General features: G+C 42.0%; 61 protein-coding genes and 2 pseudogenes (2 of these 63 cut by a window edge). 37 read left to right on the top strand and 26 right to left on the bottom strand.

Translation table 11 applies throughout. The features are described 5' to 3' along the window. Positions 1-387, top strand: partial view of a hypothetical protein gene (locus ICL16_RS01925; protein WP_190825189.1) — the 3' portion only. 432 nt of this gene lie to the left of the window's left edge; the window shows 387 of its 819 coding nt (coding positions 433-819); its start codon lies off the left edge, out of view; its stop codon occupies positions 385-387. Positions 388-485: 98 nt separating this feature from the next. After that, the gene (locus ICL16_RS01920) at positions 486-4,715 is read left to right on the top strand and encodes a DEAD/DEAH box helicase (RefSeq protein ID WP_190825188.1); all 4,230 of its coding nucleotides are present in this window, start codon (positions 486-488) and stop codon (positions 4,713-4,715) included. Between the two features lie 85 nt (positions 4,716-4,800). Here ICL16_RS01920 and ICL16_RS01915 read toward each other — a convergent pair whose 3' ends face one another. From ICL16_RS01915 to ICL16_RS01900, 5 genes and pseudogenes are all read right to left on the bottom strand, one after another. Then, positions 4,801-4,938, bottom strand: coding sequence for a hypothetical protein (locus tag ICL16_RS01915; RefSeq protein WP_190825187.1), 138 nt, complete (start codon positions 4,936-4,938; stop codon positions 4,801-4,803). A 202-nt stretch (positions 4,939-5,140) separates the two neighbouring features. Further along, complete coding sequence (locus ICL16_RS01910; protein ID WP_190825186.1) at positions 5,141-5,788, bottom strand: hypothetical protein; 648 nt, start codon at positions 5,786-5,788, stop codon at positions 5,141-5,143. Positions 5,789-6,094: 306 nt separating this feature from the next. Continuing rightward, a pseudogene (locus tag ICL16_RS45195) lies at positions 6,095-6,262 on the bottom strand (PIN domain-containing protein); the annotation flags it as partial. Positions 6,263-6,308: 46 nt separating this feature from the next. Continuing rightward, complete coding sequence (locus ICL16_RS45190) at positions 6,309-6,479, bottom strand: PIN domain-containing protein (protein WP_238360545.1); 171 nt, start codon at positions 6,477-6,479, stop codon at positions 6,309-6,311. Further along, positions 6,476-6,673: a hypothetical protein gene (locus tag ICL16_RS01900; RefSeq protein ID WP_190825185.1), complete on the bottom strand. Its 198-nt coding sequence runs from the start codon at positions 6,671-6,673 to the stop codon at positions 6,476-6,478. Before ICL16_RS01900 ends, ICL16_RS45190 begins: the two co-directional genes overlap by 4 nt. Before the next feature lie 147 nt (positions 6,674-6,820). Here ICL16_RS01900 and ICL16_RS45185 point away from each other — a divergent pair. From ICL16_RS45185 to ICL16_RS01880, 5 genes and pseudogenes are all read left to right on the top strand, one after another. Further along, positions 6,821-7,128 (top strand): annotated as a pseudogene (locus tag ICL16_RS45185) (IS1 family transposase); the annotation flags it as partial. Positions 7,129-7,182: 54 nt separating this feature from the next. Continuing rightward, complete coding sequence (locus ICL16_RS01895) at positions 7,183-7,488, top strand: BrnT family toxin (RefSeq protein ID WP_190825184.1); 306 nt, start codon at positions 7,183-7,185, stop codon at positions 7,486-7,488. A 43-nt stretch (positions 7,489-7,531) separates the two neighbouring features. After that, entirely contained in the window at positions 7,532-7,828 is a 297-nt protein-coding gene (locus ICL16_RS01890; protein ID WP_202895360.1) for a helix-turn-helix domain-containing protein, read from the top strand. Between the two features lie 430 nt (positions 7,829-8,258). Next, positions 8,259-13,340, top strand: coding sequence for a tetratricopeptide repeat protein (locus ICL16_RS01885; RefSeq protein WP_190825183.1), 5,082 nt, complete (start codon positions 8,259-8,261; stop codon positions 13,338-13,340). Positions 13,341-13,445: 105 nt separating this feature from the next. Continuing rightward, entirely contained in the window at positions 13,446-13,712 is a 267-nt protein-coding gene (locus tag ICL16_RS01880) for a type II toxin-antitoxin system ParD family antitoxin (protein WP_190825243.1), read from the top strand. A gap of 42 nt (positions 13,713-13,754) precedes the next feature. On the opposite strand, the gene ICL16_RS01875 is transcribed toward ICL16_RS01880, so the two are convergent. Together ICL16_RS01875 and ICL16_RS01870 are read right to left on the bottom strand one after the other, a co-directional pair. Then, positions 13,755-14,045: a type II toxin-antitoxin system RelE/ParE family toxin gene (locus ICL16_RS01875; RefSeq protein ID WP_190825182.1), complete on the bottom strand. Its 291-nt coding sequence runs from the start codon at positions 14,043-14,045 to the stop codon at positions 13,755-13,757. Beyond that, positions 14,042-14,299, bottom strand: a complete 258-nt coding sequence (locus ICL16_RS01870) for a type II toxin-antitoxin system ParD family antitoxin (protein ID WP_190825181.1) — start codon at positions 14,297-14,299, stop codon at positions 14,042-14,044. Before ICL16_RS01870 ends, ICL16_RS01875 begins: the two co-directional genes overlap by 4 nt. Before the next feature lie 492 nt (positions 14,300-14,791). On the opposite strand from ICL16_RS01870, the gene ICL16_RS01865 reads away from it, so the two are divergent. Beyond that, entirely contained in the window at positions 14,792-15,265 is a 474-nt protein-coding gene (locus tag ICL16_RS01865) for a type II toxin-antitoxin system VapC family toxin (RefSeq protein ID WP_190825180.1), read from the top strand. Between the two features lie 3 nt (positions 15,266-15,268). Beyond that, positions 15,269-15,457 carry a hypothetical protein gene (locus tag ICL16_RS01860; RefSeq protein WP_190825179.1) on the top strand — a complete coding sequence of 63 codons (189 nt, stop codon included), beginning with the start codon at positions 15,269-15,271 and terminating at the stop codon, positions 15,455-15,457. A gap of 64 nt (positions 15,458-15,521) precedes the next feature. On the opposite strand, the gene ICL16_RS01855 is transcribed toward ICL16_RS01860, so the two are convergent. Beyond that, on the bottom strand, positions 15,522-15,713 hold the full coding sequence (locus ICL16_RS01855; RefSeq protein ID WP_190825178.1) for a hypothetical protein: 192 nt from the start codon (positions 15,711-15,713) through the stop codon (positions 15,522-15,524). A 385-nt stretch (positions 15,714-16,098) separates the two neighbouring features. Continuing rightward, positions 16,099-17,304 (bottom strand): glycosyltransferase, encoded by a 1,206-nt coding sequence (locus ICL16_RS01850; protein WP_190825177.1) that lies wholly within the window; start codon positions 17,302-17,304, stop codon positions 16,099-16,101. Positions 17,305-17,426: 122 nt separating this feature from the next. Here ICL16_RS01850 and shc point away from each other — a divergent pair, with 122 nt between their 5' ends. Then, positions 17,427-19,337 carry a squalene--hopene cyclase gene (shc, locus tag ICL16_RS01845; protein WP_190825176.1) on the top strand — a complete coding sequence of 637 codons (1,911 nt, stop codon included), beginning with the start codon at positions 17,427-17,429 and terminating at the stop codon, positions 19,335-19,337. A gap of 293 nt (positions 19,338-19,630) precedes the next feature. Here the strand turns inward: shc and ICL16_RS01840 are convergent, their stop codons facing one another. Next, complete coding sequence (locus ICL16_RS01840; protein ID WP_190825175.1) at positions 19,631-20,974, bottom strand: vanadium-dependent haloperoxidase; 1,344 nt, start codon at positions 20,972-20,974, stop codon at positions 19,631-19,633. 592 nt (positions 20,975-21,566) lie between these two features. Between ICL16_RS01840 and ICL16_RS01835 the strand changes: the two genes are divergently transcribed. The 14 genes from ICL16_RS01835 to ICL16_RS01770 all read left to right on the top strand — a co-directional run bounded on the left by ICL16_RS01835 (position 21,567) and on the right by ICL16_RS01770 (position 32,064). After that, entirely contained in the window at positions 21,567-21,839 is a 273-nt protein-coding gene (locus ICL16_RS01835; protein ID WP_190825174.1) for a hypothetical protein, read from the top strand. Then, positions 21,836-22,213, top strand: a complete 378-nt coding sequence (locus tag ICL16_RS01830) for a clan AA aspartic protease (RefSeq protein WP_190825173.1) — start codon at positions 21,836-21,838, stop codon at positions 22,211-22,213. Before ICL16_RS01835 ends, ICL16_RS01830 begins: the two co-directional genes overlap by 4 nt. 371 nt (positions 22,214-22,584) lie before the next feature. Then, positions 22,585-23,031 carry an ImmA/IrrE family metallo-endopeptidase gene (locus ICL16_RS01825; protein WP_337906885.1) on the top strand — a complete coding sequence of 149 codons (447 nt, stop codon included), beginning with the start codon at positions 22,585-22,587 and terminating at the stop codon, positions 23,029-23,031. Positions 23,032-23,121: 90 nt separating this feature from the next. Continuing rightward, positions 23,122-23,352 (top strand): DUF433 domain-containing protein, encoded by a 231-nt coding sequence (locus ICL16_RS01820; RefSeq protein WP_190825171.1) that lies wholly within the window; start codon positions 23,122-23,124, stop codon positions 23,350-23,352. 14 nt (positions 23,353-23,366) lie between these two features. Beyond that, positions 23,367-23,717 (top strand): DUF5615 family PIN-like protein, encoded by a 351-nt coding sequence (locus ICL16_RS01815; protein ID WP_238360544.1) that lies wholly within the window; start codon positions 23,367-23,369, stop codon positions 23,715-23,717. Between the two features lie 369 nt (positions 23,718-24,086). Next, positions 24,087-24,440: a CU044_2847 family protein gene (locus ICL16_RS01810; protein ID WP_190825169.1), complete on the top strand. Its 354-nt coding sequence runs from the start codon at positions 24,087-24,089 to the stop codon at positions 24,438-24,440. Then, positions 24,437-25,390: an AAA family ATPase gene (locus ICL16_RS01805; protein ID WP_202895359.1), complete on the top strand. Its 954-nt coding sequence runs from the start codon at positions 24,437-24,439 to the stop codon at positions 25,388-25,390. Before ICL16_RS01810 ends, ICL16_RS01805 begins: the two co-directional genes overlap by 4 nt. After that, positions 25,383-26,126 (top strand): hypothetical protein, encoded by a 744-nt coding sequence (locus tag ICL16_RS01800; RefSeq protein WP_190825167.1) that lies wholly within the window; start codon positions 25,383-25,385, stop codon positions 26,124-26,126. The genes ICL16_RS01805 and ICL16_RS01800 overlap by 8 nt, the downstream gene beginning before the upstream one ends. Beyond that, on the top strand, positions 26,090-27,268 hold the full coding sequence (locus tag ICL16_RS01795; protein WP_190825166.1) for a hypothetical protein: 1,179 nt from the start codon (positions 26,090-26,092) through the stop codon (positions 27,266-27,268). Before ICL16_RS01800 ends, ICL16_RS01795 begins: the two co-directional genes overlap by 37 nt. Continuing rightward, on the top strand, positions 27,268-28,557 hold the full coding sequence (locus ICL16_RS01790) for a CHAT domain-containing protein (protein WP_190825165.1): 1,290 nt from the start codon (positions 27,268-27,270) through the stop codon (positions 28,555-28,557). Before ICL16_RS01795 ends, ICL16_RS01790 begins: the two co-directional genes overlap by 1 nt. 517 nt (positions 28,558-29,074) lie before the next feature. Next, positions 29,075-30,700 (top strand): CHAT domain-containing protein, encoded by a 1,626-nt coding sequence (locus ICL16_RS01785; RefSeq protein ID WP_337906888.1) that lies wholly within the window; start codon positions 29,075-29,077, stop codon positions 30,698-30,700. 195 nt (positions 30,701-30,895) lie between these two features. Beyond that, positions 30,896-31,225 carry a DUF433 domain-containing protein gene (locus tag ICL16_RS01780; protein WP_190825164.1) on the top strand — a complete coding sequence of 110 codons (330 nt, stop codon included), beginning with the start codon at positions 30,896-30,898 and terminating at the stop codon, positions 31,223-31,225. 71 nt (positions 31,226-31,296) lie between these two features. Further along, a complete protein-coding gene (locus ICL16_RS01775; protein ID WP_337906887.1) occupies positions 31,297-31,572 on the top strand; it encodes a DUF5615 family PIN-like protein in 276 nt (91 codons plus the stop codon). Positions 31,573-31,575: 3 nt separating this feature from the next. Then, positions 31,576-32,064 carry a GNAT family N-acetyltransferase gene (locus tag ICL16_RS01770; RefSeq protein ID WP_190825163.1) on the top strand — a complete coding sequence of 163 codons (489 nt, stop codon included), beginning with the start codon at positions 31,576-31,578 and terminating at the stop codon, positions 32,062-32,064. A 202-nt stretch (positions 32,065-32,266) separates the two neighbouring features. Here ICL16_RS01770 and ICL16_RS01765 read toward each other — a convergent pair whose 3' ends face one another. Then, positions 32,267-32,431 carry a hypothetical protein gene (locus ICL16_RS01765; protein WP_190825162.1) on the bottom strand — a complete coding sequence of 55 codons (165 nt, stop codon included), beginning with the start codon at positions 32,429-32,431 and terminating at the stop codon, positions 32,267-32,269. Between the two features lie 70 nt (positions 32,432-32,501). On the opposite strand from ICL16_RS01765, the gene ICL16_RS47110 reads away from it, so the two are divergent. Further along, complete coding sequence (locus tag ICL16_RS47110; RefSeq protein ID WP_337906884.1) at positions 32,502-32,639, top strand: hypothetical protein; 138 nt, start codon at positions 32,502-32,504, stop codon at positions 32,637-32,639. Positions 32,640-32,755: 116 nt separating this feature from the next. On the opposite strand, the gene ICL16_RS01755 is transcribed toward ICL16_RS47110, so the two are convergent. Beyond that, positions 32,756-33,016, bottom strand: a complete 261-nt coding sequence (locus ICL16_RS01755; protein ID WP_190825161.1) for a hypothetical protein — start codon at positions 33,014-33,016, stop codon at positions 32,756-32,758. A gap of 266 nt (positions 33,017-33,282) precedes the next feature. Here ICL16_RS01755 and ICL16_RS01750 point away from each other — a divergent pair, with 266 nt between their 5' ends. The 3 genes from ICL16_RS01750 (at position 33,283) to ICL16_RS01740 (ending at position 35,816) form a co-directional block, all read left to right on the top strand. Then, the gene (locus tag ICL16_RS01750) at positions 33,283-34,113 is read left to right on the top strand and encodes an RRXRR domain-containing protein (RefSeq protein WP_475578786.1); all 831 of its coding nucleotides are present in this window, start codon (positions 33,283-33,285) and stop codon (positions 34,111-34,113) included. A gap of 143 nt (positions 34,114-34,256) precedes the next feature. Beyond that, complete coding sequence (locus ICL16_RS01745; RefSeq protein WP_190825159.1) at positions 34,257-34,898, top strand: ABC transporter permease; 642 nt, start codon at positions 34,257-34,259, stop codon at positions 34,896-34,898. Next, positions 34,899-35,816 carry a glycine betaine ABC transporter substrate-binding protein gene (locus ICL16_RS01740; RefSeq protein ID WP_190825158.1) on the top strand — a complete coding sequence of 306 codons (918 nt, stop codon included), beginning with the start codon at positions 34,899-34,901 and terminating at the stop codon, positions 35,814-35,816. It abuts the gene before it with no gap. Between the two features lie 170 nt (positions 35,817-35,986). On the opposite strand, the gene ICL16_RS01735 is transcribed toward ICL16_RS01740, so the two are convergent. The 3 genes from ICL16_RS01735 to ICL16_RS01730 all read right to left on the bottom strand — a co-directional run bounded on the left by ICL16_RS01735 (position 35,987) and on the right by ICL16_RS01730 (position 38,912). Beyond that, positions 35,987-37,540, bottom strand: coding sequence for a radical SAM protein (locus ICL16_RS01735; protein WP_190825157.1), 1,554 nt, complete (start codon positions 37,538-37,540; stop codon positions 35,987-35,989). Next, positions 37,534-37,665 carry a hypothetical protein gene (locus ICL16_RS46625; protein ID WP_273038058.1) on the bottom strand — a complete coding sequence of 44 codons (132 nt, stop codon included), beginning with the start codon at positions 37,663-37,665 and terminating at the stop codon, positions 37,534-37,536. The genes ICL16_RS01735 and ICL16_RS46625 overlap by 7 nt, the downstream gene beginning before the upstream one ends. Positions 37,666-37,793: 128 nt before the next feature. After that, entirely contained in the window at positions 37,794-38,912 is a 1,119-nt protein-coding gene (locus ICL16_RS01730) for a mechanosensitive ion channel family protein (RefSeq protein WP_190825156.1), read from the bottom strand. A gap of 766 nt (positions 38,913-39,678) precedes the next feature. Here ICL16_RS01730 and ICL16_RS01725 point away from each other — a divergent pair. Next, complete coding sequence (locus tag ICL16_RS01725) at positions 39,679-40,533, top strand: DUF72 domain-containing protein (protein WP_190825155.1); 855 nt, start codon at positions 39,679-39,681, stop codon at positions 40,531-40,533. Between the two features lie 26 nt (positions 40,534-40,559). After that, entirely contained in the window at positions 40,560-41,042 is a 483-nt protein-coding gene (locus ICL16_RS01720) for an FUSC family protein (protein ID WP_238360542.1), read from the top strand. Positions 41,043-41,276: 234 nt separating this feature from the next. Here ICL16_RS01720 and ICL16_RS01715 read toward each other — a convergent pair whose 3' ends face one another. Next, entirely contained in the window at positions 41,277-41,714 is a 438-nt protein-coding gene (locus ICL16_RS01715) for a PIN domain-containing protein (RefSeq protein WP_190825154.1), read from the bottom strand. After that, on the bottom strand, positions 41,708-42,013 hold the full coding sequence (locus tag ICL16_RS01710) for a hypothetical protein (protein ID WP_190825153.1): 306 nt from the start codon (positions 42,011-42,013) through the stop codon (positions 41,708-41,710). The genes ICL16_RS01715 and ICL16_RS01710 overlap by 7 nt, the downstream gene beginning before the upstream one ends. A 127-nt stretch (positions 42,014-42,140) precedes the next feature. On the opposite strand from ICL16_RS01710, the gene ICL16_RS01705 reads away from it, so the two are divergent. Both ICL16_RS01705 and ICL16_RS01700 read left to right on the top strand, forming a co-directional pair. Next, complete coding sequence (locus ICL16_RS01705) at positions 42,141-42,995, top strand: DUF72 domain-containing protein (RefSeq protein ID WP_190825152.1); 855 nt, start codon at positions 42,141-42,143, stop codon at positions 42,993-42,995. A gap of 26 nt (positions 42,996-43,021) precedes the next feature. Further along, a complete protein-coding gene (locus ICL16_RS01700) occupies positions 43,022-44,179 on the top strand; it encodes an FUSC family protein (protein WP_238360541.1) in 1,158 nt (385 codons plus the stop codon). A 13-nt stretch (positions 44,180-44,192) separates the two neighbouring features. On the opposite strand, the gene ICL16_RS01695 is transcribed toward ICL16_RS01700, so the two are convergent. The 3 genes from ICL16_RS01695 to ICL16_RS45180 all read right to left on the bottom strand — a co-directional run bounded on the left by ICL16_RS01695 (position 44,193) and on the right by ICL16_RS45180 (position 47,797). After that, positions 44,193-45,431: a S41 family peptidase gene (locus ICL16_RS01695; protein WP_190825151.1), complete on the bottom strand. Its 1,239-nt coding sequence runs from the start codon at positions 45,429-45,431 to the stop codon at positions 44,193-44,195. A gap of 176 nt (positions 45,432-45,607) precedes the next feature. Then, entirely contained in the window at positions 45,608-47,422 is a 1,815-nt protein-coding gene (locus tag ICL16_RS01690) for a sigma-70 family RNA polymerase sigma factor (protein ID WP_190825150.1), read from the bottom strand. Between the two features lie 231 nt (positions 47,423-47,653). Beyond that, positions 47,654-47,797 carry a hypothetical protein gene (locus ICL16_RS45180; protein WP_238360540.1) on the bottom strand — a complete coding sequence of 48 codons (144 nt, stop codon included), beginning with the start codon at positions 47,795-47,797 and terminating at the stop codon, positions 47,654-47,656. Between the two features lie 318 nt (positions 47,798-48,115). Between ICL16_RS45180 and ICL16_RS01680 the strand changes: the two genes are divergently transcribed. Further along, positions 48,116-49,306: a GTPase gene (locus tag ICL16_RS01680; RefSeq protein WP_190825149.1), complete on the top strand. Its 1,191-nt coding sequence runs from the start codon at positions 48,116-48,118 to the stop codon at positions 49,304-49,306. A gap of 185 nt (positions 49,307-49,491) precedes the next feature. On the opposite strand, the gene ICL16_RS01675 is transcribed toward ICL16_RS01680, so the two are convergent. From ICL16_RS01675 to ICL16_RS01665, 3 genes are read right to left on the bottom strand one after another with little or no spacing between them, the layout of a single operon-like run. After that, entirely contained in the window at positions 49,492-49,962 is a 471-nt protein-coding gene (locus ICL16_RS01675; protein ID WP_202895358.1) for a type II toxin-antitoxin system VapC family toxin, read from the bottom strand. A gap of 2 nt (positions 49,963-49,964) precedes the next feature. Continuing rightward, complete coding sequence (locus ICL16_RS01670) at positions 49,965-50,747, bottom strand: hypothetical protein (RefSeq protein WP_190825148.1); 783 nt, start codon at positions 50,745-50,747, stop codon at positions 49,965-49,967. Positions 50,748-50,779: 32 nt separating this feature from the next. Beyond that, on the bottom strand, positions 50,780-51,220 hold the full coding sequence (locus tag ICL16_RS01665) for a hypothetical protein (protein WP_190825147.1): 441 nt from the start codon (positions 51,218-51,220) through the stop codon (positions 50,780-50,782). 342 nt (positions 51,221-51,562) lie between these two features. Here ICL16_RS01665 and ICL16_RS01660 point away from each other — a divergent pair, with 342 nt between their 5' ends. The 3 genes from ICL16_RS01660 to ICL16_RS01650 all read left to right on the top strand — a co-directional run bounded on the left by ICL16_RS01660 (position 51,563) and on the right by ICL16_RS01650 (position 54,609). Beyond that, complete coding sequence (locus tag ICL16_RS01660; RefSeq protein WP_190825146.1) at positions 51,563-52,807, top strand: hypothetical protein; 1,245 nt, start codon at positions 51,563-51,565, stop codon at positions 52,805-52,807. A 13-nt stretch (positions 52,808-52,820) separates the two neighbouring features. After that, a complete protein-coding gene (locus tag ICL16_RS01655; protein ID WP_190825145.1) occupies positions 52,821-53,867 on the top strand; it encodes a hypothetical protein in 1,047 nt (348 codons plus the stop codon). Positions 53,868-54,336: 469 nt separating this feature from the next. Further along, the gene (locus ICL16_RS01650; protein WP_190825144.1) at positions 54,337-54,609 is read left to right on the top strand and encodes a DUF2171 domain-containing protein; all 273 of its coding nucleotides are present in this window, start codon (positions 54,337-54,339) and stop codon (positions 54,607-54,609) included. Between the two features lie 5 nt (positions 54,610-54,614). On the opposite strand, the gene ICL16_RS01645 is transcribed toward ICL16_RS01650, so the two are convergent. Then, entirely contained in the window at positions 54,615-55,436 is an 822-nt protein-coding gene (locus tag ICL16_RS01645; RefSeq protein WP_190825143.1) for a DUF3598 family protein, read from the bottom strand. 2 nt (positions 55,437-55,438) lie between these two features. Next, on the bottom strand, positions 55,439-56,335 hold the full coding sequence (locus ICL16_RS01640; protein ID WP_337906883.1) for a cell division protein FtsX: 897 nt from the start codon (positions 56,333-56,335) through the stop codon (positions 55,439-55,441). A 193-nt stretch (positions 56,336-56,528) separates the two neighbouring features. Here ICL16_RS01640 and ICL16_RS01635 point away from each other — a divergent pair, with 193 nt between their 5' ends. After that, positions 56,529-56,864, top strand: a complete 336-nt coding sequence (locus tag ICL16_RS01635; protein WP_190825142.1) for a hypothetical protein — start codon at positions 56,529-56,531, stop codon at positions 56,862-56,864. 90 nt (positions 56,865-56,954) lie between these two features. On the opposite strand, the gene ICL16_RS01630 is transcribed toward ICL16_RS01635, so the two are convergent. Then, on the bottom strand, positions 56,955-57,097 hold the 3' portion of the coding sequence (locus tag ICL16_RS01630; protein WP_190825141.1) for a hypothetical protein. 409 nt of this gene lie beyond the right edge of the window; only the last 143 of its 552 coding nucleotides appear in the window; its start codon lies off the right edge, out of view — the gene reads right to left on this strand; the stop codon is at positions 56,955-56,957.

Genomic DNA, 57,097 nt, shown 5'->3' with positions numbered 1-57,097 from the left:
GCAATTGCCGAAGAATTGCTTCCAAAACACGGTATTATTTGCCATCAACCTGCTGGTATTCGTCCGCAAGAATTGGTGTATGAATTGCAATTACCCACAGGAAAAACGTTAATTTTTACGGATATTTTATTTAACTTAACTGATTCGTATTTATCCAAGTATGTACCTAATAACAAATTTCTGATTGGTTTAGTAGGAGCAAGTGGTTATTTTGGCATTACAGCTTTGGGAAAACGATTTTTTATGACAGATAGAAATGCCTATCGCCAATGGTTGGAAGCTTTAGCTGATAACATTCCTTCTTTGCGTGTGATTTCTGTGGCACATGGCGAACCAATCACAGCTAATTGTACTCAAAGATTGCGCGAAGCTGCTGCTCGTTTATAGCGACTTGTTCTGATACCATACAGGCATTGCACAGAATCTTCCGGGATACATCAAACCAATCTGGTTCCGGTTGAGATAAATTATTTATGTAATGCCTGATGATTACCATGATCGATTCTGAGGCTGATATCCCACAACTACAAGCGCAACTTGCTTTTGCATACCGTAAGCTACCACCCTTGGAGCAAAAAATTGTACAATTGTTTTCGGTGATTTATGAACCGATTAATAGAACTGCGTTCATGGGTTGTCTCAATCAAATCGGCGTGTTAGATCAAAAGGGTAAACCTTTCGTTAATAATATATTAAAGCCTTATATTGACTCTTTGTTAGCAGCTGAGTTGCTGGTGCAGGAAAGTGGGCAGGGACCTCAGTGCCATCCACTCTTAGTAGAAATTGCTACCCGCGATACTGTAAAATCGGGATGCTTTGAAAAGCTGGCGGAAGTGGTGGAGGAAAAACTACCTATATCTACTCGCTGGGCGGGAGGACCAAGGTATTTTGCGAGCGATCGCCAATTTATTCGGCAAGTTCGCATTGGCATCTACCGCCAAAACCCCAGTTTCATTAATCAACAGCTAGAAGACTATAATAAACACCGTCAAGGCAAAGATAAAATATCCATAGAGGATATATTCGAGATGGTGTGCAACAACCCATTTGATGCAGATTGGGTGCGCACTTTACCACAAGGTTTGTACGAAAACGTTATATCAATTATCCTCCTAAAAGCATCCCTGAAATGTTCTCCTGCTGAAGAGCCATTTGCACTGCTCGAAGAAGGATGCTCTACTTCCGGAGGACATTGCTCAGATTATTTGCTCATGATTTTAACGGAACAACTGCTTCTCAGGGGTTGTACACAAGAAGCACAACAGAGTTTGGAACGTATATCTGATGAGTATCGAGATAACGCCGCCGTGTTTTGGGGCTGGCTGAGCTTTGTACGTGGTGAATACGAACAAGCCATCAAATATTACACAGATGCACTCAAGGCTCTCAAGAAAGCCAAAGGTAAGCGTCAGGTATATTTCAATACGATGGGCGGCTTATTTTTTATCTTGGCACTTTTAAAAGATGGTTCACCAGAACGACTCAGAGAAGCAGAAGAGTATGCCAGTTTAATTGCACGCCAATCAGACCACTGGCTCACTTATACTTATGCCAGACTAAAACTTTTACTACAAATTCAGCTTGGTGATATCACTCAAAAAGAAATCCTAGTCAATGCCCACATTGCTTCCTGGACAGAGCATAACAGCTTAGACACACTATTGTGCGCCCTATGCCTCTACTGGATAGATCTTGAGAGGGCGAAAAAGCGCTTGCCTAAGTTGTTAGAACCGTTATATCAGCAAGCGGTAACATCTGGTTACCACTGGCTAGCAATGGAAACAGCAGAACTTCTTTCCCGACTCAAACCGCGCAGCACCTACGACACACAAGCAGAGATCTTGCGCGAAGATAGCGACATAAAAACCATAGTAGATCTGATTCGACCTCTAGAACCTTGGGAGCTTTGCTTAAATGCACTGGCAAATCTACAGAAGGAACCGCAAGCACCGACAAAAACCCAGTCAGAACTGCGTTTAGCATGGTTTATTACTTACTATACCAGTAGATGTGCCTTGCAACCACGCGAACAGAAAGTTAACGCCAATGGGGAGTGGGGTAAAGGTCGCCCTATATCTCTCAAGCGTTTGAGTGACAGCATTAGTGAGTTGGATTATATCACGCCCCAAGATATGCGGGTATGTGCGTATATCGAAACCTACCGTGATGGTTCCTATTACGGCAAAACCGAGTATATGTTAAATGAAAAGGCAATCTCTGCTCTGGTTGGGCATCCATTTGTCTTCTGGGAAAATTCCAATAACACTCGCGTGGAAATTGTCAAGGGAGAACCGGAACTAATAGTCAAAAAACGAAAAAATCGGTTGACTTTGGAATTTTCTCCTAAACTATTAGAAACACAGAATTTCCTAGTTGTCAAAGAAACACCAACCCGCCTCAAGGTAATTGAAATTAGTGCCGAACACCGACGCATTGCCGAGATTATTGGCAAGGAAAATCGGTTAGAAGCGCCAGCCACTGCCGAGAAGCAAGTTTTGGCAGCTATCAATGCTGTCTCTGGAATTGTCACGGTGCATTCTGATATTGGTGGAGGGCTTTCTGGAGCCGAAGAAGTACCAGCACAGACTATACCTCATATTCACCTTTTGCCTACGGGTGTGGGATTGAAAGTAACTCTTTTGTCTCGCCCCTTTGCTCAAGGTGGTCCCTACTTCCGTCCTGGCGCGGGTGGTGAAACTGTGATTGCAGAGATAGATGGCAAGCGACTGCAAACTAAACGAAATCTGCATGAAGAAAAGCAACTTGCCAATGCCGTTGTCGCAGCCTGCCCTACTTTGACTCGTAGTGAAGAACAAGATAGTGAGTGGTTAATTGAACAGCCGGAGGATTGTTTGGAACTACTGCTGGAACTGCAAGCACTTTTGGATACCGTGGTGCTAGAATGGCCAGAGGGAGAAAAACTGCGTGTCAGCCACCATGCGGATCTCAAAGATTTTAATTTGACAATTCAACGTCAGCAGGATTGGTTTGCTGCTACTGGTGAGTTGAAATTGGATAACAATTTAGTGCTGGATATGCAGCACCTTTTGGAACTACTGGAGCAAACCCCCAGCCGTTTTATTCCTCTTGGTGATGGTCAATTTTTGGCTTTAACTCAAAAGTTTCGCAAACGTTTGGATGAATTGCGCACGTTTTCGGAAAAAAATGGTAAAGGTATACGCTTTCATCCTTTGGCAACATTAGGGTTGGAAGATTTGGTCGATGAGGTGGGCAATCTGAATGCAGATAAACATTGGAAGGCACATATTCAGCGTTTGAAGGAGGTGCAGAACTTGCAGCCGGAAGTTCCTTCTACTTTTCAGGCTCAACTGCGGGATTACCAGATGGAGGGGTTCAACTGGTTGGCTAGACTGGCACATTGGGGTGTTGGAGCTTGCTTGGCGGATCAAATGGGACTGGGTAAGACTGTTCAGGCTTTGGCTGTTATATTAACTCGTGCTCATCAAGGACCAACTTTAATTGTTGCACCGACTTCGGTGTGTATGAATTGGGTGAGTGAGGCGCAGCGGTTTGCTCCTACTCTTAATATAGTTCAGTTTGGTGGAGGCGATCGCATACCAAATCGCCAACAATTACTTGATGGCTTACAACCCTTTGATATGCTGGTATGCAGTTACGGTTTGTTGCAGCAGGAAGAATTATCTCAAATGCTCTCGCAAGTGCAGTGGCAAACTATTGTACTGGATGAAGCACAGGCAATCAAAAATATGACCACCAAACGTTCTCAGGCTGCGATGAACCTCCAAGGTGGTTTCAAACTGCTTACCACCGGAACGCCAATTGAGAACCATCTGGGTGAATTGTGGAATTTGTTCCGCTTTATCAATCCTGGGCTACTAGGTTCCTATGAAAGCTTCAATCAACGCTTTGCGATCCCGATTGAAAAATTTCAAGATAAACAAGTACGTAGCAAACTGAAAAAACTCATTCAACCATTCCTGTTGCGGCGCACAAAAAATCAGGTGCTAGAAGAGTTGCCCAACCGTACCGAAATCCTTTTGCATGTAGAGTTGAGTCGGGAGGAAATGGCTTTTTACGAAGCGTTGCGCCGTGCGGCAATCTCTAGATTAACCGAAAGTGATGCCACTGCTGGTCAAAAACATTTGCAAGTGCTGGCAGAGATTATGAAACTGCGCCGTGCCTGCTGCAATGCCCGTCTGGTAGTACCTGAGACTGAACTACCCAGTTCCAAGCTACAACTCTTTGGTGAGGTACTAGGTGAGCTATTGGAGAATCACCATAAAGCTTTGGTGTTTAGTCAGTTTGTTGACCATCTACATATTATCAGGGATTATCTGGATAAGCAAGGTATTCATTATCAATATTTAGATGGCAGTACTCCTGCCCCAGAGCGGAAAAAACGGGTGGATGCTTTCCAAGCAGGGTCAGGAGATGTATTTTTAATCAGTCTGAAGGCTGGTGGTACTGGTATTAATCTTACCGCTGCCGATTATGTTATTCATATGGACCCTTGGTGGAATCCGGCTGTAGAAGACCAAGCCTCGGATCGCGCCCATCGCATCGGTCAACAACGCCCGGTTACTATCTATCGTTTGGTAGCAAAAGATACTATTGAAGATAAGATTGTGGATTTGCATCACCACAAGCGAGATTTGGCTGATAGTTTGCTTGAAGGTGCTGATATCAGCGGTAAAATTTCTACAGAGGCGTTACTAGAGTTGATGAGTTCGTGACATCTCCGTAAATTACGTAGAGACGCGAAATTTCGCGTCTCTACAAAGGTTTTTGGGTAACGTATAATTCTTTTGGTGGAGATGTCTAATGATTAAAAAACCGCAGAGACGCTGAGGACGCAGAGGGAGAGGAAGGAGTATCGCCTTCAGCTTGTGTATACAAGAAGGCGGGCATTTGTCCGTCGGGAGTAGGGATGATTACTTCTGTTTGTTCGATTTGCATATTTTTTATTCTTGCACTTATTCAATCGTCAGGAAACTGCCAGCATGATATGTGTTCAACCAAAGTGCTACTACACTTACTACAGATTGCATCAGTTGAAGAATCAACCCACTCGTAACCACAACTATGACAGTGACAAAAAATGTTGTTGCGGTTAGCCATAGAAATTCCTTGATACCACTCGCGTAGTTGTAAGTTATTCTTAAAAGGGAAATTTGACATTTTTGCGCAATAAAAAAGTAGTCATGATTGAACCTACACCAATTAGTGCAGTGGTAGTTCTTGATTCTGGTATCTGAGTTGGAAATACAGAGATAGTACCGCTCACTTGAGAAATGCCTGTGGTAGGAATAGTTGGGTCTAAACTAATTTGATAAACTTCTCTAAGTGTTAGTATGCCAGTAGCACCTTGGAATAAACCTTCACCACCAGTGATAGTAAAAATATTAGCGGCAGTGCCTGTAAGATTTGTAAAGTTAATCACTCCAGTAGCGTTATTAGTACCAAGTAACCTGTTACTACCGCTGCCAAATAACGTTACTTCGCCTTGTGGTAAGCTTTGTAAACCAAATGTTGCGGGATTCGTGTTGAAGCGAAACGAGCCAGTCGTCAGGTCAGTTTGAGTGTAGGTCAATCCACTAACATTAGTCAACCCGTAAGGAGCGTCAGTACTTTGCCCAGAAATAGTTGTTGCTGAAACGTTCGATGTGACGGGTATGGAGGTGGACGATACGTTATAGGTAGCATCGAATGTGTAAGTCATTTGTGCTGCTACTTTGATGTTAGTTAAACCAATACCCAGTACACCGAGGGCTACACCAAATAGCCACGAAGTATAAGAAAACCGCATATTTTTCCTAATTTTTCGTAGTAAATACTTTCTCTCTTCTAGTAAAATACACTATGAGTGGATTCTTTTTGCACTACTGCCCACAAATTGATGCTTTGAGGATGTGAAGCTCGTCCTTTATCTCCTGAAGCCGAGCATTTATGCGTGCCTTAGTTAAGAGTGAAAACAGCTTTCTTTTTTCTTGGTAAGATATCATTCCTTGTTCCTCCATTGTAACTGTTCTAATTGGTCTTTGAAGCGTTTGTCAGCTATGGAAATGTTCTGTTCATACCATAAAAATAGCGGAATAACCATTATTGCTTTACCCTAATTCACAAAAGGATTTTCAATTTTTAGTCCAGCAATTCCTTGAAAATCACTAACATTTCTTGTCACTAAAAATGCGTCTTGATTGAGTGCAGTTGCAGCAATAATGGCATCGGGGAGCTTTATTTTATATTGTCGTTTTAACTGGATCGCTTGGTCTTGAATCTCTCGCGATAATGGAACTGAGTTAAACTGCGATAGTAAATCTTCGCTCTTACCGCTCTTCCTCTTCTGATAAGCCGGAAAAACTAAGCAACTCTATGCGAACAATCGGTGACACCAGAACGTAATGTAAATTCAGAAAATCTTCCGTAAATAATGAATTAACTGTTTGCTCATCGGCAAGATAGTAGATAAAAATATTTGTATCATAAAGATATCTCATTCGTCCCACTCCTGACGAAGAGTGTCCAAATGAGTAAGAATTGCTTCTTTCTTATCCTTTAAAATTCCTTTAGCTTTATTAATTTTTTCATAGTCCTTTCTCCAATGAAACAGCATTGACTCTGGTACATCTATCGTAATTGAATCTTCATCCTGAGATACAAGATAATGTCTTGGTATTTTGATTAGTGGCACAATTTTTTCTCCTAATATTCCTAATTATATGGGGATAAGCAACTTTTAGGGAACGCCAGCAGAAGACATCACTGTTAGTGCTGTATTATGAGGTTTAACTTCTTTTCAGCAATAGTTGTAACTGCTGATTTTTGTTTAGTTTGGTTAATTGAATGTGATCAGGCTTGGTCATTTGTAGGTAATCAAGGTAACAAGCAATGGATTAGGCTCGCGCATTAGATAAAAAAACTAGAGAAATTGTTGGAATTTATATTGGTGATCGCAGTGAAGATGGAGCGTCGGGATTCTCGAAGGTTCTCCCACCAGTTGATCGCAAAGCTCGCGCCTTAAGAGAATCTTCCCGGCAGACTTTGCGTCAATGTGCTGAAGGTTATACAGATTTTTGGGCAGCCTATGAAAAAGTTATCCCCAAAAAACGTCATAAATCCGTAGGTAAAGAAAGTGGTAACACTAATAGAACGCTTTGTTTCCAGTAGATAATTGACAAAAATACTGGTATCCCGTACATTATGAATGATGCAGATAAGTTTGAATGGGATAATGACAAGGCAATTGCCAATTGGCGAAAGCATGGTGTCAGCTTTCCTCAAGCAATCAGAGCGTTTGACGACCCCTTTGCCCTAGAACGCTTTGATGAGCGTGAAAATTATGGAGAGGAGCGTATCAACCTGATTGGGATGTGTGACGGGGTACTGCTGCATGTAACCTATACCGAACGCGGAGAGCGAATTCGGTTAATATCAGCCAGAAAGGCAGAAAAGCATGAACGAAATGACTATTACCGCGAGAATGCGCAAGGATGGGACGGTGGTTGAGGTATTGCCTGACGGCAGCGAGCAACCGTTTCCAGAACAGCCGATGCGTCCCATGACCGAAGAAGAAATTCATGCGGCGGCTCTTAGTGACCCTGATGCTCGCCCGATGACAGAAGCTGAATTACGCAATGCCAGACGTGTTCCCCGTGTTAAAACCATGCGCCGCGCATTGAAATTGACGCAGGAGGAATTTGCAGCGCGTTACCATATTCCCCTTGGCACGTTGCGGGACTGGGAGCAAGGACGCAGTGAACCAGACCAGACCGCAAAGGCTTACCTCAAGGCTATTGCTGCTAATCCTGAAGCTATTTATCAGGCATTGCAATTCAGCCCTCATTGAGGGTTACACAGGTCATGCAGGAGGACTTATAAATTGAGCAGCCCTTATTACAAAAGCTTGTTAAGCACCTCTAAAAGGGTAGGCTGATTTTCCTGCACTTCATGCCCCAGGTAAAAAGTCAGGTTAGCTGGGAGCAACGCGAAAAAATTGGATGGTAAAAATTTAGGCGATCGCTTTTAAACGTAAATTAACGACTTGACGAATTAAACTTTCAACAGCACCACTACCAATGGGCATTTTTTTAGATTTCATCCACCACTATAATGCTTCTTTACCTGTGTAGTCCAGTTATCACTACATATTTACCACTACCAAGTTTCTATAGTTAATGGTAAAAGTTGCATAACTTACATTCCTTCAGAAATATAGTGAATGGTAATATTTACTACATCCCATTTCAGGATGAACTGTACTCCAAGGAATTCTAAGTATGAATCGGTTGAAGTCTGGTGTCGTGCTTGCATCTTCGCTACTTTTGTTAATTGCAGTTCCGTTTAGATCTAAAATAGGCTTGAGTGCGATCGCACAAATTGTACAAACTCCAAGAAGCGATGTTGCTCAAGTGGAAGCAGATAAGCTGTTTCAACAAGGAGTGCAGCAGTATCGTCGCGGTTACTACACGCAAGCGCTGCAAACCTATCAACAAGTGTTGGAGATGCGCCGAAAACTGCAAGACAAATCAGGAGAAGCGGCGACTCTCAATAACATGGGCGAAATTTACAACAGTTTAATTCAACCCAGCCAAGGGCTACCGATTTTGCAACAAGCTTTGTTGATTCGTCAGCAACTTGGACGAGCAGGAATTGGCGAAACGTTGGATAATATTGGCACCAGTTACAGCTTGCAAGGCGAATATTCCAAAGCGTTGGAGTTTTTTCAACAAGCCTTAACAATTCGTCGGGAAGTCAAGGATAGAGAAGGTGAAGGGAAAACACTAAGTAACATTGGTTTGACTTACACTTGGCAAAAGCAGTATCCCAAGGCTTTGGAAACTTTGCAGTCAGCTTTGGCAATTCATAGAGAAGTAAAAGATAGATTTCGAGAAGGATACACGTTAATTAGAATTGGGCTATTTTACGAGAATTCGGGTAATGTTAACCGGGCGTTGGAATTGTATCAGCAAGCCTTAGCATTCAACAGAGAATTAGGAAATAAAGATGGGGAATGGCGCTCTCTTACACGTCTGGCATCGCTTTATTATACTAAACAAGATTATACCCGCTCTAGGGAGTTTTATCAGCAAGTAGTAGCGATCGCACGAGAGATGAAAAATCAATCGCGAGAAGCAGACGCTCTCGACTCAATAGGATTTACTTACTTTAAGCAAAAGCAATATGAGCAAGCGATTGAATCTTGGCAAAAAGCATTGGTTATAGCACAAGCCATTCCCAATAATCAGCCACAAGAAGTTAGAATTCTCTTTTACTTGGGAACTATGTATAATATGCTACAAAAAGATGAGAAAGCACTCTCGTTTTTTCAAAAAGCACTGCCAATGGCGCGAGCAATTCCCAATAATAAATCACAGGAAGCTGTTATTCTCAATGGTATAGCAAACGCTTACTCGCTACAGGGAAATCAAGACCGTGCAATTGAATTTTCCCAACAAGCATTAGCTATTCGCCGACAAATTAAGGATGAACCAGCGCAACTAGAAAGTTTGACAATCCTAAGTCAACGTTATGTCAGTAAAACCTCAGGTTTTATCAGCAGAGGGCTGTATTCTCAAGCAAAAGCAGAGTCTTCTCACTTGATGGAGGTGGCGCAGGAAGCATTAACTCTTGCGAGAAAACTTCAACAACCACAATCAGAAGCAACTGCTTTAATTAACCTGGGATACGCCTACAGTGTTTTGAAGGAGAATCAAAAAGCTATTGAATTGTTACAAAAAGCAGTGAGCATTGGGCGAGGTATCAAGGATTTAGAGATTGAAGACACAGCGCTAACCTATCTTGCTTATATTTACACTGAACAGGGAGATCTGCGCAAAGTTGTTGAAATCAACCAGCGACGATTAGAAATTGTGCAAGCGCAAAATAATAAATTGAGCGAGGCAATTATTTTAAATCCTCTAGGTGGCACATATGATTCAATTGGGGAACATGAAAAAGCAATCGAAATATACCAGAAAGCTTTAGCCGCCTTGCAACAAGTTGAAGTTGCCAAATTAGCGCTAATTTTACAAGATAATGCCTTAAAAGCAAACTTTCATGCCCTATTTGGTATGAGTTTAAGTTACAGTAATCTTGGCGAATATGACAAAGCTACTAATTTTGCCCAACAAGCTCTCAAGCAAGCACAAACCCTTCGCAAACCTAAATTAGAAGCTGAAGCGCTGCTACATTTGGCTCAGCATTACAATCTACATTTAAATAACCTCCCGAAAGCTATAGAAGTGAGTCAGCAAGCCTTAACTATTGCACGGCAAATCAAAGAACCCAAGTTAGAAGCAAAGGCATTGGAAAACTTGAGCAGCGCTTACACCGAACAGGGAAATCATGATGTAGCTTTGCAGTTAGCTTCTCAAGTATTGGCAATTGCCAAGCGATTAGAAAACCCTGAACTCGAGCAAAGTGCTTTGGATAGCTTGAGCGATATCTACGGCAACAAAGGTAATTATCCAAAAGCCCTAGAATTTGCCCAAGCTCGGCTAACAGTTGTACGACAAGCTAAGTTACAAAACTATGAAATAAGTGCTTTGCTTGGTCTGGCTTCCGCTTACACTAATTTAGGAGACTCCCAAAAAGCTCTAGATTTTGCAAATCAAGCCATTACCTTTGCACGACAGCAAAAAAATCCCAATGATGAAGCCCTAGCTTTGAACTATCTCGTTCAGGTATACAATCTTCAAGGAGAATGGCAGCAAGCAATTAATGCCGCACAAGCTAGTTTAGCTATTGCCCGTAAGTCTAAAAATTTCCTGAAAGAGGCAGCAGCTGCATCAGGATTAAGCTCCGCCTACGCTGCACTAGGGGAAACAAACAAGGTAATTGAAGTTGCCGAACCAGTTTTAGTCTATGCCCGCAAAACGAAACAACGCGATTTGGAAGCCAATTTGCTAATTGAGTTGGGTGATGCTTACAGTAAAATTGGCAATTATCAAAAAGGCAAGGAATTAGTTGAGCAAGGTTTGCTGATTGGACAACAACTGAAAAATCCAGCTTTGGAATCAAAAGCTTTAAATAGGCTGGGCGGGATTTATAGTTCACAAAAGGATTATCAAAAAGCTCTGGAGTTGACGCAAAAAAGTTTAAATATAGCCAAAGAACTGCAAAGTCCTCCTTTGCAACTACTTCCTACATTGACTCTTGGTGAGATTTACTCTAGTCTGGGAGATTACACCAAAAGCATCGAATTTTATCAGCAGTCAGTAGAAATTGCCCGGAAACTTAACAACCGCTATGGTGAAAGTATTGCTTCAATTCCTCTAGCCAGAGCTTACTTTTCGCAAGGAAATCCCCAAAAAACTATTGAACTGGCGCAAAAAGGATTAATTGTTGCACGAGAAATTAAACAATCAGAACTAGAAGCTTTAGCGCAGTTAATTCTTAGTTTGGGTTATGGAGAATTGGGCAATGACAAACAAGCTGTGGATAATGCCCAAGGGTTTTTGAAATTTGCTCGTCAAGTTCAAAATCCAGTGTTTGAAAAAACTGCACTGACTGTGTTAGGAAGTTTGCATCGCTACTTCGGCAGAAAGGAACAGGCGATCGCTACCTATCAACAAGCCTTAGCAATTAAAATTGACGCTCAAGTCCCTGGTGCTGATGCAAGTATTTATGCTGGATTAGGTCGTGTTTATCGCGATTTAAATCAGCCAAATATCGCCATTAATTACTACAAACAATCTATCAACAAAATCGAAGAAGTTAGACGTAATATTGAAGGGTTACCGCCACAATTACAAAAATCTTTCTTAGAAGCAACAGTTGATTTTGAGAAATTCAACACTTCTGATATTTATCGTCAACTGGCAGAATTGTTGATATCTCAAGGAAGAGACAAAGAAGCCTTCTATGTACAAGAGCTATTAAGAAGGCAGGAAATTAAAGATTTTGTCACTTCTAAACCCGGTAAAGATGAAAAAGCCAAAATACCACTCACACCTACTGAAAAAAAAGTTCCAGCCTTAAATGATTCCTTAATTGCTTTAGGAAATCAAATTAGCGAGTGTCAAACAAAAAATACGCAATGTACTCAACTTATTAATAAGCGGAGTGAATTGATTAAGCAGTATATGGAACAGTTGAAAGAACTTGACAAAGAAATCCGCGATAATCGTCAAAAAGATGATATTTTCTTTGATCCCACAAATTTTGGAAAAATAGAAAAAATTATCGCTGCACAACCTGATACTGTCATGATTTATCCTTTGGTAGGTGAAAAAGAATTAACTATACAATTGTATGGAAAAGAACGAGTTGTCAAAACATTTAAAGTCCCTGTTGGACGTGCAGAATTAGGGAGCGCAGTCAAAGAATTTCGTAATTTAATGGAACGTTGCGAAAAAGTGGCTTATTGTAGTGGTGAAGAAATACCCAAAGTGCAAGCAGCCAGTCAAAAACTCTACAATTTACTAATCAAACCTATAGAACCAGAATTAAAAGCAAACCCAGTTAAACATTTGGTCTTTTCACTTGATAGGGTAACACGTTATATTCCCATGACCGCTTTATTTGATGGGAATCAGTATTTGATTGAAAAATACACAATCTACCTCGCACCATCAGCAGAGTTAACGGATGTAGACAAACCTAATCCACCATTAGGAAACCAAAACAGCCAGGTTTTAGCAATGGGACTTTCAGATGCTGTTAACCAAAGAGGGAGCATACCTGCTTTTGGTGCTTTACCAAATGTACCATTAGAACTAGATTTCATCGTGCAAAGCCGTCCTGAAGATAAACAAGGAATTTACCGAGGGCAGAAGTTTTTAAACAGTGATTTCAACTTAACGAGCTTGCAAAACCATCTTAAAGGACACAATATTTTGCACTTAGCCACCCACGGTTTATTTGACCCGAAAAGTCCACAAAAATCTTACATTCTTTTGGGAAATAAAGAACTATTGACACCAGAATTAATCTACACTTTGGTAGAACTAAAAAACATCCATCTCGTCGTTTTATCTGCCTGTCAAACTGCCCTGGCTGGTTCAAATGAACAAGACGGTGTAGAAATTAATGCTTTCGCTTACCATTTCTTGAAAAATGGAACTAAATCTGTCATTGCTTCCTTATGGCAAGTTGCTGATAAAACGACTGCTAAAACAATGCAAAATTTTTACAAGTACACCGCAACCAGCAAACAGCCAATAACTAAAGCCCAAGCACTGCGAATGGCTCAACTCTCCCTACTTTATAGTAAAGAAGTTACACTTGAAGAGATTAAACGTGGCGGCATTATTCCTGAGAGCATAACAGGAAAACCCAGTAACAATCAACCCTCAACAATAACTCATGCACATCCCTACTATTGGGCACCATTTATCTTAATTGGTAACGGGCTGTAATGGCTAAGATCCCCGACTTCTTAAAGAAGTCGGGGATCTTATTGTTTACGAATGATTTAGGATTGCTATATCATGATGTCTATTCCAGTTATAGTTAACAAGTATATGAATGTCTCATTAACGCCGGAATTGGAAGCGTTTGTTCAAAGCCAACTTGAATCTGGCTTATACCATTCGCAAAGCGAAGTGATTCGGGAAGGCTTGCGCCTCCTGAAACGCTTTAACGACCATTCACAGGAATATAAATTGTGGCTCAATGAGCAGATTGCCCTTGGTCTTTCCGAGCTTGACAATGGGCAAGGCTTACCTGCAGAGGGCGCACGGGAGCGCATCCGCAACAAGGCGCACCAATTGATGCAAAAAACCGTATAACGTACTTCTGCCTTCTGATTTACTAAAAACTGAGAGAAAGTTTTACCCAAAAAGACTTTCAATATCCCTTGCCCCGTGCAGGACTCGAATAACTTCGATCCCATTATCTTGAGGGCGATAAAATATAACGTAATTATTTACAGCAAAACTCCGTAGTTCCTCAAGAATTTCAGCACGTTCTTTCCCCATCAACGGGAATTGAGCCAGTTTTTGCATTGTGTCATCTAACATTCTTAAAGAAGAGTTAGCACGTTCTTCACTGTAATCTGCAATATAATTCCAGATTTCCTTAAGATCGTTTTTCGCTTGGGGTGTTCTAATGACTCTACTCATGCTGTGAGTTTTCCGAACCGCTCTTTTTTCGCTTCTTGAATAATTTCTTCAATATTGAGCGGTTCTGATGAACCACTATCTAAACCAAGCTGAATTTCCCGACGCAGTTCAAGAAGTCTCAACTTACGCAAATCCTCTTTTTCTTTGAGCAGTTGCAATCCTGCACGAATCACTTCACTTTGAGACTGATATTCGCCACTGGAAAGCATCTCCTCGACAAAATTATCAAATGTTTCTCCTAAGTGTACGTTCATAAAATGCCTCTTGAAAAAAATATGCTATGAACACTTTTTATATAATATTATATGATAACAATCTCGAGTCGCTTTCAATGAGGGCTGCATTGCAATGCCTGATAGATAGCGTCAGGATTGGCTGCAATAACCTTGAGGTATGCTTGCGCAGTTTGGTCTGGTTCACTGCGTCCTTGCTCCTATGTCATAAGACCCATAGGTTGTTCCGGAAAGGGTCTTTCGTTACCGTCAGGCAATACCTCAACCACCGTTCCATCCTTGTGCATTTTCGCGGTAATAGTCTTTTGGTTCATTCTTTGTTACCTTTCCTCACCGTAGGCTTTTCTGTCAGAGATTTTCATCTTAACCAGAATAAACTTGTCACTGGCAAGCGCCGCCTCGCCCTTGCCAGTGACGCAGTGCTAAATCTAAAGTCATCAAAAAGCAATTACATCAGCCCGATTAGAAGAATTGGCAGTTGCTAACATTAGGACAGTCCACAGCGTTTTGAGCATGAGTGAAACTGTCTATATCGAAACCAGTATTCTTGGTTATCTTACTGCCCGATCAACCAAAAATCTAATTATCGCTGGAAATATTGAGATGACAAGAGATTGGTGGGAATTCCGTCGAAACGTCTTTACTCTTTACATCTCACAAGTCGTTCTAGATGAAGCATCTCAAGGCGATGCAGAAATAGCGGCTCAACGTCTTTTGGCAGTTCGGGGGTTTCCACTGCTCGAAGTGACTGAGGCGGTGGAAAACTTAGCCGCCCAGTTTATAACTAAAAGTAATCTCCCAGCCAAAGCCTCTGATGACGCCATTCATATTGCACTGGCGACCGTCAACAGTCTCGATTATCTGTTAACGTGGAACTGTAAACATATTGCCAACGCTCAGATTCAAAAGAAGCTGTTGGAAATTTGCTCAGATTTTGGATATACTTTGCCGATTATCTGTACACCTTACGAACTCATGGGAGAGTGAATTATGTGGGAAGACGAAATTGTAGAGGAACTTCATCGAATTCGTGAGGAACACGCGAAAGCATTCAATTACGATGTCAGGGCAATCTGTGCAGATTGGCGGAAAAGGCAGGAACAAAGTGGCAGGCAGTTTGTGACATTAACTTCTACAAAGCAAGCTTTCAAAGCGGTGCAGCAGACGGAGCAGAAATAGTTGTGGAGATGCAAAGGTTACGCGCCGCCGCCTTCTGGGTAGCGATCGCCCTTTGTTTGTAAAATTAAACAATCTCCTCTAGCTGAGGAATGTGTTCATTTTCATAGTTTTCGATTAAGACACCAATAACTTCCATTAGATATGCAAGCGGATGACTCTCGTCTTCGCCTACTTGATCGATCAGGCGATCGAGCATCTCAACCAAGGGCTCATACTCCTCTTCAGTATGAGGAACAAAGACGTTTTTGTCATCCATCCAACTCACATTCCATCACTAATTTTGTATATTGAGGCATTACTGAAATTTGCAGATGAATTATATCAAGTTCGGGTGATTACTTATAATAAAATTTATCAATGTAGGTTGGGTTGAGGAACGAAACCCAACATGAACTGTGAGCTGGTGTTGGGTTTCACTACGTTCAACCCAACCTACAGGTATTATAAGTGTTTAATCGAACTTGATATTATTTTTAGCCTCACGCTCTACGCCCAGGCGCAAAAAAACTTGGAGCATGTGATCCGCAGGCTTTAAATTCCTAGCCTGCGCAGGCAGGCTTCGTTTCACTAGCCCCACACGAATAGGGTGCGGGCGTATTGGAATGACATGCTTTGGCGTCTCGGCGTAGAGCATGAGCTTTTCATGAATAAACTCGTCCTTTCCAAGCACCGCCTCGCCCTTGCCAATGACGCAGTGCTGAATCTAATGTCATCAAAGTATACAAAAGAGCGATCGCAGGTAAACAAAAAGCCCACAAAGGAGAACATTTATAAAAGCGGATGGTGGGAAAATAAGCCAACGTCATCAACAGCCATGCTGATAAACCCGTTGCCGCAACTAACCAATTTCCTGTTAAACTACCAGCGATCGCACCCACTGGTGGAACTAGATAAATCAATGTCATCCCAAACAAAGTTCCCAGTAGCAGTAAGGGAGAATAATTGAGTTGAGTATAAGCTGTACGAGCAACCATATCCCAAATTGTACCCAAAGAAGGATAAGGACGTAAACTGCGAGTTAAAGAACTCAATCCTAACCAAATACGCCCTTTACTTTTCTTCACTGCTTCAGCAAGAGCGCAATCGTCAATTAATGCTTGTCGAACAACTTGAATACCACCAATCCGAGTTAAAGCTTCTCTACGAATTAGTATACAACCTCCTGCGGCTGCGGCAGTTTTGTTATTTGGGTTATTTACCCAGGGAAAAGGGTACAGTTTTTGGAAGAAGAAGACGAAAGCTGGAATTAAAAGTTTTTCCCAGAAGCTTTCACACCTAAGTCTCACCATTACAGAAACAAGATCTAGATCATCCTGTACAGCTTTGGCAACTAATCGGCGCAGATTACCAACGTCGTGTTCAATATCTGCGTCGGTTAGCAAAAAATATTCTGGTGTTTGTTGTAGAGACGCGACATGTCGCGTCTCCACATGTCGCGTCTCCACATGCCGCGTCTCTACAGCGTGAATACCTTGATTAATTGCCCAGAGTTTACCTGTCCAACCTGATGGTAATGGTTGTGCCGTAAGGATGTGTAATTGTTGGTCTTTTTTTAAGGTTTGGGCAGTGTTTAGTGCTACTTGGGCTGTTCCATCTGTGCTGTGGTCATCTACTAATAATACACTGAAGCTGCCGGGATAGTCTTGAAGTAGGAGCGATCGCATGGTGATTGGCAGCAAATCAGCTTCGTTGCGTGCTGGTATTACTGCACAAACTGCCGGAAACTCTTCTAACTTTGTTTCCGTCTCTTCTAACTGTTGATCGGCAAGCCAAAACCTTCCCCAAAAAAGTAGTAATCCTACCCAAATTGTCAAGGATAAAATCATACCTATTTCAATTTCACTCATGTTCCTATTGCCCATTTTCACTAAGTGTCACATAGCACAATACAATTACCGCTGTTGTGTGAGATGATACTCTCCGAATTTCTTGCCGTGTCCAAACTATTATTGTGGTTGAGTAGTGATTTATGCAAATTCAAGACAGGGCTACAGCATCAATTGCCACGGCGATCGCCGCCAGTCAAAACTATCTTCTTTCTCTTCAAAATCCATCAGGCTACTGGTGGGCAGAGTTAGAATCTAACGTTACCATTACCGCCGAGGTTGTCCTCCTGCATAAAATTTGGGTAACAGACAAATCTCGACCTTTGCACAAAGTAGAAACATATCTGCGTTCTCAACAACGAGAACATGGAGGCTGGGAACTTTTCTACGGCGATGGCGGAGAACTCAGTACTTCTGTTGAAGCATACATGGCGCTGAAGCTGCTAGGTGTGCCAGCTACCGACCCGGCGATGTTAAAAGCAAGGAATTTCATTATAGCACGAGGTGGTATTAGTAAAACACGAATTTTTACAAAATTTCACTTAGCGCTGATAGGTTGCTACAACTGGCGCGGTCTTCCCTCGCTGCCGCCTTGGGTAATGTTGTTGCCTTCGACGTTTTTCTTTAATATCTACGAACTATCCAGTTGGGCAAGGTCAAGCACTGTCCCACTACTAATTGTATTTGACCGCAAACCTGTTTATCAAGTGAATCCAGGTATTACCTTAAACGAGCTTTACGCTGAAGGTGCAGATAAGGTTGCGTTTGAGTTACCGCGTAACAATGATTGGACAGATTTATTTATTTTACTTGACAATGCGTTCAAGTTAGCAGAGGATTTGAATTTAATGCCTTTGCGTGAAGAAGGCATCAAAGCTGCAGAACGATGGGTGATAGAGCGGCAAGAAGCAACAGGCGATTGGGGCGGTATTATTCCGGCAATGCTGAATTCGCTGCTAGCTTTACGGTGCTTGGGTTACGATGCTGCCGATCCGATTGTAGAACGAGGACTACAGGCAGTTGACAATTTTGTGATTGAAACTGAGGATACATACACAGTGCAGCCTTGTGTGTCGCCTGTGTGGGATACTGCATGGGTAGTGAGAGCGCTAGTAGATTCTGGTTTTGCACCAGATCATCCTGCTGTAGTAAGAGCGGGAGAATGGTTGTTGAGCAAGCAAATTCTCGACTACGGTGATTGGGCTGTCAAGAATCGGCAAGGTAAACCAGGGGCTTGGGCGTTTGAGTTTGACAATCGCTTTTATCCAGATGTAGACGACACTGCTGTGGTGGTGATGGCTTTGGATGGGGTGAAACTCAAAAATGATAAACTTAAACAGGCAGCGATCGCTCGTGCTGTCAACTGGGTTGCTTCTATGCAGTGTCAGGCAGGTGGATGGGCTGCGTTTGACAAAGATAATAATCAAGATTGGCTGAACCTGATACCTTATGGGGACCTCAAAGCCATGATCGATCCTAACACGGCAGATGTTACTGCTAGGGTTTTAGAAATGTTGGGTAGCTGTAACTTGGCGATAGATGCGCAAAATTTAGAGCGATCGCTTGCATATCTGATTCGCGAGCAAGAAACTGAGGGTTGCTGGTTTGGTCGTTGGGGAGTAAATTACATTTATGGTACTAGTGGGGTTCTATCTGCCCTATCTTCAATTGCACCACAGAAATGCCGAAATCATATAGAAAGGGGTGCGGCTTGGTTAGTGGGATGTCAAAACCCGGATGGCGGTTGGGGTGAGACTTGCCGCAGTTATAACGATCCTGGGTTGAAAGGTAAAGGAGTTAGTACTGCATCGCAAACAGCTTGGGCAATACTGGGTTTGATTGATGCGGGTAAGGCAACTGGTAAGATGGCTGAATTATCTATCCGCAGAGGGATTGACTATTTGGTAGAAACTCAGCTAGAAGATGGGAGTTGGTATGAGTCGGAGTTCACTGGTACTGGTTTTCCTGGTCATTTTTATCTCAAGTATCACATGTATCAACAGTATTTTCCTCTAATGGCTCTTGGGCGCTATCGAGTAATGGTTGATTTGTAGGAAGAGCCTCACGCAAAGTCGCAAAGGCGAGGCAGCGCGTTGGGCGGGTTTCCCGACTTGAAGCGTCTGCCCGTGCAAAGACGCAAAGTTGTGCTTTAAAACTTTGCGTCTTTGGGGCGATCTCTTACATGAAATTGGGGGACAGTTATGCAATAAAAGCTTACTTGGCTTATGCTGAAATTTGTAGATACCAGCATAAGTCAAGTGAGCTAATGACTAAAGTATACCCTAGCAATTAGACTAAGGAACAGTGGGAATTAATTGCCGACTTTTTCCCGGAACCACGCACTGGGTTAATGCTTAGTTGGTTGCAAAAAGTTGTCGAAAACGAAGTCAGCAATGGCTTCACCTGCCCGTATCCCTTCTACTTTGTCAAATTGCCAGTGAATTCCTAAGTAGATTCGGCTCTGCCCGTTTTCCTCAGATGCTTCACTAAAGCTGTTGAAAGATCGAGGTTTTAGTGGTCGTACTGTGCCATCAACATCCACGTTCTGACCGTTGAACTCGTCTGAGACAATAGTAAAGGCAATTGTATCGGTGCAGTAAAAGCGCTTAAGAGTTTGAAATAACGCAGCACCAAAGGTCGCATGCCCTGATGTGTATGCAGGGAAATTCGGCGTGAAGTTACGTCCACCTGGTCTATTCGTGTTTGGCGCACCTAGAGGTGTCCAACATGGATCGCCTATAGTAGCAGGATTACCATCTCCTTGACCGCTAGGACCTGTTCCTGGGTCAGCCTCACGAATTCCTAAAATGGGTCTCCAAATGTTGTAGAAAAACTTGGTGTCCCAACACTGTATTCCTGCATCTGCCATAGCAAGATTCACGAGTGCAAACAGACGAGCATTCTCAACCAGCTTGTTGTTCTGGTCTTTAGCAATTTGCTGTGCAATCTGGTTGTAGAGACGAGGTGGGGGACCTAGACGCGGTGTACCGTCGTAAGCCCAGAAAATACCAATCTCTGTCTCCTCCTGTGTACGGCTAGTGCAAGTTTTCTTGCCGTCGCCGCCTTTATCTTTAACTTCATTAAAGGCGATCGTGTACTCATCGCTGATTAAAGCTGGAGGAGCGGGAGCGCGAAAAGCCGGAGTGCCTTGACCGCCATTGCGGTTCAAGGTAAAGGGGGTGACAGCACCCCACCGAGGTGTCAAGAACCCTTGACCGGGGTTGAGTGGGTCTTCTCGATGCAGACCAGGTAAAAGTCCTGGTACATAACTTTGGTCTAAGTCCGAGTTGTCGTTGCTGCGAGCAGCAAGGATTTGGGTGGCAATTTCTTTACCTACTTGAAGACCTTGCTCCTTAGATTCTCCGTCAGGAATTATTTCCAGCGCTTCAGTCAGTGCCTTTTTAAGGAAATCTTTTTGAGAGGGATACAGGTGAACAAGAGTCTTAAATGCTGCTTTAGCAACCGCCGCTTCAATAGAGGCTGTGCTAACCCCAGGAATACTTGTTAGGTATGGGGTGAAAGACCCATCAATTGAATTAACTGCGTCAAAGATGGCTGCATGTACGATCGCCAAGGCACGGGAAGTCCGGGTGGGTCCGCCTTGGTCAGGACGGTTGACAATATCAGGCGTGTGGTCGTTAGCTACGACCTGCAAAGCAATACTATTCCATTGGAGAACTGCATCAGACATGGGGATAATTTTACCTTCCACTTAATCTTTATTAGCTGTGTAACATTGAAGACATCACTTAGAATGAGTTGATAACTTTTCAAAAAAAGTCAATTTTATATCGACTTTTAGGTAAAGTTATCTCAAGTGGGATTAAGCTTATATTTGCCTAATCACTCTGACAAATTCTTGGCTCGAATCTAGTAATTCATTACGTTACTATTGCTATTGTGAAAAAATTTTCTAGTTTCAACAGTACCCCCAAGGGTAATATTATTTCTATACAGAAAAATATGGCTGATTTAAAGACGTCACAGATGTTGGGTTGAAAGGAAAAGGAGTTAGTACTGCATCGCAGAAAGCTTGGGCAATACTGGGGTTGATTGATGCGGGTAAGGCTACTGGTAAGATGGCTGAATTATCTATCCGCTAGCAGTTGCTGTTTAATTTGTATGTAATGACCTGAGTCTTAAGTGCGATCGCCGATCTGGTAGGTTGGGTTGACGCAGGAAACCCAACCACTTCTTGTTTGCTCCCCGACCTTGCTTCAGCGGTCGCCAACTCGATCGCCCAAGGTAAAATGGAGGAGCAACTTTAAACAGAGGTCAAGCCTATGGCAATTCGACAGCCCCGCTACAGCAAAGAAGAATTTGCTCGACGTGGGGATGAGATTTATGAAACTCAGGTGCGTCCCCAAGTTGAGGAAGCCAATCACGGCAAAATTGTCGCGCTCGACATCGAAACTGGAGATTTTGAAGTGGATGCCAGTGAAATTGCTGCTTGCGATCGCCTCGAAGCCCGTCACCCCGATGCCCAAATCTGGATTGTTCGGATCGGTTCTCGTCACGTTCGTCGATTTGGCGGACGCACTCGGAGAACTGCATGATTACTGGATTCGTTAACGTCGAGTTTGAGCCGATTATTCCGGTGTTAATTCGTCGCGCTGATGGCAAAGTCTTCACGCAAGATGCGATCGTAGACACAGGCTTCAATGGTTGGCTTTCACTGCCTCCTAATTTGATTGTTGAGTTGAACTTGAAATGGAAAAGACGAGGGCGGGCAATTCTGGGAGATGGCAGTGAGTGTGTTTTCAACGTTTACGAAGCGGTGATAGTTTGGGATGATACCTTGCTAACCATTCCAGTAGATGAAGCTGATGCAGAACCGCTGGTCGGGATGTCACTGATGGAGGGTTATGAGCTAAAAATGCAGGTTTTTGAAGGAGGTAGTGTCGAACTCCGCAAAGTTATCACGGTCTAACCATCCCGTTGCACACCGACCGTTCAGAGTCTTTTCGTTTAGTTCGCTCTCACATTCCGCACCCCAACTGACACCATAGGATAAATAAACAAGACTCTGTATTTAGAGCAGTCAGAGTTGATACTAGAACAGAAAAGGCAAAAAACTTTTGGATAAGACAAGGATTTATTCTTTTTAAGAAACGCAAAAGCTCTCTGTTTTTACCAATTCAAAGTTTAATAAGAAAGCTTGAAAATGGATGAATATAAAGCGTTTTTGTGCGAAAATTATGTACAATTGAAAGAGGTAGCAATTTCGCTACTTCACCGAATCAGAGGAGGTGTTACCATGACACAGACTCAAATCAAAATGACAACACTATAGCAAAACTTGTGCGCGATGAAATTCTCAAAACTCGACAGATTATCAACATAGAGGGGCTATTAGAATTTTGCTGGAATCATGGAATTCCAGTTGTTCACTTTGATGGGTTTCCTACAACCCAAGAGGTGCATAAATTTGATGGAATGGTAGCGTTTGTTGCTCAACGCCCAGTTATTGTTATTAGTATCAATCGGTGTTCACCTGCCCGCTTACTGTTTATCTTGGCGCACGAATTAGGGCATATTATTAAAGGTCATGTGAATAATTATGCAATTGTAGATGAGGAGATTGATCCAGAAAGTATAGATGTTGAAGAAATAGAAGCCAATGAGTTTGCTAGTGAACTTCTGTTATGTCGGGACATAGAGTATTATACACAAGGAGCAAGTACAGGAGAGCAACTGGTTGCGATCGCTCAACAATTTTCAGATAGTAAAGCTGACACTTATACTTAGAAACTTGCCAACTCATGCAAGGAGCTATTGGCGATCATTCACATTATATTGGGGTTCCCAATATAATGAAAGGAAAGTGAGAAGAAAACTATGAAAAAATTAACGCGAATTACCTTAAATCCCGAAATAATGGGCGGCAAACCTTGCATCCGAGGAATGCGGGTGACAGTAGGTACAATTGTCGGTTTAATGGCATCAGGACACAGTATCAGTGAAATCCTCAAAGCCTATCCCTATTTAGAAGAAGCTGATATTTACGAAGCCCTTGCATATGCTGCTTGGCGGGCGGAAGAAATTGAAGTACCCCTTACCCTTGCATGAAAATCCTGATTGACATGAATTTGTCACCCGAATGGGTTGATGTGTTCGCACAATACGGCATTGAATCTGTACACTGGGCTAATGTAGGTGATCCCCGTGCGGCTGATCGATTGATAATGGAATGGGCAAGGGTTAACGGGTACTCAGTGTTTACTCATGATTTGGACTTTGGTGCGTTATTGGCTGCAACCAATGCGGATACACCAAGTGTAATTCAGGTTCGTACACAGGATATTTTGCCTGCAAGCATAGAAAATTTAGTGATGGAAGCAATTCGACGATTTGAGTCCGAATTGGAATTAGGGGCATTGATTACTATTGATGAAGCACAATCTAGGGTGAGAATTCTACCTATTAGGAGGTAGATATAGCAGTCCTAAATGATTTGTAAAAACCTCTGTTTGTTCTCTGTGGGTTCTCAGCGCCTCTGCGGTTCACTTAAAAAATAATTTTCACAACTCAGATAAAATTGCTATATATAGTGAGATCCATCCTTTAGTCAGGTTAATCATTAAGTTTAGCTATGCTGGAACTAGAGTTCATTTAGGTTAAGATTTAATCAATAATGCTCTCCCAAGTATGGTAAAAAAAGTTTGAACTAGTCAGTCCACAGTGAGGGGAGCTTTGCTCTAACAAACTCAATCAGAGTAGAGAGTTAGAAAAATTTTCTTAAAAATCAGGATTTGCCTTTGCTTGCGGTGTATAAAAGTTTAAACACTCAATGGTAGCTATTTATGCCAATAATCGAAAGTAAAGATATAGTTGATGGTGAAGAAGTTGCTATTTACATTGAGGTAGATAATCTTCCTCCGGTGAGAAGTCCGTATGAGAACGTGCGCGGTGGTGAAACTACCAAGGTTATAGCTGCGGCTCGTGATGTCTTTGGTGAAGCAATGAAGCTGAGCCGTAATTGTGCCAAGCGGGTGGTAGATAGCGTCAAACAAATGGATGAGGCTACACGCCCTGAAGAATTTGAGGTTAAACTAGCCATCAAGCTAGATTCAGAGGTTGGCGCAGTCATAGCTAAAGCTAGTACGGGTGCGCAAATAGAGGTGACTATGAAATGGAAGCCAAGGGGCGGGTTGTGAGTGAAACATCAACTATTCAGATACTACCCTACTCGCTGATTATTGGTCAGCAGGAAATCAAGCAGGCTCTGGAACTAGCTTATGTCGCACCACGTATTGGTGGGGTGTTACTTAGTGGACAGCGGGGTACGGGGAAGTCTACTGCTGTGCGTGCCTTTTCTCAAATTATGTACGATCGCCTTCCGGTTACTATACCCATTAATGCTACAGAAGATCGAGTGGTAGGAGGTTGGCGGATTGATGAGTTGATGCAGAGCAAGGCTGTGCCACAATCAGGATTGCTGGAAGAAGCAAATGGCAGCTTACTTTATATAGATGAAGTTAATTTGCTTGATGACCATATTGTAAATATTATCCTTGATGTGACTTCTACAGGGGTACTGGTAGTACAAAGGGAAGGGCAAAGTTATGAAAAGCCTGTTTCTTTTACTTTAGTTGGTACGATGAACCCAGAAGAGGGAGGATTAAGACCACAGTTACTGGATCGATTTGGCTTGATGGTGAATGTGGAAGCAGAACAACATGAAACTGAGCGCATCAATATTCTAAAAACTGTTTTGGAATTTGATCAAGCGCTATTTAAGCTAAAAGCAGGTGAATCATCAGATTATATTGAAAAAGCACGAGCAGAAGATGAAAAACATAAGGCATTACTTTTGAAGGCACGAAAGAATTTTTACAGCGTTGAAGTACCAGATCGTATTCTCAACACATGCGTTAATTTAGCAATAGAGTTCAACGCTGAAGGAAACCGAGGTGACTACATGATTGCCCTAGCGGCTCGTGCTTATGCTGCGCTGATTGGTGAAGAAAAAGTCACTAATGAGCATGTAGCAAAGGTGGCTCGACTGGCACTTCAGCATCGCCGCCCTGAAGTTCTCCAAAGTAACCAAGTGCCTTGGAGTGATGAAGATGATGAGCAAGTAACCCAGATTCTTACCAGTGATTGATTTAGCAAAATCATCCCAACTCAGTTTAAGTGACCTGTTTACGCGATCGCTTGCTTGTGCTGCCATCAGTCCGGGTTTGCGAAGTATATTGGTATTCGATACTACTTCCGAGCGATTACGGTTAGCTGCCCAAAACTTAGCACAAATGTTGAAATTTGTCAATGGTAAAAAGGTTACTTTAGTAACTTTAGGAACCTATGAAGCTGAAGATGACCTTTGGGGCAGTTGGGCGCTAGGGGGTTCAGACAAACAATCTGTGCAATGGAAACCGGGTTTGCTGACGGGGGATGAGAATAACTCAACACTGCGCTTAGTAGTGATTCCCGACTTGGCTAAGCTCAGCCTAGCGGCTGCACGGGCTTGTGTAGTGCTGATGGGAGCAGATGTAGCGCATCTAGAGCGACACGGGCAACAAGCGCAGTGGCAACCAAATCTGTGCTGGTTAGCAGGGTGTGCCACTTCTCAAGTGGGAATGGTTTCTCCCCACTTGCTCGATCGCTTTGCCCTACGGTTAATGGGACAAGTGCCAACAAACATCGACAAAGTAGCTTCGATTCGAGAATGGATTGATGACTCCTTGGGGAAGCAAATAAAGCTTAAGCCTCTGCCAAGAAATATTAGTCAACATCTCAAAAAAGCTTTGCAAATCCATCCCAAAATTACACCCCAAGCTACTACTCGTATACTTGACTACATTGCGTGGAAGTGTACAGTCCTCGTCGGGAAATTGCTCTAGGGCGACTGTCTGTGGCAAATGCACAGTTAATGGGTGCAGTGCAAATAACAGCAGAGGAGGTTGATATTGCTGCTTTAATGATTGGGTTAAAAAGAGGTAGCAAGCAGACAGAAAAATCGTCAAATCTCTCTTCAGCGCTTGTCACCCCACCACTGGCAACATCCGAGAATTCTGAAACAGAACTTCAATCCAAAATCCAAAATCGCGCAACTAAGATCGACACAGCGAGTGAGCCTGTGTATGAGTCGGATGAATCTGAGACACTGCCACCTACGCTTTTAACAGTTAATTCTGCCTCTGGCAATCCTTACCCAGAAGATGAAGCCCCTGTTGAGCGGGAAGCAGCTTCGCTGAGATTACCTACCCATAGGTTTCGCTCATCTACTACTGCTCGTGGTTCAATTATTGGAGTAGAAAAGACAACAGATCTTCAAGATTTAGCTTTGGTGAGAACTTTACAAGAAGCAGCCAAGTTTCAGCCAATTCGCCAAAAATTAATAGCCAATGGTCAAAGACGATTGGTATTATTACCAACAGACTTGCATTGCTATCGCCGCGCACCTGTAGCAGAGCAAATGCTGATGCTAATACTTGACCACACTTGTCTACGAGATTGCAATTGGCAAGAGGAGTTGTTACCCTATGTGAGTTGGGCTTATGTAGAACGGGCTAGTGTTTGCTTAATTCAAGTGGGAGCAGCACAGGCGCAGTATGAGTTACGAGCCGAAAAAGTGATGGCGCAAAGCATCCTCGTACCTCGCATCAGTACCGGAATCGAAGCAGAACCGGGCAAGGCAACTCCTCTGGCTCATGGTTTAGATTTGGCTTTGCAAACGCTACGTCATGCCTTACAACATGGGCGCAGCACTGTGCAACAAGTAGTGTTGGTGGTAATTAGCGATGGGCGGGGAAATGTGCCGCTGCAAGCTAGTCGCTTGGGTAGGGTAACGCCACCTGTTGGACGCAAAGGCATTGAGGATGCTTTGCTTTTGGCTCAACGCATTCGGGGCTTGGATGGAGTGAAGGCAGTTTTGCTCAATCCGCAGCCAAAGCAATATGCGGATCTACCTTTGGCATTAGCTAAGGCTTTGGGAGCAACTGTGGTTGCAATTCCACCTTTGTTAGAAGTGGAGGAGGAATAATGGCTGGTAAATCAAAGCTTTCACTTACCCAACGGGCAATAACTTCCCCCGCAGGTTTGAGTAGAACCAAACAGTTACCTTTTGAAACTGCACAGACATCACCAAAACAAACTGCACCTTCTTTACCAGAGGATATAGAAACTGCAACAGAAGAAATACTATTACCCCCCAATCAGCTTTATATCACAATGAAGCTACCGAAAGAAGTGGCAATTTTACATATTTATCAAAATGGGGCGGATGAATACTCTGTATGGGGAGGTAATGCAGTAACAGTACTACCACAAACTCAGCCAAACAAACCGCCAGATCTTTCTTTGGGAAAGTTAGTTTCCAAGGGAGAACTGCCGGAAAATATTCAGGATGATATGAGCTATTTTTCTCTTATAAATCTGGAGATTCGCAAGTGGTTAAAACAGCTAAAGCGTAAGTTTGGCGAGCAGTTATGTTTGGTAATTGCCGATCACACAGATTTTGAAATTCCTTGGGAAATGCTGGAACTATCACCTGATGATTCACCGAATGAATACGTGGGCGCTTTAATTACAACGGTACGCTGGCGGCAGATTATCAGAGGAGATGACTATGTGGTGTTGGAGTTTAAAGCAGATGAATGCTGTGGTAATGTAGTTGCTTATGTACTCGATACAGAACTACACGGAACGGGACCAGAACTGGATATTTTAGAACAATTACAAGCAGTAATTTACCGGAGTAGTAAGCATAATATTAAAGAATTTCAAACTCATTTACAGCGAAATGATGCTGGCTGTGGTTTTGTTTATATTGCTTGTCATGGTACTTTGAGAAGTAACATTCGGGAAATTACTCTAGGTTCTAACTCTAATGAGCAGCAACAGTTAAAGTTACTGGCTTTACGCAGGTGTCAGCTTAATGCAGTGAAAAATTCTCAGGGAATTGTGTTTATTAATGCCTGTCATTCTGGACGTGAACAAGCCCATTCCTCTATCCCCCACAGTTATCGTATGGGTTTTGTAGAGCTTTTTTTGGCAAAAGGGGCGCGGGGTGTAATCGGCACTTTGGGTGCTGTAGGAGATTCCCATGCAGCAGAGTTTGCCCGTGATTTGATTAAAGAGTCCTTGCGATCGCCCAACCACTCTATTGCCGCACTGTTAAAAAAATTACGGTTAAAAGTAGTAGAAAAATTACCAGAACAGCCGACTACACAAGACATACTACCATTTATATATACATTTATGTATGTATATTATGGCAACCCAATGACCGTACTCCGACTTACCCCACCAGGAGGACAGGCAAATGTCTGACTCTCAACTACCCCTATCCATTCAACCGATGATTAGCTACCCGCAACAAGCGCAGATGGGCAAAACTTACCTAATGACAATTGACCTGCTACAGTGTGGTGATGGGTGGCACTATGAGGAAGAAGAGTATCCCATCTACTGCATGTTGGAAACTGCGCCACTTTTCAGCAGCAAACCAGTGGGAGAGCCAGCAGTTGTATTGCACCGCTTTGGCGGGAGTTACGGCGCTGCAAAGTTTTTACTCACAGCAGCACAGGAGGAGATAGAAGGTGAGATTAGGGTAACGCTGGTGAATGGGTGGGGTGTACCAGTTAGGGTGATAACTCTAGATAATGTCAAAATTACGCAAGAAGTAAATAGCGAAGTTAGAATAATTGGACATCAACGGCAAGAATTCCAAAAAAGGCGGTTTAATGAACAGAATCAAGCATTTGCAGATTTAGAGCAAAGGATAGTAATACCTAAAGAAAATACATTTGCTACTATTCATTCGTTTGCAGCCTCTGATGACCAATTTATTGAAGAACAACTAACACCATCATCCTATGGACCTAGTCTCATTTTGGCGATCGCCCGTCTAGTCAACACTGGTACTGACAACTTTGCCATTTGGGTGGTGGAGGCTCCCTATTCGAGTGCTCGTGTTCTGCATGAGTGTGTATGGTCTGATAAAGTTACGAATGTGTGGGTTGAGTGGCAGCAGATGTTTGCAAGTCGTCGCTTAGATATTTCCCTTGGTGCTTCTACACTCCCCAACCCAGGTCTACTAGATTTAGCTTCATCCGCTTCTAGTCAGCCAGTAGCTTACACTGCGCGTCTGATGCAACACTTGGGAATTAGGTTGTGGCACTGGGTATTTGATGGTGCAATTCTCCCTTGTCTCGAACGCAGTCTTAACATTGCCACAGGTCAGAACAAACGTTTACGCTTGAGATTGGAAATTCGTGACCCGAATTTGATTGGTCTACCTTGGGAAATTATGCAGCGCGAACCAGGTCAATCAGCAATGTCGCTGTCCCAAAACATGCTGTTTAGTCGCACCACCAGTGAAGTTGAACCCTTACCATATTTACAAGCCGAAGGTGCGCTCAACATTCTCCTCGTTTTAGGAAACAACGATCAACTCCAGTTGTCCGAGGAAGCAACTATTCTCGAACAAACTCTGGCTAGTGGTATGGTTGGTAGCAATAGTGTTGGCTTAGCGCCGGCAATGGTGAAAACACTTCTACAACCAACACCGATGGAGTTAATTTCTGAACTGGAAACTACTGCGTACAATGTCTTTTTTTACGCAGGTCATGGTTTACCAGGACCAGATGGGGGTTTGTTGTTTGTGCAACCAGATAAGACGCTCACGGGCATGGAATTGGCGCAAGTTTTGACCAGTAGAGGTGTGAAACTGGCAGTATTTAAATGGTGTTGGAGTGCACAACCTGCTGTTGATGTTAATCATCAAGTAATGCCACACAGCAGTCTAGCAGAAGTTCTAATTCGTCAAGGTGTGCCAGCAGTTTTAACAATGCGTGATGCAATCGCTGACCATGAAAGTCAAAGTTTTATTCAATACTTTGCCGCTGCGCTACGTGCACGTAAACTAATCGATGAAGCTGTTTGTGATGCAAGGCAACAATTATTAGCACTTTATAGTTTTAATCAGCCTGCTTGGACTTTGCCAGTTCTGTATATGCATCCCGATTTTGATGGCAAATTAATCTATGATATAGACCCAACAGATGATGAATACAAGTTTGCTGGACTATGGAAAACTTATGTACTCCAAAATACTGCTTTTTTGCGATCGCTTTCACCTGATGGTCAAACTTATTCATTACGACCTGTCATCACCCGGATCGGTCGCATGACAGACAATGATATAGTGATTCCTGAACCTTGGGTTTCTAAACGCCATGCAGAAATCCTCAGTCGAAATTTTCCCTTTAGGACTAGGACTACAAAAGCGGGATTGTTTCACCTACAAGATTTGTCCATCTACGGCACTTGGATTTTACGTTCTAACTCTGATAGCTGGCAACTAATCAACCGTCAGGTTATACCCTTGGAGTCAGGAATGCAGTTAAAGTTTGGTAGTAAGAAAAGTCAACCTTGGGAATTCATCATTGAAGAAGGATCGCATCTATGTTGAATATTTGCCCAAGAAATAATTTTTTGATGAAGAAATTGTACAACACCTCATGCTAGTATTTTGACAGCGCTTTTTTAAATTTACTCAGGTACTTGTACAATTTTAGCGATCGCTTAGACCAAGAATTATCACACAGGCAATTACATTACCACAAAGATTGCTTATGATATAATTATATGAGTCCAAAACAAACTTATGCCAGTTTTAGAAGCTAAAATTTATGTAGAGTATTGCAACAGTGGTTACTGGATTGCAAATACACGAATTTCCTTGGACTCAATTGTGTATGCTTTCCGCAATGGAATCTCACCTGAAAGCATTGTTCAATCTTTCCCGCTGTTGACGCTGGAACAGGTTTACGGAGCGATCGCCTTCTACCTGGCTAATCGTAATGAGATTGATGCATATCTTGCCGCCGAAGAGGAAGAGTTTGATGCAATGCCTCAACCATTACAAGTGACCGATTCATCTCTGTATAACAAACTTATATCAGCTAAAGCCGAGAAACAAGGGTCGGGAGCGTGAATATCCAATATCAAGCCGATGCTGACTTGAATCAGGCAATTGTTACAGGAGTTCTACGATAAGAGCCTGCGATAAATTTTCAAACTGCTTCTGCTGCTGGATTACAAGGTTTAAGCGATTTGGAGGTACTTGAATTAGCAGCACAGCAAGGACGTATTCTTGTAACTCATGATCGCAAGACGATGCCCTCGGAATTTGCAAAGTTTGTTGTCAACCGCCAATGTACAGGTGTTGTCATTGTGTCTAAGAAGTTGGCAATTGAAACTGTGATTGAGGAGTTGATCTTAATTTGGTCGGTATCGAGTGCAGAAGAATGGATTAACCGTATTGCCAAGATTCCTCTGTAGCCAATGAACACTAATTTTCCACCATTAGAAACCTTACGACTCTACCTGAAAACCTTAGATCAGAATGATTTTGAATTCTTTTATCGCCACTTTTCAAATCCTCAGATTAATCGATACATTCTCGATGAAGATCCTATCACATCCCTTGAACATGCTCAAGAAATCCTCAACTTTTATGGACAATCAACTGATAAAACTTATACACGTTGGGTTCTTGTCACTAAAGCTGATGGACAACCTATTGGCACTTGCGGGTTTCACAAATGGAGTCGTCGCAACTACCGGGCTGAGATTGGTTATGACTTAACACCCTCGGCTTGGAGACAGGGCTATATGCACGAGGCACTGTCAGTAATGCTAGAGTTTGGGTTTCAGCAAATGGAGTTAAACCGTGTTGAAGCTCTGGTATATCCTGAGAACACCGCTTCGCTCAGGTTATTGGAAAAACTCCATTTTCAAAAAGAAGGTCTGCTGAGGGGCTATTTCTGGTAAAACAATCAGTTCCACGATCACTGGCTTCTGTCTCTGCTCAAAGCCGAATAGCAGTCATCACATCTCTAAACTCCAACCCGAAACGCATCGGGAAAACACCGCTTGCACCGTTTTGGACAAGGAACACTATGGGGTGTTTATCGTTGGTTGGTACTGTCGGGAGTGTGAATATCCAATATCACTCATGTGTCAAACAATACTCTTACCAAGCCATCTGCTCCCGAATGCGTTCTTCCCGTAGCTCATTAATTAAGGCATTAATATCAAGGTTCTCGATTGGCTCAGTTTCGATAACTAAAATCCCTTCTTTTCGGTAAACCTTGGGTAATTCTAGTGTTGATTTTTGGAGTTGAGGGGGAATGTTCATAGCAGTAGAAAGAAAAGATGTATTATTATTTTATTTGTAACACACTGTAACGAGCAGTTTAAAACATTAGATGACAAATAAAGAATTATTAATTCAAGAAATAGAAACTTTACCGCCAGAATTGCTGACAGATGCACTCGATTTGATTCGAGCTATCAAATCCAGCTATGCAGAAATACAGTTGAGCAAGGAAAATAAGTCAAGTTAAAATAAATTACACGGTTCTACAGCTGAAGATTTACTGGAATTTGCCGGAACTTGGGAAGGAGATGACATTAGAGAGTGTCTTCAACTTGTCCATGATACAAGGGCTGCCACTAGAATTTAAGTCTGCGCCCTGATGCGTTCTTCTCGTAGTTCATGAATGAAGGCATTGATATCTATATCGCCAATCGGTTCGGCATCTACGACTAAAACACTTCCTTCATAGTATACTTTAGGTTGTTCTGGTGACAATTCTTCAATCTGCTGATTAAGGATACTGACTTTTTCTGCGACAGATTGTAGAATGAACTGTTTAGAGGAGACTCCTTGGCGGTTCGCCCATTTTTCGACTTCTTTTTGGAGTTGAGGAGGAAGGTTCATAGCAGTAGAAATAAAAAATGCCTGATATACTGATTATAATATGGTGCAACAACTAGCCTGAATGTGCGATCGCAATATCCACAAGCCCTTGGCTTTTTGCAATGTCTGAAACCTAACCTGTCAACAACCCACCGCTGACAAACGTACAGGTACAGCGGGGGCTTGCGAAAAGCCCTAGTTGACCCGACGGTGAGGGAGAGGTTCGTACTCGTTATCACCTCACAGCCGTTACTAGCAAGGTTAAAGAACTTACCTACAAATCCGTGATGCCAGTTTGTAGCTCTAAAACGAAACGGTTAAACATGTTTAGCGGGTTAAGCAAGTGTCGTAATAGAAAGTACCGACTAGTAACACCGTCCAGGCTCACATTACCCGTAAGGAGGCTCTTTATGAGCAAAGTATTAGTAATTGACACAGAGAAAAGACCACGCTTACCCATTCATCCAGCGCAAGCAAGACAACTTTTAAGAAATGGTAAAGCCGCAATATTTCGCAAATTTCCATTCACAATCATCTTAAAAGAAGCAAGTCCCGATGCATCAGTTCAACCTTTAAGAATCAAGATTGACCCTGGTGCGAAAACAACTGGAATAGCAGTAGTCAACGATTCAACAGGTGCTGTTAACGCAACCAGATTCAAATTACTTGAAGTCTTGAGAGCAACAGGATTACCAGTTGAAACGGGAAGTGGTGGACTAACAAAGTTTAATCGTATTCAACAAGAACTAGAAAAAACTCATTGGATTGATGCGGCAGTAGTAGGTAAATCTACCCCAGAAAAACTAATCATCAAGGGAGTTAAGCCATTACTAATTAATGCAGTTGGACATGGTTCTAGGCAGTCATGCCGAACCGACAAGTATGGCTTTCCCAATCGACATGTACCCAGAGAGAAAATACATTTTGGTTTTCAAACTGGAGATATTGTTAAAGCAGTTGTCAAGACTGGAAAGAAGGTAGGTACTTATGTTGGTAAAGTGGCAATTCGTTCATCAGGTAGTTTCAATATCTCAACCAAAAACGGATTAATACAAGGAATTTCCCACCGATTTTGTAAAGCTATTCACAAAAAGGACGGTTATTCGTATGCAGTCTAAGAGATTAGAAATTTCTCGGTTGTCCCTCTCATTATTTGAGCTTGCGCTCAAAAACATAGAAGTGCCACCTCGCAATTTCTCCCCTTTTCCTCTCACCACTGACCTGAGTACAGGTACAGTGGGAGTCTCCAAGGGGGTATGAGATGAACTTGAGCAACTTTTTCCTAATCAAATATGCTCCAGAAATCTTGGAACGCACCCTAGAACACTTGTTGATAGTAGGCATTTCCATTAGCATTGCTTCACTCTTAGGTATACCTCTAGGGATCTTAATCACTCGGCAAAAGAATTTCCGCCAACCGATTTTAGGGATTGCGAATATTTTGCAGACCATTCCTAGTCTAGCACTATTCGGCTTACTCATCCCTGTACCGCTCATCGGTGGAATTGGAACCAACCCGGCTATTTTCGCCTTAATTTTGTATTCCCTGCTACCGATAATCCGCAACACTTATACTGGTATTGCTGGCGTTGATCCAGCTATTCGAGAAGCTGGAAAGGGTATGGGGATGACAGATAAAGAATTGTTGCTTCAGGTAGAAATTCCTCTAGCAATGGGAGTGATTTTGGCGGGGGTGCGAGTCGCTACAGTGATTGGTATTGGAATTGCAACTATTGCTGCTGCAATTGGCGCTGGTGGTTTAGGGGAGTTGATTTTTCGGGGTATTTCTGCAGTGAACGATCAATTAATATTAGCGGGTGCAATTCCTGCAGCAGTAATTGCTTTATTTGCAGATTTGGCAATTGGCTGGGTGGAAGGGAAATTGACAATTACAAGAAAGTAGATGAAGAAACTTTTTAATTTTTTACTTTTAACTTTTTCTTTAATGCTCTTAATCGTCAGTTGCAACCTTACCTCTAATAATGGCGGTAGTGCTGATATTGTTATTGGTTCTAAAGGTTTTACAGAGCAAGATATTTTAAGCGAAATTTTAGCACAACAGATTGAAGAAACAACACATTTAAAAGTTGCTCAACGCCGTTTTACTAGTGCGTTAGTGACTCATCAAGCACTTACTGCTGGCAAAATTGATGCTTATGTTGAGTATACAGGCACAGCTTTTACTGTGATTCTCAAACAAAAAGCTATCAACGACCCAAAGTTACTTTATGAAAAGTTAAAACAAGCCTACGCGCAGCAATTCCATTTAGAAGTGATGGAACCTTTAGGTTATGAAAGTACTTTTGCCATGACTATTCGTGCTGAAGATGCAAAACGTGACAATATTCAAACTTTGTCAGATTTAGCTAAGTATGCACCTCAGATGCGTGCTGGTTTCGGCTACGAATTTATAGAACGCGAAGATGGTTATCGTGGCTTGGCTAAAACTTATGGTTTACACTTTGCCCAATCTCCTCGCATTATGGATTTGGGATTAATATACCGGGCACTACAGCAAAAGCTAGTAGACATAATAAATGGTGGCACTACAGATGGGCAAATTTCTCGCTTGGGTTTGGTAGTGCTAAAAGATGATTTGCACTATTTTCCACCATACGAAGCAGCAACCATTATACGTCAGGATACTTTGAAAAAGTATCCAAAATTAAGGCAAGCACTCACTCAGCTTGTGGGACGCATTTCTTTTGATGATATGCAGCATTTAAACTCTCTGGTTGAGGGGGAGTTTCGTGATATTAGAGATGTTGTCAGGGATTTTCGCAAAGCCAAGGGTTTAATTGTTGTAGAGGATAGGGGATAGGGGATTGGTGAATTAGTTGTTGCGACTGCGCCCCATATAAGGTAGGTGTTAGCACTAACAAACATAATCTCTACAACCTGATCTGGGAGGTGTGCCTGCGGCGCACCTCCGCACTGTACCTGTTAGTTATGCAAACCGCTGTAAGTAGGGGCAGCTCAAAAGGGCGGTGTTCAGTTCAAATTCCCCAATGCAATCTTTGAGTCATCGGAGGAAGCTTCACTAACCATCCCTGAATATTCCCCGTTATAGTTGGTAAATTCAGACGCTGCTTTGCGAATATTAGATAGACGAATTTGCCAATCGGAAACCTGCTCGTAGCTAAGGTGATGAGTATTGGAAGTAGTTGTCCATACTCCCCAAAGACAGGTGTCTTCAAACTGTAGCATTCCTGACTTGCGTAAGTTGTAGGCTTGCGGAGTTCCGGGCAAGGGAATAATGCTGTAGCACGAAGTTTGAAATTCCAATTGAGGGTTAATCTCTACCAGTTCATCTACCAGTTCTGTGATCGCTTCCTCAAGACGTAACAAGTCATCATGGTCATCATCAGGTAGCCCGATAATGATGCCATAAGCAATGACAGGTACACCAGTTCTAACTACAGATTTCATCAACGTACAATGCTCTTGCCACGGCAGGAGCTTTTTGTAGGCTTCTCGTCCAAAAACGGGACGTTCGGCAGGGATATAAGCCAAAGGACAACCGACTTTGCCATCCCAACCAAACAGTGCTTCAATCAGTTCTTCGTCAGGTCTGAGATCGGTGCTTTCGTAGTTACGCCCAGCTCCGAGAGTTGTTTTCCTCAGTTCTAAACCATTCGGCCACATCAGAGTTATTCCCATCTCCCGCGCACCATTGGTAATTGCGAGGATTTCTTCTCGCCCCTCAGGAAAGAGTCCACGGGCGAGGAATTGATCGGAACCGATATTGATCGAAACAGCCCCCGCCTCTTTCTGGATAGCCAACCATTTGAGGGCTGTTTCTGGGGACATTCTCCGAAAGCCAGTGCCGTAAGTGGGTGTCATGCAAAAATCGCAGGTGCGATCGCAACCAATGTCAGCTACCAACGAACCGACTGGCACACATCCTTGGACATTGGGGAGTGTCCCTAAACATTCCCGCGCCACTTCCACCGAGGGTAGTGCCCACTCATCTGGAGTTTTTGCTTTAGTCTTCCTGGGATACTGTTTACCATCTGCGAGAATGACACCCGTGAGTTCTTCTCGTGGGGTTTTTCCGAGTACATAATCAAAAATCGCCCAATTCGCTGCCCCGGATTTATCCTGAACAACTGCTGCTGCGCCCGCCTTCAAGTAGTGGTGTGGTTCAGCGAAAGCATCCGAGCCGCCAACGACAATCGGACGACCCCCCTTAGCCAGATGCTCAATCACCATACAAGTCACTTGACGGTCTTGAGAGAAATTAACTGTAACTCCCCAAGCATCGAAGGCGTGGGGATCGAGGGCGGAAATGTTCCCCCCAACGTAAGTTTTCCGCAGGGTCATCCCTTTCCAGAAAACCTGCCCAAATTCTTCACTATAATTCCCATCTCTGAGGTTGACCAATCGGGCATCAAATCCTCCTGCAAGCAAGTCAGGGATCAAAACTTGCTTGCTGATTAACGAACGATGTCTATATAAAGAAGTCCAATTTTTGCCCTCTGCATCGTAGAGTCCCGTTGCTGGAACTTCGATCAGTCCAATTGTGGGATACTTGTTAGCTACCATAGTTCAAGGTGCGTATGGGTGGAATAAGACGAGGGAATTTTCGATTGCTCGCGATCTGCAAGCTTTACTCGCTTTGCGATCGCCACTCCTTGGTCGTAGAAGCCTGGGTTGATCCCATCTTCCACAAATAGATATCATAGGGGAAAAATATCATCAATTTATCAACTGAATAAATTTCTTAATTATTCCCCTGCCAAGAATAGCCCTCTTAACTGAACACACCCTACGCACTTATAGAATAAATATTTTCAGTCTAATTATTGGATACCTTCTGACTTTGTTTATATTTTTCCGGCTCGGTGCGGAGATCCACAGATAAGAAATCGATGCTCTGTTGCTCTAAAAGTTCTAAAATGGCTATATTTAAGTTCCTTTCAGCCTCAAAGTAGAGCTTTTCATCATTAACAAATGCAACGATGTTAATAACACGGGCATTATTTTCAATCTTGCTAAACCGAACAATTATCTCTTTCGATAAGCCCATAATCAATGAGGGAATTTCTCGAATAGCATCGCATATTCTAGCGGTTTGCTTTGCTGAAATATTATCAATTTTTAGAGTTAAACTAATGCCCCATTTTAATTCATCACCAGGATTTTGTGACCAATTTTCTACGATTCCAGTAATCATTTTAGAGTTGGGCATTTTCACAATAGATCCCCACTGATAGACATGGAGGGTTGTGGTTCTAAATCCAATATTTAATATCTGCACAAAACCCTGTAATCCTGAAACTGAAACCCAGTCACCTTCTCGATAAAGATGATCGGAGTAGATAATAATTGTACAAAACCAGTCATAGACAATATCTTTCAACAGCAAACCTAAAGTAATACCAGCACCACCTAATAGACCAACTAGTGCTGCTGCTGATTGTCCTAAAAAGATTTCACTGACCTTAATAGTGATTACGATAACTGCTGCAGATTGAAAAATCTTCGGCATCAAAGGTCTGAGTAATTCATCCAGTTCAGTATCAGTGTGTAGAACCAAGTTAGCAATTATCTGTCCTAAGATAGAAGCGGCTCGGTAAATAGCGTATGCTACTATGAAAACAACTATCAGATTGAGAGTCCTGCCGATTGTTTCGCTCAATTGAAAACCTAATTCCTGCGCCAGAATTTCCTTGACCAGCCACAGTCCACCAATCAGAATCAACCAACTTAAGGACGGCTTGAGAATCCCAACTAACTCATCATCGAGAGCGGTCTTGGATTTGCTAGTAAAGGGCTCAATAGTTTTAACTATAGCTGCAACAATAAATCGTCTTAACGTCTGTATAACCGTCAAGATGATAAGGACGGCTAATATTTTGCCCATGGGGAGGTTGGAGTAATTGAGATTTTTCAGCGTGTTCCAAATTGCTTCCATAAATTAGATTGTGGGTAGTTGCTGTTTTTAATTTAAAAAAGGAACTATTCGTTGTCAGGTGGACACTGCTTTCATCGTTTGCTCAATACATTATTTTTTTCAGGTTGCGCCCAGAATGCCCACACCTACGCGTTTACGTTAGTGTAGCATCTTTGGGCGCTCCGGGATTGGGTACTAGGTACTGTGTACTGGGAAAAATTTTCTTGCCCAATCCCCAATGCGTTTAACGAGTAAAAACTGTGTACTTATTACTAACAAAATATATAATCGCACATATATGCAAAAATTTCCCAATTTTTTTTCACGCCCAATAGATAGGAACGTGTTGATATTCTGCATCGATTTAAAAATGCGGAGTCTCCTGCCTCCCACATTTCTTCTAGCGTGGTTATGAAAATTAGTTACACAGCAATGGAATAGCGCAACTAGCTGTCAAACTTTTACTGTCAGACTGCCACTCATGAAAGATCAAGACGCAAAACGGAATAAATTTCTGCTAAACTATGGGTCGAAACTAGTCCTTAAATTTCCTCAGATTGCGCCTGATTTAATCGAACAACGCAAGTATTCTTGAGAAGATGACTGACGACGAGTGCGCAAATTAACACAGAAGTATCCAAAAGCACTTTCACTAGTTCATCTGCTCTCGGATACGTTCTTCTCTTAGAGGTTCGCCCATTTTTCGACTTCTTTTTGGAGTTGAGGAGGAAGGTTCATAGCAATAGTCTACTATTATTGTAGATTTGTTGAGGGCGAATTACAGCTTGTGAGCTTTTTTATTGGTTGCGCGGTTTGGGCATATAAAGGTTGGGTAGGCGAACTTTATCCCCAAGGATCTCGCGCTGGTGAATTTTTGCACCTCTACAGCAGACGCTTCACTTCTGTAGAAGGTAACACCACTTTCTATGCTGTACCCAATCAGGAGACAGTTACTCGTTGGGCAAAGGAAACACCAGTTGGTTTTGAATTTTGCCTCAAATTGCCGCGAGATGTGACCCACAAAGGATTACTGCAACCACATATTCCAGATGCTTTGGAATTTTTGCACAGAATGCGTCCTTTGGGTAAGCGCCTTGGACCGATGTTTGCTCAGTTACCGCCTAGTTACTCACCTGATTCTATTGACGATCTTACTACTTTTCTTGAAGCTTGGCATCATGATGAAGTTCCCCTCGCGTTGGAAGTTCGGCATCAAGACTGGTTTACACAACCCCATGCTAGTAACTTAACGGCGCTTTTACAAAGGTTGGGTGTTGGCAGAGTACTGCTAGACTCTCGTCCTATTTATACTGGAGATGATGATCCCCAGTTGCAATCTGAGCGCCGCAAACCGAAAGTACCTGTAGTATATAGTGTTACAGCACCTTTTAGCTTAATTCGCTTCATTTCTCATCCTAATTTAGCTGTGAATCAGCTATTTATGGAAGAATGGGTAATCCAAATTAAGCAGTGGTTGCAGCAGGATAAGCGAATTTATTTGTTTGTTCACTGCCCAGTAGAAGAATGTTCTCCTCACACAGCACGTTACTTTCAAAAGTTATTGGAACAAAGTAGTGCTACAGTTGCGCCTCTACCTTGGAATGTTCTTGACAATCCTCCCAATCAGCTGAGTTTGTGGTAGTATCCTGTAGGATGTGGGAATTTCCTATGAAGTTGGAAGGTATGAAAAAACCCTCAAACCCCCTCCAAAATACTGATCAAGCAGCAAGCAAACAGCGTAAGCGCTCACAAAGAATCATCACCCGATTAAAAACTTGGGTTGCTACTCCCAACGGGATGTTATTGATTGTGCAAACTAAGATGGCGCTCAAAATGGCAGTAGCATCAGCTATCTCCTACGTCATTGCTCAACGGTTGCATTGGGAGTACCCGTTCTACGCAGTGATTGCTGCCATCATTGTCATGTCCTCTACTCATGGTAGCACCCTAAAGCAAGGAGTTCAACGGATAATTGGGTCGATCATTGGAACCATTACTGGTGCAATCTTTGCCGTAACGCTGGGCAGCAATTTTTGGTCATTGGGAACGAGTGTGTTTCTCACCATCTTCCTCGCCAACTACTGGAAATTCAATGAAGCAGCAAAGCTAGCGGGGATGGAACGAAGTAACCCTCCCACTCAAATTAATTGACTTTATTCTCAATAGTTAAGGGTGCAAATCTGCCGCCTCTGATTTTTCCATAATGTAACTTACGTTGGCAAAGACTTAAGAACAGGTAAATCGATTCGTCTGACTGGCAGAACAGTTAATAATCCTAAAAGTTATCGCTTTGTTGGATATGAGTTCCACAATGGACCATATACTTATTCGGTAACAGCAAATAATGTCCTAATCGTTTATAAAAATGATCGCGCTTCCTTAAATTTACTCAGGTACTTGTACAATTTTAGCGATCGCCTCTCCCAAACGGGTAAAGTGACGAGGATTTAGTGTGAGGAGAACATCTGCATTTGCTTTTAATGCAGCTTGGGCAATTAGCGCATCAAAAATACCACCACCAGGAAGTTTTAGAGCAACTATTTGGGCGATCACTGCTAGATAGTCATCAACACTTAGAGGAATGACCTCAAATTGCTGTGATATATCTACAATTACGCTTTGGGCTTGTTCAGGAGCAATGCGAGGTCGAATGGGAAGGCGGGTAATGACAGAATAAGTTTCTGCTAGACTGTGAGTTGAAATTAAACCTTCAATTTGTTTGGATTCTACTGCTTGCAGTCTAGGAAAGCAGGAGAAGTGTTCAGCATGACTGACAACTAATGCCGGAACTAAAACAGAGGTATCAAACAATACTCTTACCAAGCCATCTGCTCCCGAATGCGTTCTTCCCGAGCTTCATTAATGAAGGCATTGATATCAAGGTTCTCGATTGGCTCAGTTTCGATCACTAAAATTCCTTCTTTTCGGTAAACCTTGGGAAATTCTGGTGTTGATGTATTGAGTGCTGGCGAAATTTCAGCATCTTTGGGAACTTCAGGCATTTGCTGATTTAGGATATCAATTTTGTCGGCAACAGTTTGTAGAATGAACTGTTCAGAGGAGACTCCTTGGAGGTTCGCCCATTTTTCGACTTCTTTTTGGAGTTGAGGAGGAAGGTTCATAGCAGTAGAAAGAAAAAATGGCTGAGATTTTAGTTGTAACAAACTGTAAGGCGCAACTGCCTCAACTTTTCTGGAGCAAAATATAGTCTACTATTATTGTAGATTTGTTGAGGGCGAATTACAGCTTGTGAGCTTTTTTATTGGTTGCGCGGTTTGGGCATATAAAGGTTGGGTAGGCGAACTTTATCCCCAAGGATCTCGCGCTGGTGAATTTTTGCACCTCTACAGCAGACGCTTCACTTCTGTAGAAGGTAACACCACTTTCTATGCTGTACCCAATCAGGAGACAGTTACTCGTTGGGCAAAGGAAACACCAGTTGGTTTTGAATTTTGCCTCAAATTGCCGCAAGATGTGACTCACAAAGGATTACTGCAACCACATATTCCAGATGCTTTGGAATTTTTGCACAGAATGCGTCCTTTGGGTAAGCGCCTTGGACCGATGTTTGCTCAGTTACCGCCTAGTTACTCACCTGATTCTATTGACGATCTTACTACTTTTCTTGAAGCTTGGCATCATGATGAAGTTCCCCTCGCGTTGGAAGTTCGGCATCAAGACTGGTTTACACAACCCCATGCTAGTAACTTAACGGCGCTTTTACAAAGGTTGGGTGTTGGCAGAGTACTGCTAGACTCTCGTCCTATTTATACTGGAGATGATGATCCCCAGTTGCAATCTGAGCGCCGCAAACCGAAAGTACCTGTAGTATATAGTGTTACAGCACCTTTTAGCTTAATTCGCTTCATTTCTCATCCTAATTTAGCTGTGAATCAGCTATTTATGGAAGAATGGGTAATCCAAATTAAGCAGTGGTTGCAGCAGGATAAGCGAATTTATTTGTTTGTTCACTGCCCAGTAGAAGAATGTTCTCCTCACACAGCACGTTACTTTCAAAAGTTATTGGAACAAAGTAGTGCTACAGTTGCGCCTCTACCTTGGAATGTTCTTGACAATCCTCCCAATCAGCTGAGTTTGTGGTAGTATCCTGTAGGATGTGGGAATTTCCTATGAAGTTGGAAGGTATGAAAAAACCCTCAAACCCCCTCCAAAATACTGATCAAGCAGCAAGCAAACAGCGTAAGCGCTCACAAAGAATCATCACCCGATTAAAAACTTGGGTTGCTACTCCCAACGGGATGTTATTGATTGTGCAAACTAAGATGGCGCTCAAAATGGCAGTAGCATCAGCTATCTCCTACGTCATTGCTCAACGGTTGCATTGGGAGTACCCGTTCTACGCAGTGATTGCTGCCATCATTGTCATGTCCTCTACTCATGGTAGCACCCTAAAGCAAGGAGTTCAACGGATAATTGGGTCGATCATTGGAACCATTACTGGTGCAATCTTTGCCGTAACGCTGGGCAGCAATTTTTGGTCATTGGGAACGAGCGTGTTTCTCACCATCTTCCTCGCCAACTACTGGAAATTCAATGAAGCAGCAAAGTTAGCAGGGTATGTGTCAGCGATTGTTATCTTGACTCACAACCAGTCTCCCTGGCTCTATGCTTGGGGCAGGTTTCTAGAAACTTTGTTGGGTATTGGTGTTGCACTGTTGGTAAACAAATTAATTTTTCCTACTACTGCTCAAGCAGAGTTAAGACGTTGCTTGTCTCAAACACTGGTGAGTTTAGAGCAGTTGTATGGGTTGGTGATAGACGGTGCGTTTGCGGGAACTTATGATCGTTCCAAAGTAGATGAGTTGAAAGCAACTATCATTAATCATCTATTACAAGGACGCGAGTTATGGAAGGAGGTTAGACAGGAGCAGATAAACGAATCGGCACAAACGGGGGTGAATGAAGCTTGGCAGTTTTTACTCCGCCGAATTTGGGAACACATTCTGACAATGGAACATACCATACTAGCTCGACAACAAAATACCTTTTGGCAGATTTTCTCACCCCATCTCACCCAACTAGCACAGGAAACGAGGAGTGGAATGCTTGCCCTAGCAACAGCAGTTAAGTCACGCGACGCACGCCCATCTTTGCCTGAGATGGAAGTTGCTCTCACCAAGGCAACGGAAAGATTCAATCAGCAGCAAGAATTTAAGCGGGAAGGTTATCCAATTGATGAGCTACTCCGGTTCTTCACATTCTTCTATACAATGGAAGAGGTGGGCAGAAAGCTGCAAAGAATGGCAGACCTACTGAGCCAAGGTTAGGAAACTGGAAGTACTATTTAATACTATAAATATTTTGAATTAGAACTGTGATCGCTTGATTGTATTGAGTATCTTTTTGTGTCAAAATATTTGCTGGTGTCGATTTATCGAGTACGGCCTGTGGGATTTCAACTACGTAATCTGGTTTGATACCTTTGCGGTATATTTCACTCCCCTGAGGAGTTAATAAACTGCCAACAGTTACTAATATCATAGAGCGATCGGACAATTCTTTTCCAGCATGAACCAAACCTCTTCCAGAAGTAACGGTTCCAACTAACACCGCACGGCGATTATCTTGGAGTGCCCCTGCTAAAACTTCACTGGCGCTGGCTGTACCATTATTAACTAGGACAACCACAGGTTTATCAGTAAGCCTTGAACCACTTGCCCGTATTTGCTCCAATTTGCCAGCACGTCCTCGAATAGCTACAACCAGTTCTTTATTTAGGAATATACTGGCTATATCAGTGCTAACATTCAGCGCTCCTCCAGGATTGTTGCGTAAATCCATTAAAAAGCCGTTTACATTTTGAGCCAATAATTCTTTAACCGCATTACGCATTAACTTAGATGTATCAGGTGTAAACTGGCTCAATGCAATATAACCAATCTTTTTATCTGCTTCCTTCAATAATTTAGTCCGAACAGGTTGCACAGAAATAGCTTCGCGTAATAAAGGTACATCAAACGTCTTACCCTGACGGCGTACAGTTAAAATTACCTTAGTTCCTGCTTGACCACGCAACTTGATCATAACTTGATCGTGAGTAAGACCGGAAGTAGGTACACCATCAATTGCTTGAATAATATCCTTAGGTTGCAAACCTGCTTTTGCTGCTGGCGTGTCAGCAATTGCTGTGACAATTCTTGGTTCTTTGGTTTTTTCGTCAGTTTCCACTGCAAAATCTATTAAACCCACCCCAACAAACTTTCCGTTGCCTTCCATTTCAAAACTGGCTAACTGTTTGACATCCATCAAGCGGGTTTCAGGATCGTTAAGTTTCCGAAGCATAGCATGGATAGCGTCATATGCTGCTTTCTTGCTCCCATAGTCTCTGGACAAAAACTCATGTCGCGTTTGTTGCCAATCACTAGTGTTATTTGCGCCGACAAATTCCTGGTTAATTACCTGCCAAGCTTCATCCACAATCTGCCTATGACTGCTTTGAGAAGCAGCATAGCTTGTAGCGCCAGCAGTAGCTAGTAAGAACAATATGGAGCTACTGGCAAGAAAACGACGCATATCCATGATTTTACGTTTTGTATCAACAGGCTGGGCAAATTTTAACACAGTAATTCAAAGAGATCTGATACCATTACACAATAACTATGATACAAAATAGACGGTGTAGAGACGCGAAATTTCGCGTCTCTACAGGATTGATCTGTATCGTGATTAACGTGAAATGGTATGAGTTGGTATTGTCAATCTTTTGCCCCAAGTTGTTTCAACAAATCAATAGCCGCTTCTCGATCAAATTCATCTGCCCATACCAAGGGTGTGTCATCATAGATACTATCCTTCAACGTTAAGTCAGCACCCTGCTCTACCAAAACTCGAATCATATCCAAATCACCTTCCATTGCAGCAACATGAAGTGGAGTGAATTCAAAATTGCCCGTACCCGTGGCATTAACTTGGGCATTATGCTCAAGCAAAGCTACAGCTACCTGATGATGACTGTAAAGCGCCGCCATATGCAAGGGTGTTAGATTGACGGCAAAGTCACCCAAGAATAAATGCCTGATTCTGAGGTTGGCATCGGCTCCATACTCCAAGAGCATTTTTGTGGCTTCGAGCAGACCTTGTTGAATGGTGTAATGTAGTAGAAACTGATGGGAACCTCCTGGTTGCACTTGCCCCGACTCAGCATCAAGCATTGCTTTGGCTTGCTCCCATTGTGCGCTAGTTAATGCAGTAGACAAATCAACTTGCGCACCTTGTTCGGTTAGTAACTGCACAAGTCTTTCATTCTTGGCTTTAGTAGCAAGGCAAAGAGGAGTTACATTTTCCAAAGTTCGGGCGTTAATGTCAGCCCCACAGTCGAGAAGTATTTGTACCATCTCAAACAAGTTGTTAGCTACCGCAAAGTGGAGTGGTTGCCACTCACTCAGAGCGAAACCCAGCCGTAGTTGAAGCAGAGTTGGGTTGGCGGCAACCATAGAGCGAACATCATCGATTTTTCCCAGGGCTATTGCACTAAAGATATCCAAATTAGCTCCTTGAGCCAGAAGATATTCGCATACTTCAGAGTAATGTTCACCAGGAATCGAGTTATCTTTTGTAAAGCGTTTAACTACAGTTGCCCAACCTAATGGGGTAAGATTATACCATCCGTCAATTGCATTGAGGTCAGCACCGTGTTCTACTAGCAGTTGGCACACATCCAAATATCCACCTGTTGCTGCCCAGTGGAGGGGCTTGCTGTTGCTGCCGTTGTCTTCCTCACCATTAACATCTCCACCTGCGGCAATTAAAAACCTGACAACTTCTATGTGACCACGATGGGCGGCAAAATGCAACGGCGTACTTTTAATTTCTTTGCTTTTGATGTTTGCTAAACTTGGCTCTTGTTGCAGTAGGGATTCAACCTTTGTGCTGTCGCCTTTAACTGAGGCATCGAGCATTTCCATAACTTGAGTAGTAAAGGTTTCGTTTCTGGAGGGACGTTGGGAGTGCAGATTGTCAGATACCATATCAATCATCCTTTGTTTGAGTCGAGTGCGTGCAGAATGTAAACGATTTTTGATTGTTGATACCGGGATATCCAGAAATACACTGTTTTCTTTTTGTGAGTAACCGCTAATATAAAAGAGTGTGATAACAATGCGTTCAGTTTCAGGTAGTGCCTGGATAGCCTCATGCACCTTGTCTTTCATCTCTTGCTCAAGAGCGATTTGCTCTGGCTCTGGATGAATTGATGCCAACTCGTCTGTATCTTCCAAGGAGACAATTGAGACAGGCTTGTTTCTTGTCAGGCGATCGCAATGCTTAAAGACAATTTTTTTCAACCACCCAGGAAAAGCAGCGGCTGAACGGAGTTTTGATAAGTTTAGATAAGCATCAATGAATGCTTCTTGCGCCGCATCTTCCGCCAACTGAAAACTACCCAGGATTGAGTAGCCGTATCCGACTGCCATATCCTGAAAGTTGCGAATAATTTTGCTGTAGGCGTTGAGGTTTCCGCCTTGAGATTGAACGACAAGTGTTGTTAACTCTTCTATACTCAGCTTGTTCATGTTGGACTTATGGTTCCCTAATATATAAGACCCAACTTGGACAAGTTTGGTTTGCCAGATGCTAAACTTTAGTCAAACTCAGAGATCACAACTTCTCGATCCCGAAAGCGAGCAATGATCGTAAGACTTCCGCCCAGAGATTTAATGTATCGCGAGAGGGTAGATATTTGAATATCTTCTTGATGCTCAACCTTTGAAACAGCCGATCGCACTACTCCCACATCATTTGCATCATCGTTCTGGATAGGCGCTCATTGATTCTTGAAGTTCCGAAAGCTTCAAGTGGAGCAGCGCGAGGCGTGCCTGCATTTCACTTTCTGCCCTTTGCTCTGGAGTCATTCTTTTGCGAAGTTCACTAAATGGCTTCGTCTTCATAGGAACCCTTCTGTTTTTAATTCCTCTAAGTGTTCGTCATACAGCGTGTCCGCTTTTGCAACATTCTCCTCGTACCACCGATCATCTCCTCCCTTGTTTCCTCCCAAAAGAAGAATAGGGAAATAGTCAAACAGCAACTATGGATTTATATTAACTTTTAAGTTAGTTTATACTGTCTTTACAGTTTAGTTTATTGAAATTAAATACAACTATTGTAGAAAATGCGGTTACTACAAGCAAGATATGGTGGTTACTATGAAGAAATCGCACAAATTTATGTAGCGATTTTTCACTCATTTTTAACAGTGTTTTTCAATTATGGTAAGAAGTGTTCAGCCATACAATATTATAGTTGTTGGTAATACAGGTGCTGGCAAAAGTAAACTCATCGAGGCTCTATTAGATATTCCTATCAGTGATGGTGTTACTAAAAAAATTTCCGAAGAGCCATATACGAAGCCTGGGGCATCGATTGCTATATATGATACTCCTGGGCTGGAAAGAGAAAAGAAACAACGCAATCAGGTGAAACAAGAGATCGCCAATCTTATTAGGCAGCAGAAACAATTCGGCAAAGAGCCAAAAGATCATATTCATGCTATATGGTACTGCATTAATTCCCAGACCACAAGAATATGTGATGTTGACCAAAATTGGATTACTGACCTTGCCAAAGAAGTACCTGTTATTGTGGTCATCACTCAATCTTTAAGTACGGAAGAAACTCAACTTCACAGGCAACTAAGCACCAACCCAAACATTCGCTTTATTGTACCAGTTTTGGCAAAATCAGTAAAGACAAATATTGGTGAGGTCAAACGTCATAGCTTAGACTTATTACTGACTAAAACTAAGGATTTACATAAAGAAATTTTTCAAACCGCAATTCGCAATGCAGTAAACTCAAGGGCAAATAAAGCATTTGGCTGGTGTAGAGATGGTTGTGGCAAGGTACTTACTACTCAATTGCTACCGATTCCACTAGTTAAAGCGCCAGCAGCATCACTAATTCAAACTTTGATGCTTAAAGATATTTCAAAGACATTTGGATATCGGTTTGAACAATCGTTCATAAAAGAACTATGTGCAGTGGGTTCAGCGGGCTTATTTGATAGTTTTGGCGATAAGTGGATTGAAGAGGTATTGAATAACTCAAGTATCGATTACAACAACATTCAAACAGTTAAAGATGTTTTGTCTTCCCTTTCTACAACTTTAGGACAAGTGGCAGAAGGACTGCCTTTCAAGGATGAACTGCTAAAGGTATTGTCAGAAGTAGCTAATTTTAATCCTATAAGTGAGTTACCAATATTAGCGTGCATTCCTACGATTACAACAACCCTTTCAACAGCAGCGATCGCTATTGCCTATATAGAGGCGTTAAAAATATACAAAAAAGCTGAATATGAAGGAGAACCTTTACCTGATATGAAAGAACTATTAATGGAACAACTGAGATCAATATACCAGTTTTTTCACAGAGGATGGGGTTTTGGATTTGCTCAATGAATTAAGTTAAAAGGACGTTTCACCAATTTAGAGATTAGCTTCTACTATAGCAATTCTATTTGAGTTGTCAATTGGCAAGTTATCAGAAACCTGGTTTCTTGGAAAAGCCGGGTTTCGACCTTCACGAATCATTTAAGATTATTATATATGTTTATTTATTAAAAATAAATCTTTTGATAAATAAGCTATGGCTGGGCAGTTAGAAAGTAGGCGTCTTTCCAGTGTTTTGCTGGTGTGTACCTTTCTAAATGATTGACATTAGTAGTTGCAATTATTACAGACACTCCAAGTCTTGCTAAGACTATTGCAGTTGCCGATAGTATTACGTCTGCATCAAGAGATTCTGCGCTTGCTGTCTGCTGTCCAGTATTGTGCGCCCAAGCCCATAGTTCAGCTGCTTTTAACATTACTTCTGTTGTAATTGGGACGTATGTGAAGTTTTCACTATCTTTAAGTAAATCAAGTCTTCTCAGCCCTTCTAATTTTTTGCATCTTATTAATTCACGTCTAACTTCATAGTCTGATATCTCTGGTATATATAGAGAAAAAAAGTTTTTGTCTAAAGACGTTATCCATTCTCTACATTTTACTGCTTCTTCCTTTTTGCTTGGATTGCTTATCAAGCCTAATGGTCCCGTATCAAGTAAAATAATCATGTTTATTCTAAAAACATTTTGCGTCCACCTCGACTTTCTCTTTCTGCATTAATTCCTTTTTTTATAACTTCTAAAGTTTCTGCCATTTCGGCTTCTGAAAATTCTTTATCCATGTAATCAAAAAGTTCCTCTAGTGTTTTGAATCTTTTTGGTTTTTCCTCTTTGTAGCGATCAATTTCCCATAAAATAGCTTTAGCGGCATTTCTTATCGCTATTATATAATTAGCTATTGATTCTGTATTATTTAGATTTTTGGCTTGATATATTTGATATCCCTGATCCACAAGTATACTTTCTGCTATGTTTTTTAGAACTTGCCTTAATCCTGAAGACATGTATATGATGTACTTTTCTACTACTTGTAAGATATTAATTAACCCTGTGTAGAATTCTGCATAGCTTGTTACTTCATTTTGGGTTTCAAGGAAACCGACAAGCATCATGGCTTGTCCCTTGGATAGTTTTTTTAAAGCTTCACAATAAAGTTCTGTGGCTTCTATATCTTCTAAGACGTTTTTTGGCAGAAAATCATTGTATTTCAACCTGAATTCTTTTGTATGCGTTTGAACTTCTGTCAGTATGCTAATTTTTTCTTTAATATCATTAGTCATTTTTAACTTGACAGACAATTCGTAGAGACTTAATGCACTTGCCAAAATCTCTTCCTTGGGAATTTGAGCATCTTCTGTTCTAAATATTTGCTCTAATTCCTGTATCACTTTAATAAGTTTGTTGTCAACATCAGTATTAATTGCTCTAATATTATCTTCTGTTACAACAGACATAGCAATACCTTATCTTTGAGGTTGTTTATATTTTAACTCAAGTACAATACAGCGACTACCCAATACTCAGTAATATTTTGACTGGTAATGTAAACGGAATGCCCTTGTTGAAGAAGGTTTGCCGTCGCGGTACCTGCTACTACATTAACAGGAGAATTGCCATCAGTCATTCGCAACAAAATATTGGTATCTAGAAGATAGTCAGTCATTATTCGTATATATTTTCTCGGCGCAATGCAACGCCCGGGTAGGTTAGGACTATTCTTGTGACTCAGTACCCATTGCATCAAACGCTCTGCTCGTTCTTTAGGAGTAGCAGTTGCCCAAAATGGTTGAGAAGTTTTTTCCGGAGACAGAATTAACTTCTGATTGTTTACCTCAACCACGAAGCGTTTGTTGGGCTTGATAGCCTCTAAAATTTCACGCTTGCAATTCAGTGTCCCGTCTTCGTTAACTTCAACGATTGGATTCATGGATTATACCTCTGCTAGATAGGTATGTTGTTTGTCTTTTACTTAGGGCAGAAAAAATGTTCCGTAGTCGCCGCGACAGCAGGGAACTCTCCTCCATCAGTACTCTCTACCCCACAATATATGATGGAGATGCTCAAATAGCAACTATTGGTTTATGTACTTTTACAGTTAGTTTATGCTGTCTTTACAGTTAACTTTATCTAAATTAAATAATACTATTGTAGAAAATTCGGTTACTACAAGCAAGATAAAGTAATTACTATAAAGGAACCGCACAAATCTATACTGTGATTGTGACTAGGACTTACGAATTGACAGAAAAATGACTATTACTATTTATATATGACTGAAATCAACAAACAAGATGTCGAGTTTGTGGAATCTACCAGTAGCGAGTTTGTGGAATCTATCAGTAGCGATCACGCTGAGGAGCCGCAGACACAAGACACTCAATCTGTTAGCAATCAACAAACACAAGAAACGCAGTTAGGTGAGATTTCAACACCCCAAGTAACAACTACTGGCAAAATTATTGAGTTTACACGCAAAAAAGTTGTTCCTTGGCTGTGGGCTGCTGTAATTGCCTTGGTTATTATTCCACTCATTGGTCAACTTTTCATTGCCAATGCGTTTAAAACACCGCTTCCTAGCAACCCCAACCCTCCTAGTAAGATTGTTGAATCAAAACCACTTGACTGGGCGCAAGCAGAAAAGTTCGTAGCAACAGCACTACAAAATGCTCATAAAAGTGCTGAAAATTATGCATCTCAAAAACTAGATGCTTGGGTAGATAATCTGATCGGTCGGGTAGATAGTAGCTTCTTAGATTGGTATTTTGGCTACTTTAACCAGAAACAAATTGAATACAAAGGTTTCTTTGCTGGCGTCACTGCTAACATGGCTCGTTGGCTCAATCCCAATAGTCAAGATCCACAAGAAAGAGTGGCAGAAGTCATTACTGAAAACTTTCAAATTGAATTTTCTAACCGAGTGCTGCGACCGCAAATTGCCCAACTTCAATTGGAACGCATCACTAATCAAACAGTTAAATATTATTTAGAGCAGCTTAGCTTAAATATCAACCAAATTCCAGAAGTGCAGCAGATACCTAAAGCAGACTGGGAACGCTATCTCAGAGAAATCGCTATCAGCGCCGAAGATGTGGAAGGAAATTCCCTAAGTCTTCCTTTAAAAGCTTTGCTTGGTGGAGGAGCTTACACTGCTGTTAAGCCTCTCATTGCACCTATGTTACCAACAGTAAGTAGCAAAATAGTTGCCAAACTAGCTGGCAAAGCAGGATTCAAGATTGCCGAAAAAACAGGCGCTGTTGTTGCTAGCAAGATAGGCAGCGCACTGCTTGACACCACTGTAGGGGTAGGAATTTTGCTTTGGGATATTTGGGATGTTAACCATACTGCCAACATTGAAAAACCAATACTAAAAGCAAGTTTGGTTGATTATCTGAAAGGAGTAGCCGACTCATTACTTAACAATCATGACAACGGAATTATGGCAGTTATTGATAAAGTTGAATACAAAATTATGCAAGGTGTTGATGTTGCTAAGTCCATTTCTTCTAGTAACTAAACTTTACAAAACAATGCTCTATACTCATGTCATCAAAAGATTAGTTCTTGTCTCATTATTACTACTGCTACTATTTTCAAGCAACCTCCCTTTTGTTGGACTTGTCACTGCTAACGCAGCTAATTTACCAAGTAGAGGGAATATTTCTCCTGCCTTGAATTCTCCAAGTCTAAATAACTGGTATGAAATAGACAAAAGTTTGGCAGATGCAGTTAGAGAAGTTCACGACACTACTGAGGAATTTGCCACTGCTGAAATGGATGAGTGGCTAAGCGAGATAATGAAAAAAGTTGATAATCAGTTTCTCAATTGGTACTTCAATTATTTTCATCAAAAAGCCACTCAAGATGGTGTTCCCTTTGCCTGGTTAGCATTCACTATAGATGTTTTAAAAGTGCTAAGAGCAGAAGATGAAAAACAACTCAATGCTGACCAGATTATTAGTAAAAGGATGATAGAAGAATTCAACGACAAGTTTAATCAACTAGTTTTGAATCAAGAAAGTGAGGATGATTTAAAAAGAACTATAGAGCGAATTGCTAGAAACTATGCCTCGGCAATCGGGTTGAAATTTTCCCAGATTAAAGCTCTATATCAAGTACAGGACGAAAACTGGGAAAAGCATTTAGATAATATTTCACAACTTATCTACAACACAGGAACTAGCCAATTTGGACTTTCAACAGAAAGTCTCAATAGTCAGTTAGCAACAAAACTATCCATTGCAACTACGCTTGCTATTAGCACTAAATTAGCTGCTAAGTTTGCATCAAAGTTAGTAGTAAAGGGAGCAGTGAAGGGTGGTGTCTCAGCAGCAGCTGAACTTGTTGCTAAATTTGTCGATCCATTTATTTTAGTTGGCTTTTTAGCCTGGGATGTCTCAGACTATCAACAAATGATAACAAAGACTCAACCTGAATTACGTCAAAATATTTTTGATTATTTAAATGAACTGAAACAATCAATAATAAACTCTCCAGAAAACAGTATAATGACTGCTATCGAAGAAGTTGAAACAAAACTTATTAATACATTAGATTTTCATAATAAGTGGAGTTAATGCAAATCGTTACCTTATTTTTGGGTTTGTTTGTATTTTACAGCCAGGGACTCAAAGTCCCTGGCTAATAGCTAAAGTCCTCTAAAGAGGACTAGATACTATTATTAGACAAGTTTTCAGTCCACTTAAGTGGACTTAAGCTATTAGCCCGGAAATTTATTTCTGGGCGGTTTATGGCGAGAGCGTCTATTTTCAGCCTTGTAATAAACCTCGACCGAATTTAAACGTGCACAACCAATCCTTGTATGAACGATGAGGGAACGTCTCTACATTATTTTTCACTGCTATGTCTAATTTTCAACCCAGCTTGTGATGATTAATGCACTTAATCTGTCTGTAGAGTGAAGAGTTTGATTCTGGTTGAAGCGTAATCTGAAAGATATTTCACAGCAAAAACAAGCCAACTCAGTTATCAGATGACTGAAAGAGACTTGTGCGTTAAGAAAACAGATTAAACTGAGGTTACAAAATGGACTTATCGAAGATCAAGGAACATTTGCCCATTTATGCAGAAGGTACTGGTGATTTGTTGCAAGGGGCATCTGACACCCATATTGGCAATGTAGACAAGGTAGAAGGTGGCAAGTATATCAAGATGACGAAGCATAGCGTTGTTGATGGACAACACCACTGGTTTCCTCTTCAATGGGTAAGAGCAGTAGATGAGCGTGCCGTCTACCTCAACAAAACGGTAGATCAAGTATTGGCAGAAATCAAGAATGAGCAGCCTGCTGATGTTTGAACACTTCAAACAATAGCATTAACGCGGTGTTCTGTAACTAAGGTAAGGCTTATCCATTCGCCTTTGTCGTTGTAACTGCGAATCATGCGCTGGCGTAAATTGGGTTGGATTAGCCAACCCAGTTCTAAAAATAAGGGTTGACGTAATTGGGCTTTGAGTGGAGAAGTTGCAGAAGCACCATCAGGTAAGAGTAAAACTTGCACCTGGTTTTGGGGATTTTGGTTAAAGTCGATGATGGAGCCTTTAATGGTAGCAGTGGAGGTGATTGTGCGCCCAGCAAAGCTAAGGCTTTGTGATAATCGCCCTGTGCTATCAAGTTGTAATTGCATTTTGGTTGGGTAAGTATCAGGCGATCGCCAATCCGGATATACTGTAATTGCTTCCCCCTGCCATTCTCCGAGTAAATCATCTACCGTTAACTGTGGGCGATGTACTTCCTGAGTGCCAGCTAAATGTTCTTGAATCAAAGTTAGTTTATCTAACTGAAGATTTTTATCAAACATCTGCACTAGACGCAAGCGGCGATTTTCATGAATTAAACCAAATTCTGCCCCAAATTCGGTAAACGGTGCAAGCTGAATCGAACCTTGAGAAAAAGCTCCATTGGGAAAAAATAGTGTACTCCTTCCCAAAGAACTGTATTCTAAAACCAAATCTGCTTGTCCTTGAAGACGCACAATCTGGCGAATCGTCTGGTTATTATTTAACCCTTCTAAAGAAACAACGCTTTTGATCTCTTTTTGAAGTTCACCCTGGGGCGACACGCGAGTGAATGAACCTTGCCATTCACCAAGATTTTTCAGCAAAGCTTCCCATTGTGAGTTCATAGTTATGAGTATCGCCGCACTGCAAATAAGCTACCCATTAATCCTACACCCGCACCGCCACTAAGGAGAATCAGTGGTAAAAGTAAAGTTTGTGCCATGCTAAGCTCCAAACCGTTAGAAATGAATTGAATGAATTCGGGTTGATTGGCTAGCAACCTGGTGAGACATTGTTGAATCAGAGTAATGAACGATAGGGCGAAAGCACCCCCTGCTAAACCAAAAGTAATTCCTTGTAAAATAAATGGTAGGACAATCCAAGCCGAAGTCGCACCCACCAGTCGCATAATTTCAATTTCTCGTCTTCGCGCCATCACAATTAAGCGAATGGTAGTTGTAGTAACCGAAGAAGCAGTTATGGTGAGTATCATCGTAATTATCAAGGAAATCCATTTCAACCCTTGATGTAACTGAGCAACACGTTTGACTGCTTCATCAACATACTGCACTGTATCTACTTCATGTAACTTAGCTAGCTGCGTTGCTAAAGTTGGTACAACAGCAGAGTTATGCGCTTTCACCTTAATCTCATCAACTAAAGGGTTATTACCTAGCTGTTGAGTCGCCTCCTCTAGATTAGAAATTCTCATTTCTTGAACTAATTTAGTCCAAGCTTGCTCTTTAGTAATGATTTTAATATCTCCTACCCCTGGCATTCTCGCCACAAGTGGCTCAATTGTTGTTGCCCTAGCACCCGGTTCAAGATAAACTGATACTTCTAGCTGGCTACCAAATTGGTTGAGCAGTTTTTCTAGCTGCCAGGAAGTTTGGAGACTCATACCGAATAAAAATAATAACACTGTAACGGTACTGATCGCCGCCCAATTCATCCATCCACCCCGTTGTAAACCGATCAAAGTCTCTTTAAGTAAGTAGTCAATATTACCGTTAAATTTGAACACATCACACCTAATTTTCGATTAAATGCATTTCTTGTGGGGTGGGCATCCTGCCCGCCCCTAGCTATGTATGAGACAATATAAATATTTTTAGTCTCATTTAGAATCAGTAAATATACGAATAACTGAAAATTCCGGAATCAACCCTGCTATTGTTGTAACAAAACCAGTACCATATCAAAGATAAGGAGAGACAATGCCTGAAGATTACGGAATTAGCATTAATCCTCAAGGAGATGTCATCGGTATTGCTGTTGGCGACTACAACATCCAAGAAGGTGTTTTCACAAAAACTAGCGGTGATGTGGCAAATGTAGTCAATGAAGTTCCTCAGTCACAACCAGTAGATGTACCCAACACAGAAACACTGTTGACGGAAACGCAAAAGAGATTTGAAGAAAATGATGAATTGTCTCCAGAAGAGAAGTCTCTTGCTCAGCAACACTTGAAAGCTTTAGAGTCGATCTCTGAGGGTACTACAAAGCAGGTTATGGAAGCAACATCACAAGAGTTTTTGCCAAATTTAGCATAAATTCGGGCCAGAGCAAGTAAAAAGAACCAAGTTAAAAGTAAAAAGATTGAATTTCTCTTTCTTTTACCTTTTAACTTTTAACTTTTAACTTTACAGTCTAGGGGTTCTTGATCGATCTACCCGCTTTAAGGATGGCACTACCTCAAACTCAAACGAGGCAATCCGACGCTCGTCTACATATACATCTATCATATGTTTACCAAGCGGGTCGCCGGAAACCATCGTCCAAGAGT

Origin of the sequence: Iningainema tapete BLCC-T55, assembly GCF_014698965.1 — a bacterium.
In the GTDB taxonomy this organism is placed as follows: domain Bacteria; phylum Cyanobacteriota; class Cyanobacteriia; order Cyanobacteriales; family Nostocaceae; genus Iningainema; species Iningainema tapete.
Note: the sequence above shows the minus strand (reverse complement) of the source record. Positions and strands in the feature narration are given on the sequence as shown.

Bases quoted from the DNA above. Each gene is read 5' to 3' on its own strand.
- ICL16_RS01650 (WP_190825144.1), top strand. From the start codon at position 54,337: ATGGACTTATCGAAGATCAAGGAACATTTGCCCATTTATGCAGAAGGT.
- ICL16_RS01850 (WP_190825177.1), bottom strand. From the start codon at position 17,304: ATGAGTGAAATTGAAATAGGTATGATTTTATCCTTGACAATTTGGGTA.
- ICL16_RS01655 (WP_190825145.1), top strand. From the start codon at position 52,821: ATGCTCTATACTCATGTCATCAAAAGATTAGTTCTTGTCTCATTATTA.
- ICL16_RS01915 (WP_190825187.1), bottom strand. From the start codon at position 4,938: ATGCAAATCGAACAAACAGAAGTAATCATCCCTACTCCCGACGGACAA.
- ICL16_RS01780 (WP_190825164.1), top strand. From the start codon at position 30,896: ATGCCAGTTTTAGAAGCTAAAATTTATGTAGAGTATTGCAACAGTGGT.
- ICL16_RS01880 (WP_190825243.1), top strand. From the start codon at position 13,446: ATGAATGTCTCATTAACGCCGGAATTGGAAGCGTTTGTTCAAAGCCAA.
- ICL16_RS01755 (WP_190825161.1), bottom strand. From the start codon at position 33,016: ATGAACCTTCCTCCTCAACTCCAAAAAGAAGTCGAAAAATGGGCGAAC.
- ICL16_RS01680 (WP_190825149.1), top strand. From the start codon at position 48,116: ATGGTAAGAAGTGTTCAGCCATACAATATTATAGTTGTTGGTAATACA.
- ICL16_RS01770 (WP_190825163.1), top strand. From the start codon at position 31,576: ATGAACACTAATTTTCCACCATTAGAAACCTTACGACTCTACCTGAAA.
- ICL16_RS01920 (WP_190825188.1), top strand. From the start codon at position 486: ATGATTACCATGATCGATTCTGAGGCTGATATCCCACAACTACAAGCG.
- ICL16_RS01820 (WP_190825171.1), top strand. From the start codon at position 23,122: ATGAAAAAATTAACGCGAATTACCTTAAATCCCGAAATAATGGGCGGC.
- ICL16_RS01875 (WP_190825182.1), bottom strand. From the start codon at position 14,045: ATGAGTAGAGTCATTAGAACACCCCAAGCGAAAAACGATCTTAAGGAA.
- ICL16_RS01665 (WP_190825147.1), bottom strand. From the start codon at position 51,220: ATGAATCCAATCGTTGAAGTTAACGAAGACGGGACACTGAATTGCAAG.
- ICL16_RS01790 (WP_190825165.1), top strand. From the start codon at position 27,268: ATGGCTGGTAAATCAAAGCTTTCACTTACCCAACGGGCAATAACTTCC.
- ICL16_RS01710 (WP_190825153.1), bottom strand. From the start codon at position 42,013: ATGAACCTTCCTCCTCAACTCCAAAAAGAAGTCGAAAAATGGGCGAAC.
- ICL16_RS01895 (WP_190825184.1), top strand. From the start codon at position 7,183: ATGAATGATGCAGATAAGTTTGAATGGGATAATGACAAGGCAATTGCC.
- ICL16_RS01870 (WP_190825181.1), bottom strand. From the start codon at position 14,299: ATGAACGTACACTTAGGAGAAACATTTGATAATTTTGTCGAGGAGATG.
- ICL16_RS01765 (WP_190825162.1), bottom strand. From the start codon at position 32,431: ATGAACATTCCCCCTCAACTCCAAAAATCAACACTAGAATTACCCAAG.
- ICL16_RS01865 (WP_190825180.1), top strand. From the start codon at position 14,792: ATGAGTGAAACTGTCTATATCGAAACCAGTATTCTTGGTTATCTTACT.
- ICL16_RS01690 (WP_190825150.1), bottom strand. From the start codon at position 47,422: ATGAACAAGCTGAGTATAGAAGAGTTAACAACACTTGTCGTTCAATCT.
- ICL16_RS01700 (WP_238360541.1), top strand. From the start codon at position 43,022: ATGAAGTTGGAAGGTATGAAAAAACCCTCAAACCCCCTCCAAAATACT.
- ICL16_RS01835 (WP_190825174.1), top strand. From the start codon at position 21,567: ATGGCAATTCGACAGCCCCGCTACAGCAAAGAAGAATTTGCTCGACGT.
- ICL16_RS01885 (WP_190825183.1), top strand. From the start codon at position 8,259: ATGAATCGGTTGAAGTCTGGTGTCGTGCTTGCATCTTCGCTACTTTTG.
- ICL16_RS01695 (WP_190825151.1), bottom strand. From the start codon at position 45,431: ATGGATATGCGTCGTTTTCTTGCCAGTAGCTCCATATTGTTCTTACTA.
- ICL16_RS01670 (WP_190825148.1), bottom strand. From the start codon at position 50,747: ATGTCTGTTGTAACAGAAGATAATATTAGAGCAATTAATACTGATGTT.
- ICL16_RS01730 (WP_190825156.1), bottom strand. From the start codon at position 38,912: ATGGAAGCAATTTGGAACACGCTGAAAAATCTCAATTACTCCAACCTC.
- ICL16_RS45190 (WP_238360545.1), bottom strand. From the start codon at position 6,479: ATGAGATATCTTTATGATACAAATATTTTTATCTACTATCTTGCCGAT.
- ICL16_RS01635 (WP_190825142.1), top strand. From the start codon at position 56,529: ATGCCTGAAGATTACGGAATTAGCATTAATCCTCAAGGAGATGTCATC.
- ICL16_RS01860 (WP_190825179.1), top strand. From the start codon at position 15,269: ATGTGGGAAGACGAAATTGTAGAGGAACTTCATCGAATTCGTGAGGAA.
- ICL16_RS01720 (WP_238360542.1), top strand. From the start codon at position 40,560: ATGAAGTTGGAAGGTATGAAAAAACCCTCAAACCCCCTCCAAAATACT.
- ICL16_RS01740 (WP_190825158.1), top strand. From the start codon at position 34,899: ATGAAGAAACTTTTTAATTTTTTACTTTTAACTTTTTCTTTAATGCTC.
- ICL16_RS01745 (WP_190825159.1), top strand. From the start codon at position 34,257: ATGAACTTGAGCAACTTTTTCCTAATCAAATATGCTCCAGAAATCTTG.
- ICL16_RS01750 (WP_475578786.1), top strand. From the start codon at position 33,283: ATGCCAGTTTGTAGCTCTAAAACGAAACGGTTAAACATGTTTAGCGGG.
- ICL16_RS01890 (WP_202895360.1), top strand. From the start codon at position 7,532: ATGCGTCCCATGACCGAAGAAGAAATTCATGCGGCGGCTCTTAGTGAC.
- ICL16_RS01645 (WP_190825143.1), bottom strand. From the start codon at position 55,436: ATGAACTCACAATGGGAAGCTTTGCTGAAAAATCTTGGTGAATGGCAA.
- ICL16_RS01660 (WP_190825146.1), top strand. From the start codon at position 51,563: ATGACTGAAATCAACAAACAAGATGTCGAGTTTGTGGAATCTACCAGT.
- ICL16_RS01810 (WP_190825169.1), top strand. From the start codon at position 24,087: ATGCCAATAATCGAAAGTAAAGATATAGTTGATGGTGAAGAAGTTGCT.
- ICL16_RS01735 (WP_190825157.1), bottom strand. From the start codon at position 37,540: ATGGTAGCTAACAAGTATCCCACAATTGGACTGATCGAAGTTCCAGCA.
- ICL16_RS01830 (WP_190825173.1), top strand. From the start codon at position 21,836: ATGATTACTGGATTCGTTAACGTCGAGTTTGAGCCGATTATTCCGGTG.
- ICL16_RS01855 (WP_190825178.1), bottom strand. From the start codon at position 15,713: ATGGATGACAAAAACGTCTTTGTTCCTCATACTGAAGAGGAGTATGAG.
- ICL16_RS01675 (WP_202895358.1), bottom strand. From the start codon at position 49,962: ATGATTATTTTACTTGATACGGGACCATTAGGCTTGATAAGCAATCCA.
- ICL16_RS01815 (WP_238360544.1), top strand. From the start codon at position 23,367: ATGAATTTGTCACCCGAATGGGTTGATGTGTTCGCACAATACGGCATT.
- shc (WP_190825176.1), top strand. From the start codon at position 17,427: ATGCAAATTCAAGACAGGGCTACAGCATCAATTGCCACGGCGATCGCC.
- ICL16_RS45180 (WP_238360540.1), bottom strand. From the start codon at position 47,797: ATGAAGACGAAGCCATTTAGTGAACTTCGCAAAAGAATGACTCCAGAG.
- ICL16_RS01910 (WP_190825186.1), bottom strand. From the start codon at position 5,788: ATGCGGTTTTCTTATACTTCGTGGCTATTTGGTGTAGCCCTCGGTGTA.
- ICL16_RS01840 (WP_190825175.1), bottom strand. From the start codon at position 20,974: ATGTCTGATGCAGTTCTCCAATGGAATAGTATTGCTTTGCAGGTCGTA.
- ICL16_RS47110 (WP_337906884.1), top strand. From the start codon at position 32,502: ATGACAAATAAAGAATTATTAATTCAAGAAATAGAAACTTTACCGCCA.